56 protein-coding genes (2 of these 56 only partly in view) are annotated in these 57,671 nt (G+C 33.8%); 25 read left to right on the top strand and 31 right to left on the bottom strand.

Annotated features, from left to right (window positions below):
* A protein-coding gene (locus AC6H33_RS06955; RefSeq protein WP_497604162.1) for a thiamine phosphate synthase crosses the window boundary here: on the bottom strand, nt 1–27 show its 5' portion. The gene continues 525 nt to the left of window position 1, outside the view; only the first 27 of its 552 coding nucleotides appear in the window; it begins with the start codon at nt 25–27; its stop codon lies off the left edge, out of view.
* Between the two features lie 174 nt (nt 28–201).
* Here AC6H33_RS06955 and AC6H33_RS06960 point away from each other — a divergent pair, with 174 nt between their 5' ends.
* From AC6H33_RS06960 to AC6H33_RS06975, 4 genes are read left to right on the top strand one after another with little or no spacing between them, the layout of a single operon-like run.
* Nucleotides 202–2,298, top strand: coding sequence for a ribonucleoside triphosphate reductase (locus AC6H33_RS06960; protein WP_497604163.1), 2,097 nt, complete (start codon nt 202–204; stop codon nt 2,296–2,298).
* 14 nt (nt 2,299–2,312) lie between these two features.
* Nucleotides 2,313–2,465: an anaerobic ribonucleoside-triphosphate reductase gene (gene nrdD / locus AC6H33_RS06965; protein ID WP_041672264.1), complete on the top strand. Its 153-nt coding sequence runs from the start codon at nt 2,313–2,315 to the stop codon at nt 2,463–2,465.
* Entirely contained in the window at nt 2,428–3,129 is a 702-nt protein-coding gene (locus AC6H33_RS06970) for an anaerobic ribonucleoside-triphosphate reductase activating protein (RefSeq protein WP_497604164.1), read from the top strand. The genes nrdD and AC6H33_RS06970 overlap by 38 nt, the downstream gene beginning before the upstream one ends.
* Before the next feature lie 45 nt (nt 3,130–3,174).
* Nucleotides 3,175–4,878, top strand: coding sequence for a ferredoxin-like domain-containing protein (locus AC6H33_RS06975; RefSeq protein WP_497604165.1), 1,704 nt, complete (start codon nt 3,175–3,177; stop codon nt 4,876–4,878).
* On the opposite strand, the gene AC6H33_RS06980 is transcribed toward AC6H33_RS06975, so the two are convergent.
* From AC6H33_RS06980 to AC6H33_RS07020, 9 genes are all read right to left on the bottom strand, one after another.
* On the bottom strand, nt 4,865–5,542 hold the full coding sequence (locus AC6H33_RS06980) for a response regulator transcription factor (RefSeq protein WP_497604166.1): 678 nt from the start codon (nt 5,540–5,542) through the stop codon (nt 4,865–4,867). The genes AC6H33_RS06975 and AC6H33_RS06980 overlap by 14 nt on opposite strands.
* A 1-nt stretch (nt 5,543) precedes the next feature.
* A complete protein-coding gene (locus tag AC6H33_RS06985) occupies nt 5,544–6,743 on the bottom strand; it encodes a PAS domain-containing sensor histidine kinase (RefSeq protein ID WP_497604167.1) in 1,200 nt (399 codons plus the stop codon).
* Between the two features lie 6 nt (nt 6,744–6,749).
* A complete protein-coding gene (polA, locus tag AC6H33_RS06990) occupies nt 6,750–9,470 on the bottom strand; it encodes a DNA polymerase I (RefSeq protein WP_497604168.1) in 2,721 nt (906 codons plus the stop codon).
* A gap of 1 nt (nt 9,471) precedes the next feature.
* Nucleotides 9,472–10,281 (bottom strand): HDOD domain-containing protein, encoded by an 810-nt coding sequence (locus tag AC6H33_RS06995; protein ID WP_497604169.1) that lies wholly within the window; start codon nt 10,279–10,281, stop codon nt 9,472–9,474.
* Between the two features lie 47 nt (nt 10,282–10,328).
* A complete protein-coding gene (locus AC6H33_RS07000; RefSeq protein ID WP_497604170.1) occupies nt 10,329–11,042 on the bottom strand; it encodes a sulfite exporter TauE/SafE family protein in 714 nt (237 codons plus the stop codon).
* A gap of 2 nt (nt 11,043–11,044) precedes the next feature.
* Nucleotides 11,045–11,554, bottom strand: coding sequence for a hypothetical protein (locus tag AC6H33_RS07005; protein ID WP_497604171.1), 510 nt, complete (start codon nt 11,552–11,554; stop codon nt 11,045–11,047).
* Nucleotides 11,555–11,741: 187 nt separating this feature from the next.
* Complete coding sequence (locus AC6H33_RS07010) at nt 11,742–12,569, bottom strand: tyrosine-type recombinase/integrase (protein WP_497604172.1); 828 nt, start codon at nt 12,567–12,569, stop codon at nt 11,742–11,744.
* A 2-nt stretch (nt 12,570–12,571) separates the two neighbouring features.
* Entirely contained in the window at nt 12,572–13,570 is a 999-nt protein-coding gene (locus tag AC6H33_RS07015) for a hypothetical protein (RefSeq protein ID WP_497604173.1), read from the bottom strand.
* 4 nt (nt 13,571–13,574) lie between these two features.
* Nucleotides 13,575–14,162 carry a hypothetical protein gene (locus AC6H33_RS07020; RefSeq protein ID WP_497604174.1) on the bottom strand — a complete coding sequence of 196 codons (588 nt, stop codon included), beginning with the start codon at nt 14,160–14,162 and terminating at the stop codon, nt 13,575–13,577.
* Nucleotides 14,163–14,291: 129 nt separating this feature from the next.
* Between AC6H33_RS07020 and gatC the strand changes: the two genes are divergently transcribed.
* Nucleotides 14,292–14,582, top strand: a complete 291-nt coding sequence (gatC, locus tag AC6H33_RS07025; protein WP_497604175.1) for an Asp-tRNA(Asn)/Glu-tRNA(Gln) amidotransferase subunit GatC — start codon at nt 14,292–14,294, stop codon at nt 14,580–14,582.
* 61 nt (nt 14,583–14,643) lie between these two features.
* Complete coding sequence (locus tag AC6H33_RS07030; RefSeq protein WP_497604176.1) at nt 14,644–15,729, top strand: type IV pilus twitching motility protein PilT; 1,086 nt, start codon at nt 14,644–14,646, stop codon at nt 15,727–15,729.
* A 25-nt stretch (nt 15,730–15,754) separates the two neighbouring features.
* Here the strand turns inward: AC6H33_RS07030 and AC6H33_RS07035 are convergent, their stop codons facing one another.
* Genes AC6H33_RS07035 through AC6H33_RS07055 form a run of 5 tightly spaced genes read right to left on the bottom strand, consistent with a single transcriptional unit; the run spans nt 15,755 to nt 21,615 of the window.
* Complete coding sequence (locus tag AC6H33_RS07035) at nt 15,755–16,744, bottom strand: SAM-dependent methyltransferase (protein ID WP_497604177.1); 990 nt, start codon at nt 16,742–16,744, stop codon at nt 15,755–15,757.
* A complete protein-coding gene (locus AC6H33_RS07040; RefSeq protein WP_497604178.1) occupies nt 16,734–17,954 on the bottom strand; it encodes a TolC family protein in 1,221 nt (406 codons plus the stop codon). Before AC6H33_RS07040 ends, AC6H33_RS07035 begins: the two co-directional genes overlap by 11 nt.
* The gene (locus AC6H33_RS07045; protein ID WP_497604179.1) at nt 17,911–19,095 is read right to left on the bottom strand and encodes an aspartate aminotransferase family protein; all 1,185 of its coding nucleotides are present in this window, start codon (nt 19,093–19,095) and stop codon (nt 17,911–17,913) included. Before AC6H33_RS07045 ends, AC6H33_RS07040 begins: the two co-directional genes overlap by 44 nt.
* Nucleotides 19,092–20,825 carry a molybdopterin-dependent oxidoreductase gene (locus AC6H33_RS07050; RefSeq protein ID WP_497604180.1) on the bottom strand — a complete coding sequence of 578 codons (1,734 nt, stop codon included), beginning with the start codon at nt 20,823–20,825 and terminating at the stop codon, nt 19,092–19,094. The genes AC6H33_RS07045 and AC6H33_RS07050 overlap by 4 nt, the downstream gene beginning before the upstream one ends.
* On the bottom strand, nt 20,818–21,615 hold the full coding sequence (locus tag AC6H33_RS07055; protein ID WP_497604181.1) for an efflux RND transporter periplasmic adaptor subunit: 798 nt from the start codon (nt 21,613–21,615) through the stop codon (nt 20,818–20,820). Before AC6H33_RS07055 ends, AC6H33_RS07050 begins: the two co-directional genes overlap by 8 nt.
* Before the next feature lie 124 nt (nt 21,616–21,739).
* Here AC6H33_RS07055 and AC6H33_RS07060 point away from each other — a divergent pair, with 124 nt between their 5' ends.
* The gene (locus AC6H33_RS07060) at nt 21,740–22,690 is read left to right on the top strand and encodes a chemotaxis protein (protein WP_497604182.1); all 951 of its coding nucleotides are present in this window, start codon (nt 21,740–21,742) and stop codon (nt 22,688–22,690) included.
* Between the two features lie 38 nt (nt 22,691–22,728).
* Here AC6H33_RS07060 and AC6H33_RS07065 read toward each other — a convergent pair whose 3' ends face one another.
* Genes AC6H33_RS07065 through AC6H33_RS07075 form a run of 3 tightly spaced genes read right to left on the bottom strand, consistent with a single transcriptional unit; the run spans nt 22,729 to nt 26,121 of the window.
* A complete protein-coding gene (locus tag AC6H33_RS07065; RefSeq protein WP_497604183.1) occupies nt 22,729–24,057 on the bottom strand; it encodes a sodium ion-translocating decarboxylase subunit beta in 1,329 nt (442 codons plus the stop codon).
* A gap of 4 nt (nt 24,058–24,061) precedes the next feature.
* Nucleotides 24,062–25,873, bottom strand: a complete 1,812-nt coding sequence (locus AC6H33_RS07070; protein ID WP_497604184.1) for a biotin/lipoyl-containing protein — start codon at nt 25,871–25,873, stop codon at nt 24,062–24,064.
* A gap of 8 nt (nt 25,874–25,881) precedes the next feature.
* The gene (locus AC6H33_RS07075) at nt 25,882–26,121 is read right to left on the bottom strand and encodes an OadG family protein (protein WP_497604185.1); all 240 of its coding nucleotides are present in this window, start codon (nt 26,119–26,121) and stop codon (nt 25,882–25,884) included.
* Between the two features lie 156 nt (nt 26,122–26,277).
* Between AC6H33_RS07075 and AC6H33_RS07080 the strand changes: the two genes are divergently transcribed.
* From AC6H33_RS07080 to AC6H33_RS07090, 3 genes are all read left to right on the top strand, one after another.
* Nucleotides 26,278–26,568, top strand: a complete 291-nt coding sequence (locus tag AC6H33_RS07080; protein WP_497604186.1) for a DUF3817 domain-containing protein — start codon at nt 26,278–26,280, stop codon at nt 26,566–26,568.
* A 63-nt stretch (nt 26,569–26,631) separates the two neighbouring features.
* Nucleotides 26,632–26,940 carry a hypothetical protein gene (locus tag AC6H33_RS07085; protein WP_497604187.1) on the top strand — a complete coding sequence of 103 codons (309 nt, stop codon included), beginning with the start codon at nt 26,632–26,634 and terminating at the stop codon, nt 26,938–26,940.
* Between the two features lie 6 nt (nt 26,941–26,946).
* Nucleotides 26,947–27,114: a hypothetical protein gene (locus AC6H33_RS07090; protein WP_497604188.1), complete on the top strand. Its 168-nt coding sequence runs from the start codon at nt 26,947–26,949 to the stop codon at nt 27,112–27,114.
* On the opposite strand, the gene AC6H33_RS07095 is transcribed toward AC6H33_RS07090, so the two are convergent.
* Both AC6H33_RS07095 and htpG read right to left on the bottom strand, forming a co-directional pair.
* Nucleotides 27,111–27,617: a hypothetical protein gene (locus AC6H33_RS07095; RefSeq protein WP_497604189.1), complete on the bottom strand. Its 507-nt coding sequence runs from the start codon at nt 27,615–27,617 to the stop codon at nt 27,111–27,113. The two genes, AC6H33_RS07090 and AC6H33_RS07095, sit on opposite strands and share 4 nt — an antisense overlap.
* A gap of 98 nt (nt 27,618–27,715) precedes the next feature.
* Nucleotides 27,716–29,608, bottom strand: coding sequence for a molecular chaperone HtpG (gene htpG / locus AC6H33_RS07100; protein ID WP_497604190.1), 1,893 nt, complete (start codon nt 29,606–29,608; stop codon nt 27,716–27,718).
* A 267-nt stretch (nt 29,609–29,875) separates the two neighbouring features.
* Here htpG and AC6H33_RS07105 point away from each other — a divergent pair, with 267 nt between their 5' ends.
* Together AC6H33_RS07105 and AC6H33_RS07110 are read left to right on the top strand one after the other, a co-directional pair.
* Nucleotides 29,876–30,703 carry a universal stress protein gene (locus tag AC6H33_RS07105; RefSeq protein ID WP_497604191.1) on the top strand — a complete coding sequence of 276 codons (828 nt, stop codon included), beginning with the start codon at nt 29,876–29,878 and terminating at the stop codon, nt 30,701–30,703.
* 12 nt (nt 30,704–30,715) lie between these two features.
* Entirely contained in the window at nt 30,716–31,039 is a 324-nt protein-coding gene (locus AC6H33_RS07110) for a hypothetical protein (protein WP_497604192.1), read from the top strand.
* Here AC6H33_RS07110 and AC6H33_RS07115 read toward each other — a convergent pair.
* A complete protein-coding gene (locus tag AC6H33_RS07115) occupies nt 31,036–32,433 on the bottom strand; it encodes an MBL fold metallo-hydrolase RNA specificity domain-containing protein (RefSeq protein ID WP_497604193.1) in 1,398 nt (465 codons plus the stop codon). The genes AC6H33_RS07110 and AC6H33_RS07115 overlap by 4 nt on opposite strands.
* 190 nt (nt 32,434–32,623) lie before the next feature.
* Between AC6H33_RS07115 and abc-f the strand changes: the two genes are divergently transcribed.
* A complete protein-coding gene (abc-f, locus tag AC6H33_RS07120; protein ID WP_497604194.1) occupies nt 32,624–34,564 on the top strand; it encodes a ribosomal protection-like ABC-F family protein in 1,941 nt (646 codons plus the stop codon).
* A gap of 16 nt (nt 34,565–34,580) precedes the next feature.
* Here the strand turns inward: abc-f and AC6H33_RS07125 are convergent, their stop codons facing one another.
* Nucleotides 34,581–35,930: a class II 3-deoxy-7-phosphoheptulonate synthase gene (locus AC6H33_RS07125; RefSeq protein ID WP_497604195.1), complete on the bottom strand. Its 1,350-nt coding sequence runs from the start codon at nt 35,928–35,930 to the stop codon at nt 34,581–34,583.
* 164 nt (nt 35,931–36,094) lie between these two features.
* On the opposite strand from AC6H33_RS07125, the gene AC6H33_RS07130 reads away from it, so the two are divergent.
* The 9 genes from AC6H33_RS07130 to AC6H33_RS07170 are packed head-to-tail and all read left to right on the top strand — an operon-like array spanning nt 36,095 to nt 44,471.
* Nucleotides 36,095–37,009 carry a GGDEF domain-containing protein gene (locus AC6H33_RS07130; RefSeq protein ID WP_497604196.1) on the top strand — a complete coding sequence of 305 codons (915 nt, stop codon included), beginning with the start codon at nt 36,095–36,097 and terminating at the stop codon, nt 37,007–37,009.
* Nucleotides 37,009–37,659: a CvpA family protein gene (locus AC6H33_RS07135; RefSeq protein ID WP_497604197.1), complete on the top strand. Its 651-nt coding sequence runs from the start codon at nt 37,009–37,011 to the stop codon at nt 37,657–37,659. Before AC6H33_RS07130 ends, AC6H33_RS07135 begins: the two co-directional genes overlap by 1 nt.
* 1 nt (nt 37,660) lies before the next feature.
* Nucleotides 37,661–38,149: a Fur family transcriptional regulator gene (locus AC6H33_RS07140; RefSeq protein ID WP_497604198.1), complete on the top strand. Its 489-nt coding sequence runs from the start codon at nt 37,661–37,663 to the stop codon at nt 38,147–38,149.
* An 11-nt stretch (nt 38,150–38,160) separates the two neighbouring features.
* Nucleotides 38,161–39,657 carry a lysine--tRNA ligase gene (gene lysS / locus AC6H33_RS07145; RefSeq protein WP_497604199.1) on the top strand — a complete coding sequence of 499 codons (1,497 nt, stop codon included), beginning with the start codon at nt 38,161–38,163 and terminating at the stop codon, nt 39,655–39,657.
* A 36-nt stretch (nt 39,658–39,693) separates the two neighbouring features.
* Nucleotides 39,694–40,941: a serine hydroxymethyltransferase gene (locus tag AC6H33_RS07150; protein WP_497604200.1), complete on the top strand. Its 1,248-nt coding sequence runs from the start codon at nt 39,694–39,696 to the stop codon at nt 40,939–40,941.
* 9 nt (nt 40,942–40,950) lie between these two features.
* Nucleotides 40,951–41,493 carry a DUF1882 domain-containing protein gene (locus AC6H33_RS07155; protein WP_497604201.1) on the top strand — a complete coding sequence of 181 codons (543 nt, stop codon included), beginning with the start codon at nt 40,951–40,953 and terminating at the stop codon, nt 41,491–41,493.
* 46 nt (nt 41,494–41,539) lie between these two features.
* Nucleotides 41,540–42,217: an SPOR domain-containing protein gene (locus tag AC6H33_RS07160; RefSeq protein ID WP_497604202.1), complete on the top strand. Its 678-nt coding sequence runs from the start codon at nt 41,540–41,542 to the stop codon at nt 42,215–42,217.
* 46 nt (nt 42,218–42,263) lie between these two features.
* Nucleotides 42,264–43,679, top strand: coding sequence for an anthranilate synthase component I family protein (locus tag AC6H33_RS07165; RefSeq protein ID WP_497604203.1), 1,416 nt, complete (start codon nt 42,264–42,266; stop codon nt 43,677–43,679).
* The gene (locus tag AC6H33_RS07170) at nt 43,680–44,471 is read left to right on the top strand and encodes a shikimate dehydrogenase (RefSeq protein ID WP_497604204.1); all 792 of its coding nucleotides are present in this window, start codon (nt 43,680–43,682) and stop codon (nt 44,469–44,471) included.
* Here the strand turns inward: AC6H33_RS07170 and AC6H33_RS07175 are convergent.
* The 7 genes from AC6H33_RS07175 to mltA form a co-directional block, all read right to left on the bottom strand.
* Entirely contained in the window at nt 44,468–45,487 is a 1,020-nt protein-coding gene (locus AC6H33_RS07175; RefSeq protein WP_497604205.1) for an aldo/keto reductase, read from the bottom strand. The genes AC6H33_RS07170 and AC6H33_RS07175 overlap by 4 nt on opposite strands.
* Before the next feature lie 25 nt (nt 45,488–45,512).
* Nucleotides 45,513–48,182 carry a glycosyltransferase family 2 protein gene (locus tag AC6H33_RS07180; RefSeq protein ID WP_497604206.1) on the bottom strand — a complete coding sequence of 890 codons (2,670 nt, stop codon included), beginning with the start codon at nt 48,180–48,182 and terminating at the stop codon, nt 45,513–45,515.
* Nucleotides 48,183–48,245: 63 nt separating this feature from the next.
* Nucleotides 48,246–50,732, bottom strand: coding sequence for an MMPL family transporter (locus AC6H33_RS07185; protein WP_497604207.1), 2,487 nt, complete (start codon nt 50,730–50,732; stop codon nt 48,246–48,248).
* A 6-nt stretch (nt 50,733–50,738) separates the two neighbouring features.
* On the bottom strand, nt 50,739–51,341 hold the full coding sequence (locus AC6H33_RS07190) for a Tgt2/MlaC family protein (RefSeq protein ID WP_497604208.1): 603 nt from the start codon (nt 51,339–51,341) through the stop codon (nt 50,739–50,741).
* 2 nt (nt 51,342–51,343) lie between these two features.
* Nucleotides 51,344–52,117 (bottom strand): MlaA family lipoprotein, encoded by a 774-nt coding sequence (locus AC6H33_RS07195; RefSeq protein ID WP_497604209.1) that lies wholly within the window; start codon nt 52,115–52,117, stop codon nt 51,344–51,346.
* A gap of 2 nt (nt 52,118–52,119) precedes the next feature.
* Nucleotides 52,120–52,689: a recombination mediator RecR gene (gene recR / locus AC6H33_RS07200; RefSeq protein ID WP_497604210.1), complete on the bottom strand. Its 570-nt coding sequence runs from the start codon at nt 52,687–52,689 to the stop codon at nt 52,120–52,122.
* Nucleotides 52,690–52,692: 3 nt separating this feature from the next.
* Nucleotides 52,693–53,853, bottom strand: coding sequence for a murein transglycosylase A (mltA, locus tag AC6H33_RS07205; RefSeq protein ID WP_497604211.1), 1,161 nt, complete (start codon nt 53,851–53,853; stop codon nt 52,693–52,695).
* 97 nt (nt 53,854–53,950) lie between these two features.
* Here mltA and dnaJ point away from each other — a divergent pair, with 97 nt between their 5' ends.
* The gene (gene dnaJ / locus AC6H33_RS07210) at nt 53,951–55,075 is read left to right on the top strand and encodes a molecular chaperone DnaJ (RefSeq protein ID WP_497604212.1); all 1,125 of its coding nucleotides are present in this window, start codon (nt 53,951–53,953) and stop codon (nt 55,073–55,075) included.
* A gap of 18 nt (nt 55,076–55,093) precedes the next feature.
* Entirely contained in the window at nt 55,094–55,684 is a 591-nt protein-coding gene (locus AC6H33_RS07215) for a class II aldolase and adducin N-terminal domain-containing protein (RefSeq protein ID WP_497604213.1), read from the top strand.
* Here AC6H33_RS07215 and AC6H33_RS07220 read toward each other — a convergent pair.
* Both AC6H33_RS07220 and AC6H33_RS07225 read right to left on the bottom strand, forming a co-directional pair.
* Complete coding sequence (locus AC6H33_RS07220) at nt 55,681–56,979, bottom strand: adenosylmethionine--8-amino-7-oxononanoate transaminase (RefSeq protein ID WP_497604214.1); 1,299 nt, start codon at nt 56,977–56,979, stop codon at nt 55,681–55,683. The two genes, AC6H33_RS07215 and AC6H33_RS07220, sit on opposite strands and share 4 nt — an antisense overlap.
* A complete protein-coding gene (locus tag AC6H33_RS07225) occupies nt 56,976–57,323 on the bottom strand; it encodes a hypothetical protein (protein WP_497604215.1) in 348 nt (115 codons plus the stop codon). Before AC6H33_RS07225 ends, AC6H33_RS07220 begins: the two co-directional genes overlap by 4 nt.
* Nucleotides 57,324–57,489: 166 nt before the next feature.
* Between AC6H33_RS07225 and AC6H33_RS07230 the strand changes: the two genes are divergently transcribed.
* Nucleotides 57,490–57,671, top strand: the start of a protein-coding gene (locus tag AC6H33_RS07230) for a peptidylprolyl isomerase (RefSeq protein WP_497604216.1). Its footprint extends 1,282 nt past the window's final position; the window shows 182 of its 1,464 coding nt (coding positions 1–182); its start codon is at nt 57,490–57,492; its stop codon lies off the right edge, out of view.

Below are 57,671 nucleotides of genomic sequence, written 5' to 3' on the forward strand. Positions count from 1 at the left end.
TTCTGATGTTATGAGATACTTTTGCATTTTTGCTACTTCTTGATAAATTTAGAATTTTAAAAAAAATTTCATATCCGCCAATTATACCTTGTAGCAATTAATAGAGCTTTTAGTGACGCCAATATGACATTTTTCATTAGATACTTTTAACTTCACATCCTATAAACTACCAAACTTTTTTACAAGCGATAGGAGAAAATTATGGTTGAAAATATTTTAAAAAGAGATGGTACGCATAAAGAGTTTTTATCTTTTAAAATCGAAGATGCAATCAAAAAAGCGTTTAAATCTCAAAATATTATCTATGATAGTTCTATATTTTTCAATGTCCTAGATGAGCTTAAAGCTAGAAGAGTTGTTGCCGTTGAGGATATTCAAGACTTAATCGAAAAAGAGCTTTATAAATCACGATATTTTGAAGTTATGCGCTCTTTTATGATTTACCGTCACACTCACAAGATGCAAAGAGACAGCCTTCTTAGCGAAGATACAACATATATAAACTCTACTCAAACTATCGAGGAGTACATACTTGGAACAGACTGGCGTATAAAAGCAAACTCAAACACTGGATACTCAAATGCTGGGCTTGTAAACAATACAGCAGGAAAAGTAATAGCAAACTACTGGCTTGATAAAATCTACTCCAAAGAAGAGGGTTATGCTCACCGTAATGGCGACTATCATATCCACGACTTAGATTGTTTAACTGGATATTGTGCTGGTTGGTCTCTGCGTGTTTTGCTTGATGAGGGTTTTAACGGAGTAAGAGGCAGAGTTGAGAGTGATGCTCCAAGACATTTCCGCGAAGCACTTGGACAGATGGCCAACTTCTTGGGCATACTCCAAAGTGAATGGGCTGGAGCACAAGCATTTAGCTCGTTTGATACTTATTTAGCGCCTTATGTATTTAAAGACAAGCTTCCATATAACGAAGTAAAAAAAGCTATCAGAAGCTTTATTTATAACTTAAATGTGCCAGCACGTTGGGGTCAGTCACCATTTACTAACATTACTATTGACTGGACTGTACCTTCTGACTTACAAGACCAGATTCCAACATCTAAACAACTACACCTTTTCAAAGGTATGTTAGATAGTGAACTAGAAGAAATAGCATTACAAAGAGGTGTCAAGTCACTTCAAGAGATGACATACAAAAATTTCCAGCCAGAAATGAACCAGATAAATAGAGCTTACTATGAAATCATGACTGAGGGAGATTTAACGGGACAACCATTCACATTCCCTATCCCAACTGTTAACATTACAGAGGATTTTGATTGGTATGGAGAAAATACAGATGTACTTTTTGAAAATACTGCAAAAATCGGTTCATCATATTTTCAAAACTTCATTGGCTCTCAATACAAAAGAGATGCAAATGGAGATTTAGTTCCAAACGAAGAGGCTTACAAACCAGGACATGTAAGAAGTATGTGTTGTAGGCTACAACTTGATTTACGTGAGCTACTAAAGCGTGGCGGTGGGCTTTTTGGAAGTGCTGAGATGACTGGAAGCATCGGTGTTGTTACTATAAATATGGCAAGACTTGGCTTTTTACACAAAGGAAGCAAAGAGGCTCTTTATACTCGTCTTGATCAATTAATGGAACATGCAAAAGTTACACTAGAGAAAAAGAGAGTATTTATCCAAGAGATGTATGATAGAGGGCTTTACCCATATACTAAACGTTATCTGCCAGGATTTAGAAACCACTTCTCAACTATCGGTGTAAATGGTATCAATGAGATGATTAGAAACTTTACAAGTGATGCTTACGATATCAGTGATAAAAGAGGCGAAGATTTTGCTATTGAGATTTTAGAGTATATTAGAGCTAGAATGGTTGAGTTTCAAGAAGAAACAGGAAACCTTTACAATCTTGAAGCAACTCCTGCTGAGGGAACAACTTATAGATTTGCAAAAGAGGATAAAAAGCGTTATGGCGACTCAATACTTCAAGCTGGAATGGGCGATAATATCTACTATACAAACTCATCTCAGATACCAGTTGATTTGACAAACGACCCTTTTGAAGCGTTAACTCTACAAGATGACCTGCAGTGCAAATATACAGGCGGAACAGTTCTGCACCTCTATATGCAAGAAAAAATAAGCTCGACTGAAGCGTGTAGAAAATTAGTTAAAAATGTAATATCAAACTTTAGGCTTCCTTACATTACGGTAACTCCGCTCTTCTCCGTATGTCCAAAACATGGATATATTGCAGGTGAGCATGAGTATTGTCCAAAATGTGATGAAGAGTTACTTAGCGATGTTACAATCGCATCTTAAAAAGGAGGTGGAAAATGAGCAAAAATGAAGCTTTAGCTATGTTGAATGAAAAAAGACAAAAGTGTACTGTGTACACAAGAGTTATGGGTTATCACAGACCTGTAGAGAGTTTTAACGTAGGAAAAACTGGTGAGCACAAACAGAGAAAACAATTCACTGAGTGCTAGTGTAATATATGACTTAACGTCATTCACCCACTTAGATTACCCTGACCACCTATCTTGCATAGTGTGGTTTAGTGGGTGCAATATGAGATGTGACTACTGCTACAACAAAGATATAGTTTTTGCCAAAGATGGCAAGTACAGCTATAACGACATCCTAAATTTTTTAAAAACTAGAGTAAATCTGCTTGAAGCAGTTGTTTTATCTGGTGGCGAAGCAACTTCTTATGATTTGGTTCCATTTTGCCTCAAGATAAAAGAACTTGGATTTAAAATAAAACTCGATACAAACGGAACAAACTTCTTACATGTAAAAGAACTCATCGAACTTAATCTTTTAGATTATATAGCGCTTGATTATAAAGCTCCTGTGTCAAAATTTACTCAAATTACTCACTCAAATAAATTTGATGAATTTAGCAAAACTCTTGATTTTTTGATAGAGAAAAAAATAGATTTTGAGGCTAGAACAACGCTACATAGTGATTTACTATGCGAGAATGATATAAACGAAATTATTGATGATTTGCTTATGCGTGGATATTCAAAAGAGTACTATATTCAAGAGTTTGTAGAGACAGAGTCAAATATAGGAGATTTAAAAAGCCCAAAATATCTATTTGACAAATCTCTTCTCAAAAGTGACCTGAAAATTGTTTTTAGATGACATATATCAATAGGGTTTATTTTAATTATTTGATAGAATATAGCTATGGAAAATAAACTCAATAAAAGAGAGCGATATAAAGCTCAATTAAAACCGATAGATTATTACAAAGATTTTGAAAACATTGATTTTGAAAGCCTAAATGAAGCAGATAGATTTTACCTTCAAGACTTTGGAATATTCAACACAAATTTTTTAGAAGATGAGTTCACTATACGCATCCGCATTCCTGGTGGAAAAATTAGTGCTGAGAATTTCCAAAAAATTGCAGATATTGTTGATGAGTATAATCTAACTATCATCTTAACTGCAAGAAGCGGTATTCAGCTCCATAACGTAGAAGCAGATAACGTTTTAGAGATACACAAGCGTATAAATGCTCTTGGCGTATCTACATGGCAAAGCTTTGGTGATAACGTTAGAAATATCATTACAGACGCATATGATGGCTGTGGGAGCTCATCTGAGATAGAAACATATCCTATAGTTATGGCTATGCATGACTATATTATAGAAAATCCGCGTTATGTTGGAATGTTACCTCGTCGTATCTCAATTGGAATTTCAGGCAATCGCTCAAATGTAAGCTCATTTTTTGCAAATGATTTATACTTTGCACTTGCGAAAAAAGATGGTGTTTTTGGATTTAATGTTTATATGGGTGGCAAAAATACAGAAGTAGCTCTAAGTACGGATATATTTTTACTTGAAACAGAAGTTTTTGGTTTTTTCAAAGCATTTATTGAAGCATTTTATATTCATGGCTCTCGCTCTTCAAGAGCAAAAACTAGAATCTTTCATATGATTGAAGAGATTGGTATGGACGCACTTAAGGCTTTTATCCAACAAGAGTATAAAAGTGATTTTCAAACTGAGGGCGAGTTAATATTAGAAAAAACAAAGTTTGGAGAGTTTCACAAACTAAAAGATGGGAAGTATGGTTTTTGTTATCAGACAGATTTTTCAAGACTAACAACAGATGAGATAAAAAATATAGCTTCATACGCTACAAAAAACTCTCTTGAAATTCGTCTTGGAATGGATCAAAACATCTATCTCATAGGACTAAATGAGCCATCAACTACATTAAAATCTCAAGCACTAAGTAACACAATCGTTGCATGTGCTGGAAACCTTTGCCCCTATGCTGTTTGGAGCATCAAAGATGAAACTTCGTATCTACCACTAGATAAGATAAATGAGCACAGTATTCAAGTTGGCTTTTCGGGTTGCGCTAAGGGATGTGGAAGACATAGACACACAGACATCGGACTAATAGGGCTAAAAACAAATAACTTTGGAGATACAGACGGAGGGGCTAGAATTTTTATAGGTGCTAGTCACTCCGATGGAACTTCAACTGGGCGACAACTCTTTTCAATGGTTCCTTTTATGCACCTAAATAGCGTTGTCTCTTTAGCTATTAAGTTTTTTGAACTTAGCGGATATAGTGATTTTGAAGAGTATGCTACAAAAATACTAAGCAACTACTCTGAAGAGTTTGTATCTTTATGGTTTTTAGCAAATTTAGAGACAAATAAAACCATAGAACTTCTGAGCCAAGAGACTACAACAACGTATGAGTATGAAAAAAATCTACTTAAAAAAGAGTTTGGTGAGCTTGATTTTTGGGAGCATGTAGATGAAAATTTTCACGATGCTATAAGTTATCTCTCTAAAAAATTATGGACTATCGAGGGCGAAGACCCGCACTATAAACCTAAAATAGACAGGGTTAACTTTCGCTAAGAAGAAGTTGATACCCAAAACCTTTTATATTTTTTATAAGCACTTTAGAGGTCTTTTCTCTAAAGCGTTTGATAAACGTTCTGAGCCTCTCATCACTTGCATCCGCTCCCCAAAGAGCTTCTTTTATGGATATATCATCAACTGTTCTATCTTTAGAATCTAACAAAAGAGTTAAAAATTTTATATCGTTTTTTGCAAGAGCTATATACTTCTCGTTTTTATAAAGAGAGTTTGTATTTTTGTTAAAAACATAGCAATCACTGAGCTTTACTATCTTATTTTGTATCTTTGAAGTTATACTGCTTATATATTCCAAAAGTTCCTCTGCATCAAAAGGTTTTAGAAAATACTTTGTTACTCCAACATCTATTGCCCCAAAGAGTTTCTCTTTTTCACTAAAAGCACTTAGTATAATTATTGGTGTATTTGGGTTGATACGCTTGAGCTCTTTTGCCATCTCAAGCCCATCAAGACGAGGCATCATAATGTCAGTGATGACAATATCAGGTCTTATCTTTTTAAAAAGCTCTATCCCCTCAACACCGTCTTTTGCAATAGTAAAACTATGAAAATTATCTCCTATCGCCTCTTTAAGAAGACGTGCAAGATTTTCTTCATCTTCAACAAGAATAATTTTTAAATCTTTTAATACTCTATTTTTCATACTAATCCAATGGAATTTTTATACTAAATGTTGTTGTCTTTTTTTTACTTACAACGTCAAGCGTAGCACCAAGGCCTTGCTCACAAATCATCCTTGACATAAACAGACCAAGCCCTGTTCCACGGCTTTTATGTTTGGTTGTGAAGTATGGCTCAAAGATTTTTTCTATATTTTCTTTTGATATTCCACCTGCATTATCAACAAACTCTATAAGAGCAAAACCACTCTCTTTTTTTACACGAATAGAGATCTCTCTAAGAAGAATACTATTATGTACAAAAGCGTCTTTAGAGTTGTTTATAAGGTTAATTATCACCTGCGTTAGCTCATTTGAGATACCAAGTACTTCTATGTCTTGAAACTCTTTTTTTAGACTTATCATCTGCTCATTCATTATATTTTCCAAAAGCGCGACTGCCTCTTCTATACTATCGCTAATATTGAAATAGTGTCGCTCTTTATCTGGTGAGAAAAAGTTTGTAAAATCATCGATAGTTTGAGACATATTTTTTATAATATGCTTACTCTCATCATAAAACTTTGAGGCGTCTGCGCTATTCTCATTTTGCATAGCTTTTTTAATGTTAAACATCGCCAAAGAGAGCTCAGTGAGAGGTTGTCTCCATTGATGAGCTATGTTTGCTAGCATCTGCCCTAGACTTGCATGACGAGATTGCCAAAACATAACACGTTGCTTCTCTTCATTTTTTTCTATCTCATCGCGTACGCGCTCTTCAAGTGTCTGATTTAACTCTTTTAACTCTTTTGTCTGCTCTGCAACTCTCTTCTCAAGATTTCTATTTAGCTCTTCATACTCTGCTTCTTTTTTAAGAAGTTCCTCTCTTAGAAGGACCTCTTTTGTTACGTCATACCTTATTGCTATATACTCTGCTATATTTTCTTTTTCATCAAGAATTGGAATAATTGTTGTATTTACATAAAAAGTAGAGCCATCTTTTGCCAAATTTTTCACAGTATCTTTATATACATGCTTCTTAGATATGCTCTGCCAAAGAAGTTCAAACTTCTCACTTGGCACTTCAGGATGACGAACAATATTGTGATTTCTTCCTAGAAGCTCCTCTTTTGTATATCCGCTTATTTTACAAAACTCACTATTTACAAAAGTAATAATGCCATTAACGTCTGTCTTTGAGATGATATTGTTATTTTCAATAGCCTCTTTGTACTGCTTTAGCATATCACGCTACTTTAACTCGCTCCACTTATCCCCAATATTCATACTGGCTTTTAGTGGAACATTTAGTTGCATTATATTTTGCATTATATTTTTAAATCTCTCGCCTAAAGCTTCTGCCTCAGACGCATCTACCTCAAATATGAGCTCATCGTGAATTTGTAGAAGCATTTTTGCGTTTAGGCGCTCATCTTCTATAACTTTATCAATTTTATTCATACTTAGTTTGATAAGGTCACTTGCACTTCCTTGAAATATACTATTTACTGACTCTCTCTCGTAGGCTGCTCTAAACATAGGTGCAGCATTTTCATAGTCAAAATATCTGCGTCTGCCAAGAAGTGTCTCAACATATCCCCTCTCTTTTGAAAAATCTACAATAGAGCGAAAATATGACTTAACACTAGGAAAGCTGTTAAAATATCTCTCTATAATCTCTTTAGCTTCTGTTGTCGTTATCTTAAGAGTTTCAGAGAGTTTTTTCTGTCCCATTCCATATAAAAGCCCAAAGTTAACCGTTTTAGCCACATTTCTTTTAAGTGGTGCTTCTTCTTCGCCAAAAAGTGCAATCGCTGTTTGCATGTGTATATCTTTATCTTGCATAAATGCATCAACAAGAACTCTGTCTTTAGTAAAGTGTGCTAGAAGTCTAAGCTCAATTTGTGAGTAGTCAATACCTATGAGTTTTTTACCCTTTGGTGCTACAAACGCCTCTCTTATCTTTGTACCAAGAGCTGTTCTAGTCGGTATATTTTGAAGATTTGGGTTTTTTGAGCTCAGTCTTCCTGTTGTAGTTCCAGTTTGAACAAAAGAGGTGTGAATACGACTCTGTTTATCTTCTTTACTAAGCTTTAGAAGCGGTTCTATATATGTTGAGTAAAGTTTGTAAACTTCTCTATACTCTAAAAGATATGGGATAATCTCATGTTCATCTAGCAGAGAGTTTAAAACCTTCTCATCGGTCGAGTATCCTGTTTTCGTCTTTTTTGAGGCACTAAGCCCTAGCTTATCAAAAAGTACACCGCCTAGCTGTTGTGTTGAGTTAATATTAAACTCCATAGAAGCGAGTTCATAAATCTTCTTTGTTAGCTCACTCAAAGACTCTTTTACTTCAACTAAAAACTGCTCCAAAAATGAACTATTAACCTCTATGCCATACGTCTCCATCTTAAGTAGCGTTTTGATAAAAGGAAATTCAACAGCCCTTGCCTCTTCTATAAGATGCTCCGCCCCCTGATCTCTTAACATCTCTAAGAAAAGATAGTAAAGTCTTAGTGTTATATAAGCATCTTCTGCTGCATAATCACATGCATCTTCAAGTGCAACACTTGCAAATGTCTCACCTTTTTTTACACTATCTTTAAATGCAATCATCTTATGCTCTAAGAGTTTTTCTGAAAGTTTATCAAGAGAGAGCGCACTCTCAGGGTTTATAAGCCAAGCTAAAATCATAGAGTCAGCAAATATATCAAGCTCGACTTCACCTAAAAATCTTGTTACAAAATGTAGGTCAAACTTTATATTATGCCCTACTACACGGGAGTTAAATATCTTTTTAATGGCAATTTTTGCCTCTTCGTGTGAGACTTGCTCTCCAACTCCAAGATAAAAATGCGCTATTGGAACATAATAAGCTTCATCTTCATTAAAACAAAAACTAAATCCAACAAGAGAATCATTTTTATAATCAAGCCCTGTTGTCTCTGTGTCAAAAGCTACTATCGTATCCTCTTTTAGTGTTGATAAAACTCTTTTAAGTTCTTTGGCATCATCTATTAGAGTTGCTTTAAAATCTATCTTTTTATTAGTCCAAATCTCTGCTTCTACTTTTTTCAGAGCTTCTTGATGAGTCTGCTGAGTAACCATATTTTTAGCGGCAAGAGTTCTTAGAACTGCATTTTGTTCATACTTTACAAGCTCATCATATATATTTAAAAAAGGATTTTCTATATCCATTTTGTACTCTTCAAAATCAAAACTCTCAAAAACACTACAACTAAGCGTTACAAGCTTTTTAGACATATATGCCTGTTCTTTAGACTCTAAAAGTTTTTTTTGAATTCCAAGCGGTTTTACATCCTCAATATTTGCATAGATATTGTCAAGGCTTTGATACTCTACTAGCAGTTTTTCTGCACCAACCTTGCCTATGCCCTTAACACCAGGGATATTATCAGCAGAGTCGCCAAGAATGGATTGATAATCTATAAACTGTTTTGGAGATATTCCATACTTCTTAAGGCAGCCATCTTCATCCATAACCTGTTTTTTTATAGCATCAACTAAAACAACTTTTCCATCATCAATAAGTTGAAAAAGGTCTTTATCATGTGACACTACTCTAACATTGTAGTTCATCTCTTTTGCAAAGTGTACCACTGTAGCTATAATATCATCTGCTTCATATCCGTTACAACCAAGTGTTTTATAGCCCATTTTGTCTATCCACTCAATAGCAATTGGGAGTTGCATAGTAAGCTCTATCGGTGGTGCTTGTCTGTTTGCTTTATAGTTTGTGTCTATCTCTTTTCTAAAGCTATCACCCTTAGTATCTATAGCAAAAACAATATAATCACTGTCATGCTGTTTTTGAAGAGTTGAGATAAAGTTTATAAAACCAGTTAAAAGTCCAGTAGGAAAGCCTTGAGCGTTTTTTAGATGCTGTGGCAGAGCATAAAAACTGCGGAAAAAAAAGCCAAATGTATCTATTACGGTTACTGTTTTGCTCATTTTAAAGTGACTGCGTCATGCTGCTTATAGACTCTTCCAATAGTTCAACTTTATATCCTGCATCAAGAGCTATTTTGAGTCCAAAATTTATAGCCATCTCTGAAAAAGGTCTATTTATAGGAATAATTGTCTTTACAATATTTAATGCCATAGCAAACTCTTTAATCTCATCTTGTGCACCAGAAGGAGCATCTGAGTATTTTATCATCTCTATAAAGTCGCTATCAAATCCCCAATGTTTAAAGACAAGGGCAGTTACTTCTCCGCAACTTGCATTTACATAAGCTCTCTCAACCGTTGCTAGGCTATTTGAGTTTTCTACTTCACTTGCAAAGCTTATCGCTTCATCATTTTGAATAACTTCACTTGCAATTAGTATCTTTCCTGTCTCTTGCAAAAATGCCGCTAAATAGAGCTTTTCAGCCTTTTGCTTATCAATTTTTTTATACCAATTAAGGATTAAAGCAGCTTGGAGTGAAGAGACATGCGCAAACTCATCTGATGTTACATTATATGGCTGCATATCTACATTTAGAAGTTTTTTTATAGAGTTTCCAATTGCAATAGAACGTGTCATACTCATTCCAAAAAGGCTTACTGCTTGTGAAGCATTTTTTATCTCACGACCAAAACCATAAAGAGGAGAGTTTGCAATTTTTAAGATATTTGCAATTATCATCGGATCTTGCTCTATCACATTTGCCATATCTTTTACCGTAGAGTTCTCATTGGCATATATCTGGTTTATCTTGATAATTGTTGATGAGAGCGGAGGGAGTGCTTTAATATTATCTATAATAGAGCTTTTCAAATTTGCACCTCTTTTTTTAAATTATTATAGCAAGTTATCTATTAAAATTATTTGCTATGACACTCGCTAAGTGTTTTTTCGGCTCTTGCAAAATAGTCATAACCGTTGTAAATTGTATATACCCCATATATAACTACTGCAAAAGATGAGAGGCTTACCATCATATTTCTGAGGTTTGTAGCCCTTGATAGAGATGCTAAAAAACCAAGTCCAAACATAGCTGGAATTGTACTTAGCCCAAATATCATCATTACAAATGCACCATAGAGTGGGCTAGCTGTACTTGCCGCTGTTATCGCAAAAAAATAGACGAATCCACATGGCATAAGGCCATTTAACATGCCAAGCGTAAAAAAACTAAAGTTTGATTTTGAGTTAAGAACCTTCTTAAAAGTATCTTTATACACAGAAGAAGATGAAAAAGAGTGCTCGATAAGTGTTAAGAACTTTATTTTACCCATCAAAGAAAGACCTGCAAGAACCATAGCAACCCCAGCAACTACAAGGAGTACTCCATTTGCACTATTACTAAAAGTAACTACTCCGCCTAAAGCCCCAAATATAGCGCCAAGAGTTGAGTATGTAAATACACGTCCTAAAGAGTAAAGAAGATGAGCAATACTTTGTGAAACTTTTGAACTGCTTGGTTCAATTTTTATGGATGAATATGCTAAAACTATGCCTCCACACATCCCTATACAGTGCCCAAAAGAGCCCAAAAAAGCTATGGTCATGATAGTTATTATGTTTACTGTTTCCAAATCTAGTTCTCTTTATTTAAAAGTTTTTTCCTGATTAATGGATTGCGCAGCGTCTCTCCTCTTAACATTCTAAGACGCATTATATCAAAAGTAACAAGCCCCTCTGCGTCATTCTCATAAGCTCCAAAACCATAACCCATAGCAGTTTCATCTGTAAGTGAATAAAATGCGCCTCTAGCATCAATAAATCTCTTTGTATCTCTACTCATTACCCAGATTTTAATATCATTTCCAAGATTTTTATCTTCTAGCCATTTAACAAATCCGCCATGATCATGAAAAAACCAGCTTTTGCCATCTTTTGATATCAGTTGCGAGGCATCTCTTAAGTTATCTATCACCATGCCACAATCACTATCCTGATAAAGCCCTGCACTCATCTCAATAGGTAGTTGAGCCATATTTCCCTCTTGAACAACAATCATTTTTTTAGAAGTTGCAAGAAACAGAAAAACGAGAACAAGAGTGCCAACAAAAAGAGCAAGAAATATAAATGGCAATAATTTTTTCATTTTTTTAAAAACCTTTATTAGATATGGTTAATCAAAATTCTATATTTAAAATATTTGATTTTTCAAATAAATATAAAATAATTATCTATTTTTATAAAATATTTGTTATGTATGAAATTAAGAATCAAACAATCATAATATTTTACATAACTAAGCGTTACATTAGCATTAGGCATCTAGCCTATATTTACAAATGCTCTTTAGCCATTGGATGACACACTTCTAATGTCTCTTTTAAATCTTGTTTTTGTATGTGTGTATATATTTGAGTTGTTAAAAGTGAAGCGTGACCAAGAAGTTCTTGAACAACTCTCAAATCTGCTCCACCAGCAATTAGTGAAGTAGCATATGAGTGCCTAAGTACATGAGGAGAGACTCCTAAGTATTTTTGAGTTATTTTGTATGCAGATATTCTACTAAGCTTATCACCCTTGTAATTGCACCAAATATACTCTTTTGTCTTTTGCAACTCACTAAGATAAGCGTCAACAGCCGCTTTTGCTACATGAGCAATTGGAACTATACGCTCTTTCTCACCTTTTGCATGTCTGATGTATAGCCACTCACCTTCAATATCTTCTCTTCTTAGTGCCAAACACTCACTAATCCTTGTCCCAGTTGCATATAAAAAAATTATTATTGCATAGTCTCTAAGCCCTATTATAGAGCTTCTATCAACCTTAGAGAGAGCATTTTGTATATCTTGAAATGAAAGAAATTTTGGAAGTAGTTTTGGGATTTTTGAAAACTTTAATTTTTTCTTTTCGTCAACAAACTGATTTTTATAACAAAAATCAAAAAAAGCGTTTACTGAAGATAGTTTTCTGTTGAGTGTTCTTTTGTTTTTATATTCACTTAAGAGATTAAAAAGAGTTTTTGAATCCAGTGATATTAACGGTTTCTTTAGAGCAGACTCTATCTGTTCTAAATCACCTCTATAAGCATCTACGCTTTTTTTGCTAAGAGCTTTTATAACACTTATGTACTCTATAAAAGCCTCTAGCTCGTTTGACATCACTACTCTACTGAAATATACTCATCATGAACAAAAAAGATTTTATTATTTATATAAACATATCCATCTTCAACATCAGCTTCATAGATGCCAGAAGATGACAAATCAATTGGCATCTCGATAAGATAACCCTCTTTTTCTAAAGCGTATAGTTTACCATCATTTAAAATAAGTCCTAAAAAGTGTGCAAATGGAAATTTTAATCTTGCATTCTCTTTTAAGTCTGATGTTAAAGATATGATTTCGCCCTGTTTTGTAGCTATATAAATATTTTTATCATCTGCAGCTATGCTTCTTATATCAAATGGCAACCTAATCTCATCTTGTGATAAAGAGAGTATTTTATTTCCAGTTGCCGCAATAATTTTATTATCTAAAAGGTTAAAGTAGATTATATTATTAAAATGCTCTTCAGTGCTCACGATAATCGTTCTTAATCTCTTTTTTGTTGCTTCGTTTATGATTACAACTTTTCCATCTAGTGTTGCAAAAATAACAAGCTCATCTCTAAAATAAGGCTTTACAATCTTTGAGTTTACAACAATAGGAGGATTCCCCTGCTCTTTTAAAAGTAACGTCTTACTCTTTATAGAGTAAAGCGCCATCTCATTATCCGAAAAAAGAACAGCTAAAGTATCTTTTTTAACACTAGCAGTCGCAATTGTTTTCTTTAGATTAAATTTTTCAACACTTTTTTTATCTGCAATATTTTGAAGAGTTAAGTTTCCATCAATATTTGAGCTTAAAACCCATCCATCGCTCTCTCCCAAAAGTTTTTCATCTTCGGCAATAAAAATATCAACAATCTTTCCATCAACCAATATTTTTCTATCTTCTATCAAAGCAGCATTCTGAGATATTGATTTTATAGTTACATCACTGCTACCAGAGTGCTCCCAATCATCTACTATACTTATAGGTTTAAAAACTTCTTTTGATCCGCACGCACTAAAGAAAATCACAACAAGCAATGGTATGAAAACAGTATATAAAGTTCTCAAAATATTACTTTATACCATAGTGCATAAGAGATGCAACTAATTTTTCTAGTGATGACTCTTTTGATACTTTCTCAAGCATATCTCTAGCCTCATTTATCTTATTTTCATTTAAAAGCATTATCGCTCCTTGCACAAGAGCCAAATCTCTAAAAATAGCATCTTGTTTTGAGGCATATTTTTCAAGCATTGAGCTATCTGTTGCCATTTCATACTCAGCTAAATCACTAACAATAAGAGTCTTTGTATTTTTTAAATTTTTAAGTGATTCCACATCTTTGTTTGCAATAACTTGTGAAAAAGTCCAAGCATCATAAAGATTTGGTGCTAAAGATTTAAGTTCATTTAACGCTGCTGTGTCATTTGAATTCAACTTAAGTTTGGTAAAAGCTATATTTGCAGCCTTTATCTTGCTGTTTTCATTTGCATCATAGGCGATATTTGCACCTACCAATACAATAATTGCAATAACAGAGATGATCATTACATTTTTATATTTTTTAATAAATCTCTCAGTTACAACCGCTTTTTCAAAAAACTTCTCTTCGGAGCTTAGCTCCTCTTTAATCATATCTATATTATCTTTTAAGCTCAAAAATATTCCTTAGCGTTCTTTATAACTATCAAAAAGTTTAAAATAGTATCGCATATTTTGTTAAACTTTCATCAAATAGATATATTTTTTTTGTTACAATCCATATCAGATTATTATTAGGGTGATTATATGCAAATAGACGATTTATTATTAACTAAATTAGAAAAGTTATCATTTTTAAAAATTACTGATGACAAAAGAGATGAAATTATCTCTCAACTCTCTGAAATTGTAAATTTTGTTGATAATTTGAGCCAATTAGACACAAAAAATGTTGATGAAAAATTTGCGATGAGTGACGATGCTACACTTTTAAGAGAAGATATTGCTTATTGCGATACCTCAATAAATGAGAGTATTATTAAAAATGCACCTCAAAACCGTGATAACTTCTTTATAGTACCAAAGATAATAGAGTAGCTATCCAAAAAAGGGTGCTATAATTTAGGACAAAAATTTAAAAAGACAAAGGTATGTAATTATGAGTCAAGAAATAAGTAAATCAATTGATATAAAAAAGCTACTTAAGAGTGTTTTACATTTTGAATCTTCAGATTTGCACCTTGTCCCTGGCAGTGAGCCACAAATCAGAATTGACAAAGCTCTAAAACCACTAAATCTGCCTATACTAAATGCTAAAGAGATAGAAGAGATGGCTTATGCCCTCATAGAAGATAAGCAAAAGAAAATCTTTGAAGAAAATAATGAACTTGACTTTTCATTTGAACTCGAAGGTATTGGTCGTTTTCGTGCTAACTACTATCGTACTATTGGCGGAATTGCATGTGCATTTCGTATGATTCCAATAGACATACCGCCTCTTGAAAAGTTTAACAACAACCCGATATTTAAAGAGCTTGTAAAAAGAGAAAAAGGACTTATCTTAGTAACAGGTCCTACTGGTAGCGGTAAGTCAACCACACTAGCTTCTATGCTTCATGAAATAAACATGACTGCTAACAAGCATGTAATCACCATAGAAGACCCCGTTGAGTTTGTTCATACAAATATAAAATCTCTCTTCTCACAAAGAGAAGTTGGTGCAGATACAAACTCTTTTTCAACAGCTTTAAAATTTGCTCTAAGACAAGATCCTGACGTAATACTAGTTGGTGAGATGAGAGATAAAGAGACAATTTCTGCAGCTCTTACTGCGGCTGAAACTGGTCACATAGTTTTTGGAACACTCCATACAAACTCTGCGCCCTCAACTATAAACCGTATTATTGATGTTTTTGATGCTGGAGAACAAGCACAAGTAAGAGCGCAACTTGCATCTTCACTTATCTCTGTTATCTCTCAGTCTCTTATGCCAAGAATTGGCGGTGGAATTGTCGCTACACAAGAGGTTTTAATAGCAAATCCAGCTATTCAAAACTTAATTAGAGAAGACAAAGTTCATCAAATATATTCTCAAATGCAGTTAAATCAAAATGAAACACATATGACTACACAAACAGATCAATTAGTAACGCTGCTACGAAAAAGAGCCATCTCAAAAGAGACTGCAATTACGGCCTCAAATAGACCTGAAGAGCTTATTAAAATTATTCATAATCTTTCATAATCCTTTGACATTTTATGTCAAGGGGTTATTGTTTTCTAAACTTTATCATCTTAAAACGCTCACCTAAAAAATTTGGCATTATTAAGATTTTAACTTTTTCTAACTCTTGTTTATAAATCTTCTCATCTGCTTTTTCTTTTAAAATTTCTAGTAATTCTAAGATTCCCATATTTACAAGAGCGACCATTTGTGCTTTCAACTCTATAAACTCTACTCCAGCCTCTACATAAGCATCTTTTACATGCTCAAAAGTTACATCATAAGTTATATCTGAATTTGCAAAAAGTTCATCTCTTTTTATATTTTCATCAAAAAATGGGATTACTTCATGTTTAGAGTAAACTCTTATAGAGAAATCAGGACGAGCTTGCATCTCTCCATAGTCAAAGCTCATAAACTCGAACCTATCACAAGCACTTGCCATATCTAAAGCAAAATCTTCATATCCAATAGCTATTTCACCTCTATCTTTATGATACTTTTTTGCTTTTTCACTAACCCACTCATTATCTACATCAAAAACAATTTCACTTCCATCAACTCTTGCTGTTTTACCCTTATAATAAAGCTCACAAGCAAATGCATCAAATATCTCATTTGCTATAAAAAAAGCTTCTTTACATTTTAGTTCTTTGAGTGATTTGTAGTGTCTAAGCTTTATAGCGTCACCAAAACTCTCTTTAAGATAGTTTTTTTGAAACTGCTGAAGTGCATCAAATCTCTCTATGATTACAAACTCTAGAGTCTCTAATAGTTTTGGTCTAAGCGTGTATATAAATTCAATAATATCAGCTAAAAAGTATCCATGGTGCGCACCAATTTCACAAATAACGCTATTTTTTTTAAAAAAACCATCATCAATTAAAGAGATGATATGTTTTGCTATTGTCCCGCCAAAAAATTTACTAGAACTTACAGATGTATAAAAATCGCCACCTTTTCCTATACTTTTATATGTCGCATAGTAGCCATTTTCTGAGTATAGCCACTCGCTCATATAGTCACTAAATCTCATTTTTATAAATCTCATAAAGTGTTAAAAGTTCAAGTTGTCTATCTAGCTCATATATCTCAATATCATTTTTTTGAACTTGTAGAGAGTTTTTTAGAAGCTCTACATCATACTCTGTTTTATAGCCAGCCTCAAAAAGCTCTTTTGTTTCTGCTAAAAGCTCTCCATACAACTGAGTATTTTCAACACTTAGCACTCTCTTTCGCTCAAGACTTTCTAAATTTTGCATCACCTGTTCAAAGAGTGCTTTTATCTCTTTTGTCTTGTCTAGCTCATCAATTTTTGACTCTAGATATTCAACTTTTGCACTCTGTATGTCATCAAATGTACTTATATTTAGAGGCATTGATACCTTGAAACCATAATTTAGATAATCAGTAGCCTTAGAGCCAGGTAAGCTTCCACCTTGAAATGTAAAATTCTCACTTCTATCCCAGTTATATCCACCATATATACTAACTTTTGGAAGGTATTTTGAGACAGTTGTACTTTTAAAATATCTATTTTTTTCACTTAAGCTTTGAGACTGTTTGAAAGAGAGATTATTTGCCATAAACTCATCTCTTTGTATTATCTCTAAGTGAGGCAAAGAGGCTTTTTCATGGTCTAAATCACTAATAACACTAAATTTAGATATAAGTCTCTCTCTATTTGCTTCTATATCATAAAGAGCTTGAACAGCTACATTCTTATCTATTATCGCACTATTTAAAAAGCCAGAATCAAGCTGTCCACTTAAATAGCTCTCTTTTTTTTGCGCTAAATTTATCTCTGCATTTTTAATCAATAATTTTTGTCTCTCCACTCTCATTTCGCTCTGTTTTATCTGCATTAAAAGAGAGAGTGCATCTTTGATAAGTTTTCTCTTTGCAACATCTACTGAGTATTGCGAGTATAGTCTTGTTGCTTCAGCGTATTTAATTCCAAAATAGATACCGCCACTTTGAAAAATTGGTTGATCTATAGTAATAGAAGTTTTTTTTGTAATTGACTCAGCATCATAAGCTTCACTAACTCCATAAGAGTAGTTAAGCATTACAGGAGAGATCCAAGAGTCTCGTAAAACATTGCTACTAGCATCTACTTTATCACTCTCTAATCTAAAATACTCTTTTTTATTGTCAGATATATACTCTTCTAAAGAGTTATCCTGAGCTGCTGCAAAGTTGCTATAAAGAGCTAACAGCGCGATTGAGAGATGTAAAACCTTCATCTATTTCCTCTTTTGTAATTGTTAGAGCTGGCAGTAGTCTAAGAGTATCACGCCCTGCTTTTAGCACTATTGCTCCCTCTTCTCTTGCATTTGAGATTATTTTACTTAATGTATCTCCATCTTTTACACGTAAACCACACATCATTCCTATTCCCACTTTTAATGTAAAAATATCTCTATGTGCATTATAAAATTTATCTAACTCACTATCAAAATAATCTATATTTTTTTGTAACTCTTTACTATCATACATATCATTTAAAATATCTATAACTTCACATGCAGCGGCTGTACTTAAAAAATTACCACCAAAAGTTGAGCCATGATCTCCTGCACTAAAAATATCTTTTAGCGTTGTCATAACAACGCCGATAGGTACGCCACCGCCTAAGCCTTTTGCGAGTGTTACCACATCTGGCTCGATATCATAGTAGTTTGATGCAAGAAACTTTCCTGTTCTGTAAACTCCAGTTTGTACTTCATCAATTATAAGTAAAACATTTTTTTCTTTTAAAAATTTTGCAAGTTTTTGAACTGAATCTCTATCTAGTGGCTGAACTCCGCCTTCCCCCTGAACAAGTTCAATCATAACAGCGCATGTATGATCATCTACTAGACTTGCAACATGATCTATGTTATCCGCATATACAAAACCATCAGGATATGGCCCAAAGTAGTTATGCATCTTCTCTTGCCCTGTTGCTTTTACTGTTGTAATAGTTCTTCCATGAAAAGAGTGTTGAAGTGTTATAACCTTATATCTTTTTAATTCACCATCTTTTTCACCAAATTTTCTAGCTATCTTTATAGCACCCTCATTTGCCTCTGCGCCACTGTTTCCAAAGAAACACATCATGTCATATCCGCTCGCTTCAACTATCTTTTGCGCAGCACGTGCTTGTGGTGCTATATAGTAAAGGTTTGAAGTGTGTGTTATATTTGAGAGTTGCTTACAAATAGCATCATTTACTCTTTTATTTGCATGACCAACGCTACATACAGCTATACCTGAAGCAAAGTCTATGTATTTTTTGCCATTTGCATCAACAACTCTTGCGTTATCACCGCTTACAAACTCAACATCAGCTCTTGCGTAAGTTGGTAAAACATATTTTTTATCTTGTTCTTTTATATTATTCATCTTCTGATTTCTACCTTATTTTCTTGAAATATTGCGCTTTTTGTACTTAATGCGTGCTTTGAGGATGTTAGATTATTTACACCCTTAGTACCGCTATAAATTAAAACACAATCCACTCTTAAATCATCATTGTGCTTAACTTTTAACTCAACACTTCCGTTGATTGAGCTAATAGTAATAACTTCTCCATCCTCAAAACCTAAAGAGCTGTGTAGATACACTGACTCTTCACGATTAAATTGAGAATTTAAACTGCCTTGACTCTTGCATGTAATTAGGTGCATACCAGTATCTTCATCTACTTTTGAGTTTAGTTCATCAAGGAAAATAAACTCTTTATCTTTTGTATCAAAACCATTTATGTATGGTATCTCTTCTCTTTTATCGACATACATAAGTCCATCAACCCTCTTTATTGCAAAACTTTTAAAATGGTTAATATAGAACTCCTCGCTCTGTATAGGTAAGGAGTACTCTTTACAAAGATAAGCACTGAGTTCATACTCACTTATTCCTATATTAATATTTGCAACCTTTGGCATAAAAGAGATTCTGTTATGTGAGTATGATGTTCTTACATCATCTTTATATAAAAAACTCTTAGCTGGAATAACCAAATCTGCAATTTCACTTGTCTCATTTTCATAAAGCCCAAAATAGACAATATTTTCTACTTTACTTATTGAGTCTCTTACTCTAAGAGAATCTGGCATTTGAGAGAGTGGATTTGCTCCTTGAATGAAAACCGTCTTAAAGAGGCTAAAATCTGTGTTAACCTTTGATACTTTTTTCCCATTCTTGTTAAATGGAGAAACTATACCATCTCTTGATGAGCCGAGATAGCTAACACCGCACCCCTCTTTCGCAAACAATCCAAGCATTGCGGCAAAAGCATCAATTGCTCTCATCACATCTGCACCATCACTATATTTTTGAATTCCAACACCACATACTATTGCTACTTTTTTGCCCCTAACTAGCCTCAGCAAGTCGCCTACCTGACCAAGTGTTACACCAATTTGTTCTAGCGTAGCTTTTATTCTTAGGTTTTGAGTTAATTCATAATACTCTTCATATTCACTAGCGTATTTATCTAAAAACTCCTCATCACAACCATTTTCTATATGCAAAAAACGACTAAGCAACATTGCCAAAAAAAGATCTGTATGTGGTTTAAGTTGAATATATAAATCTGCAACTTTTGCTATTTTAGTCTTTATAGGGTCTATTACTATGATAGTTTTATCTTTTATTAGTGGTAACAGATGGCTTGAAGATGTATGTGGGTTTCTGCCCCAAAATATTACTACTTCAGATTTAGCAACTTCATGCAAAGGCATATTTTTATTGCTACCTCTACCTTGAATAATTCCCTCTTCACCAGCACCATCACATAAACTTCCATCTGTTAAAGTTGCGCCATATAAAGAGAAAAAATGTTCAGTTACCTCTTGCATAAGTGCAAAATTAGCACTTCCTCTATAATAAAGAGTATCTTCATTTTTTGATGAATCTATCATCTCTTTTAGCTTAAGCAACGCTTCTTCTATCGTTATCTCATTACCCTTGTATCTTGGAACTTGTATAGTCGTATGTTTAGTATAATGATTTAAATGTGGGCACAAAAAGCCGTTTGTATGCCCATCTTTTAGACCTTTTAAAACTCCATTATCAAAGATAATCTCACATGCATCATAACAATCTAAAGGACACGCTGTAATACTACTCATCCCTTAACTCAAGTTTTAACAGTTTAGAAAAAAGAGAAGGAGAATCTATAATTATTTGAGCCATATACTTTGAGATATTTTTTCCATCTGCTATATTTAAAAGTCTTGAAATTTTATAATTGCTCTTTACTCCATCAATATAAATAACTTTTTTTTGCACATCTACAACATCTGATTCATCAAGGTATATTGTTAGTTTTGCTTTTGACACATCTGCTACTTTTGCCAAAGGCGTTGAGATTCCTACAACTTGTCCACTCTTTACAAGCATCTCATAGAGTACAAAATCTTTAGCAACAAGGCTCTTATCTGATATATTTCTTTGAAGTTGAGCATCTCTTAATTTAAGATCTGATATTTGAATTTTTAGATTTTGAATCTCTTTTTTTGTATTTAGATATAAATTTTCACTTGTTATCAAATCATAAAACTCTCTATCTTTTTCTACTGAAGATTTAAACTTAAGTGGTTCAATTTTTTTATAATTTTCTCTTTTTTTAGCAAGTGATTCATCGAGGTTCAGAAGAACTCCTTCGTTTATCTTAATAGTGTTTTCAAGATACTTCAACTTTTCATGTATGGCAATTTGCTCTTTTATATCAAGTTCACTATCTATCTCAATATAAGGATTTTGTGTTAATCTTTTACCTACAAGACTTTCATCTGCACTAATAATCAAACCTGAGACGCTAGATGAAATATCTCTTATTTCATATGGTTCAACCTTTGCATAATAGACCTTTGCATCTAAATAAACAAACAAAAATAACAGCACTATTAAAAATTTCATAAACCAAACCTCTAGTTATATTTTCCCCATGTAATGGCATGTATTTTACCATTTCATTATTAACATTCAAGCATAATTCATCATATTTTTGGTACTATCGTAAAATATAAGTCAAGGGGGAAATATGTCTGTTTTAGATAATGTTGATGCTGCTACTAATCTGGCAAAAAATAATGAAGTTCAACTTTTAGTGTTTAGAGTTAGTGATAAATCTGACTCTGCGTATTACGCAATCAATGTATTTAAAACACGTGAGGTAGTAGAATCTAAAAATCATTACATTACACAAATTCCATCTTCTCACTGGCTTTTAGAGGGAACCATTGTTCTACGTGGCCTTCAGATTCCGATATTAAACCTACCGCTATGGCTTGGAATCTCGACAACAAATGAAGAGAATAAAAAATCAAATATATTGGTTTGTGATTTTAATGGAGTAGTTATTGGACTTAGAATTATGTCTGCATTTAGAGTAATCAAGAAAAACTGGAATGAGATGCACGCACCAGACAGCTACAGAGTTGGCAGTGATAATGTTGTTATAAATGACACTAGACTTGAAGACGGAAGCTTATGTCTTGTGCTGGACTATGAGAAACTACTAGCAGATGTAATTCCTCAAGCGATGGTAGATGTAATGGAGTCTCCTATAAATCTTCAAAATATCTCCATCCCTATTAAATTAAAAAATGGAACAGTTTTGATTGCAGAAGACTCTAAAACAGCGCAAAAACATCTAAAACAAATTTTTGAAAATGCAAATCTATCAATGAAGCTCTTTGACAATGGAAAACTTCTTGTAGAGTATATAGATTCGCTTGAAGAAAATATATCAAAAATTCCAGCAATTATTACAGATATTGAGATGCCAGAGATGTCTGGTTTTACTGTTGTTAAATTGCTAAAGAATAATCCAATAACAAAAAATATACCAATAATCGTAAATAGCTCAATGACTGGGCAAAATAATAAAAGAGAAGCTGAAGTTTTAGGTGCGGATGGTTTTATAGATAAAACAAAGAGTCAAAACATAATTCCACTTATTGTAGAAATTATGAATAGAGAAAAAGCGTAAAAACTTACATTCCTTAAATAAGGAATGTAATTCTAGCTCTATTTAAAGATAGAGATAAGAACACCAGCTGCAACAGCAGAACCAATAACACCTGCAACATTTGGACCCATTGCATGCATTAAAAGCATGTTTGTTCTGTCATACTCCATACCAACTTTATTTGATACACGAGCAGCCATAGGAACAGCTGAAACACCTGCTGAGCCGATTAATGGATTAATCTTATTTCCAGGGAAAAGATTCATAATTTTAGCCATGATTACACCGGCTGCTGTTCCAGCAGAAAATGCAATAATTCCAAGAGCCAAAATAGCCAAAGTATCCGCTACCAAAAACTGATCAGCTGCTAGCTTAGAACCAACCGCTAGTCCTAAAAATATAGTTATTATATTTATAAGAGCATTTTGCATAGTATCTGATAATCTATCAACAACTCCGCTCTCTTTTAAGAAGTTACCGAACATAAACGCACCAATTAGAGGCGTTGCATCTGGAAGAACTAAAATTGCAAGAACTAGTACCATAATTGGGAAAACAAGTTTTTCTAAACGAGATACATGTCTCATTGTACTCATCTTAATTCTTCTCTCCGCATCTGTTGTAAGTGCTTTCATGATCGGAGGCTGTATAATAGGAACCATCGCCATATATGAATATGAAGCTACTGCAATTGCACCTAAAAGTTCAGGCGCTAGTTGAGTGGCTATAAATATGGAAGTTGGACCATCTGCACCACCAATAATAGAAATTGCTGAAGCTTGTTGAAGAGTGAAATCAAAAAATGGTGTGTACTCTGCAAGAGCAACTGCGCCAACTAATGTTCCAAAAATTCCAAACTGAGCAGCACCACCAAGGAATGCCGTTTTAGGATTTGATAGCAATGGACCAAAATCTGTCATAGCTCCAACACCCATAAATATAAGGATAGGGAAGAGTTGATTAGAGAGTCCCATATGGTAAATAATCCCTAAAAAGCCATCTGGTCCAGCCATATTTGCTATTGGGATGTTTGCCAAAAGTCCACCAAAACCTATTGGAAGAAGCAGTAATGGTTCAAAACCTTTTGCAATAGCAAGATAAAACAGCAGGAATGTAATTAAAATCATAATTACTCTACCCATACCCTTGTGAAAGTCACTCATAGGTTCACCATGTGCATTCATCTCATTTGGATTAGGATTTATAATCGCATTAATACCTGTTGATGTTATAAATCCGCTAATCATCTCAGAAAAAGATTGCGTTTTATAAGTCTCCTCTTTGTGCGTTGAAATCTCAGCAGAAGCTTCAACAGAATCTGTATTTGCATAAGATGCTGCACTAAAGAGCATTAAAAGTGTAAGTAGTTTTATTATAAAAAATTTCATACTACTAACCTAATACTGCTACAACTTGACCTTCAACTACTTTATCATTTGTAGCAACATTGATAGATTTAACAACTCCGCCTTTTGGTGCTACTATATCTATCTCCATTTTCATAGATTCTAAAATCAAAATTACATCGCCTTCATTTACACTTTGTCCTGGATTAGCAACTATTTTCCAAACACTTCCTGGAAGAAGGGCTTTAATATCTAATTGTGTACCTGTAGTTTTAACTACTTTAGGTGTAGCAGGTTCAACCATCTCTCCATTTACTTCTGTTACTTGGATATTAACATCACCCTCAGCAACCTGAACACTAAACTTTTGACCATCAACTACTACTGTATAATTTCCACTTCCCATACTTGAACTCCCTTGTGATTTATTTTCTTCTTCTTTTTTCATACTTGATATCTTACGAACATTTAACTCACCCTCGCCTTTTAAAAATGCGATACCTTTATCGTGACATGCAGCAGCTATAAAAATATTCTCTTCTGTAATCTCAATATTTTCTTCTTTTAGCCTATTTATCCAAGTAGCTAAAGATTTGCTCTCATCAGCATTTGCCAAATCAAGAGCTTTTTCAGTAGTTGGAGGAAGTCCTAGTTTTTCAGATGCTATTCTAACAATTTCAGGATCTGGTGCAACTGGAGTTTTACCAAAATATCCAAGAACCATTCTTCCATAACCTGGAGCGATAGCATTCCATGGACCTTGCATTACATTATTTAGTGCTTGTTGAAAATAAAACTGAGAAACAGGAGTAACAGATGTTCCATATCCGCCTTTTTCTACAACTTCAGTCATAGCAGCAATAACATCTGGAAACTTATCCATTATACCGTTGTCACGCATCATTTGAGTGTTTGCTGTAAGCGCACCACCAGGCATTGGTGAGAATGGAATAATAGGAGAAACCATAGTAGCTTCTGGAGGCATAAAATAGTCAGATAAACAATACTGAAGCTCTTTTTCATAAGATAGAACTTTACTGATTTCTAATCCACCAAGATCGTAATTCATACCTTTTGTAGCGTGAAGCATAGTAAGAATATCTGGCTGACTTGTACCACCACTAACAGGTGCAGCAGCCATATCTATACCATCAACACCAGCCTCAAGAGCAGCCATATAAGCAGCAACTGAAACACCAGCTGTTTCATGAGTATGAAGTCTTAAGTGAGTTCCTTCAGGGATAAGACGTCTTGCCATCTGTATAGTTTCAAATACTTTTTGAGGATTTGATGTTCCAGATGCATCTTTAAAACAGATACTACTATAAGGGATACCACTATCTAAGATTTCGCGAAGTGTTTTTTCATAAAACTCAACCGTATGTGCACCATGACACCCTGGAGGTAAATCCATCATAGTTACAACTACTTCATGCTTTAAACCATGGTGAGTTATTCTCTCTGCTGAATATTTTAAGTTTTCTATATCATTTAGTGCGTCAAAATTTCTAATTGTTGTTGTACCGTGCTTTTTAAACATTTTAGCATGTAAGTCTATAAGTTCCTTAGAACCCGTATCCAACATAACTGTGTTTACACCGCGTGCTAATGTTTGAAGATTTGCTTCTGGCCCAACAATTTTACGAAACCTGTCCATCATCTCAAACGCATCTTCTCTTAAATAGAAGTAGAGTGATTGAAATCTAGCCCCACCAGCAAATTCAAAGTGAGTTATCCCAGCTGTTTTTGCAGCTTCTACAGCTGGAAAAAAGTCATCCATCAATACACGACCACCAAAGACAGATTGAAAACCATCCCTAAATGTTGTATCCATTACATCTATAAATTTCTTAGCCATACTGTTCCTTAACTTTCTCTATGATGTTTGATTGCAGCTGTTATCGCAGCAACTACTTTTTGTTGTTGGTTAATATCTTGAGTATTTTTAGATGAAGAGCCTAAATTTGGCTGAACTTCAGGGAAAAATTTATGTACAGCTTTTGACATAGCACCCATAAAAAATATCATAACTGCAAGAAACAAAAATACAGCGCCCATCCCAAGACCCATAAATTTAATGCCTTCTAGTACAAGGTTGGTTTCCATGTAATATCCCTTTTTAACAAGTTTCGCGCCATTGTATAACATCAAAGTTTAAAAAGAGTTTGTGATTGCTTTTTATATTTTAACAAACAACCAAGTTGTTACTTTTAGATTATATAATCCGCAAATCAATATATAATGAACGAAATGGAATAAAATATGAAAAATGAAAATGTTGTAAAATTTGGATGGATAAATACAATTGAAGGCTACTCTTATTTAGCACTTGTGTTTATTGCTATGCCAATGAAGTATCTTCTTGGAATTGCAATGGCTGTAAAAATAGTAGGAATGATTCACGGAATTCTTTTTGTACTTTTTTGCCTTCTTTTAACTAAAGCATGGCAAGAGGCAAAATGGCCATTCAAAGAAACTATAATATTTTTTGTAGCGTCACTTATCCCTTTTGGAACATTTTTTACAAAAAACAGAATAAAAACTTATGAATAAAAAAGTTTTGTTTAGTTAAAATAATCTCTAATATTAAAAATAAAATATATGATTGGAGCATCTATGATTGCTGGAATACATGAACAAGATTTTATAGCTTACATGACATTTGGATTAATTTTAAACTTTATTTTTTCGATATTCTTTGGATTATACCTTAGTAAAAATATAGGTATGCAAGAGATGATAAACTCAAAAGGAGACAAAGAGCAATCTTTACTTATGAGTATCTCTCTTCTTATACCTTTTGCGAAAATGATAATAACGCTTTATAGAGTTGCAATCTTGCAAATTTTCTTTCTAAATAAAGGTTATACGCATAAAGAGTTTTGGATTTATATAACTTCAAATAGCTTAAATAAAGTAGATTAAAAACCTATGAATGAATATAAACTAAAAGTAGTTCTTACTGTATTAGTAAGTGTTATATTTTCTTTTATATTTATCATACTTGCGTTTGTTTTACCAACAACAACCAATGAAACAACAATTATCAAAAAACCATCTAACCTACTTGAAAAAGTCTCAAAAGCAGTTAGAGATTAAAGTGAATTCTTTACTGCTATAAGATTTAATGTTTCATATGCACAAAGAGGATTTAATTTTATAGCAGATATTTCTAGAGCTTTAACACATAGTCTTAAATAGTCTAAATCTTCTTCTGTCATTATTACCTCAAGAAGTATTTGTGCATCTTTTATACGTAGATTTCTTACAACACCTAAATTTTTGTGTGCTAAATTTCTAATATTTGTATAATCTAAAACTTTTCCATCTAACATATCTTTTTTTAATTCATGAATATATTTGTAAAACGCCATTTTTGATTTTAAAATTTGTATAACATAATCCTCTATAAGTTGAAGGATAATATCTTCTTCCAAAGACAATTCAGTAACTGCTTCTTTTATCTCGTACTTATAAAATAAAATATTTAAATGTTCAAGATTTTTTTGTATAAATGTGTCCCCATCTCGTATCATCATATCTATTTTATAACGTAAGTGAGAATTTTCTGGAAGTCTTTTTTCAGTAATTGTATAATTCATGGGATAAAATATCATATTTTCTTATCTTATTATTTTAAAGGAATAAAAAAATATAACAAAGAGGATATGAGTGCTACAAAAGCACTCATAAAAGTAGCTTATATTGCTTTTGCAATAACTCTGTTTAATCTTAAAACAAATCCAGCTGTATCTTCTAGTTGAACCCCATCAAATAGCTTTGCCTGATCTAAAAGTAAATGTGCGGCATCATTTATCAAATTTATATCAGCAGAGTTTTTTAATTTTATAATTAGCTCATGCTTAGGATTTATCTGAAGAATTGGAGATGGAGTTGGTGTATCACTGTTTTGTCCCATCTGTCTCATCATTTGCGCCATCATAAAAGCAGGGTCTTCTTTGTCTTCTTTTAGCTTTACAGGTGAGTCAACCAAGTCAAATGTAACTTCAACACTTTTTATACTATCCCCAAGAGACTCTTTTAACTCTTTTATAAGCCCATCAAACTCTTTTGAACTCTCTTCTTGAGCTTTTTTATCAGTTTCATTTTCTTCAAACTTTGCATCATTTACATGTACTAATTTATACTCTTTATACTCTGTAACCATTGGAAAAATAATTGTATCTATCTCTTCATTTAAAATTAAAACATCAATACCACGAGATTTAAATCTCTCTAATGCTGGTGAGTTCTTAAGCATTGAGAGTGAAGTTTTTCCAGTTAGATAATAAATCTCTTTTTTACTATCATCAACATTCTTTATAAACTCTTCAATCATAATTTTTTCATCAGATTTTATAGTGTTAAATTTTATAAGTTCTAAAATCTTCTCACGATTGCCATAGTCGCTATATAGTCCCTCTTTTAAAACATTTCCAAATTGTGTAAAGAACTCATCATATTTTTTAGCATCATTTTTAGCTATCTTTGCTAATTCAGAGAGAACTTTTTTTACAGAAGCATTTTTAATTTTTGCCATAACTGCGTTTGATTGTAAAATCTCACGAGAAACGTTTAGCGGTAAATCTTTTGAGTCAATTACACCACGTAAAAATCTAAGGTATGTTGGCATAAGCTCTTTTTCATCATCTGTAATAAATACACGATTGATATATAATTTGATACCTGTTTGATAATCAACTCTATACATATCCATCGGTGCTTTGCTTGGAATATAAAAAAGTGTTGTGTACTCTATAGCGCCTTCTGCTTTATTGTGCATCCATACAATAGGCTCTTCTGATGAGTGTGCGATTGAACTATAAAAATCTTTATATTCTTCATCACTTATCTCATTTTTAGAAATTGTCCAAAGAGCATTTGCACGATTAATTTGAGTATTTTCAACTTCAGTTTTTGAAGGCTCTATCTCTTTACCTTCATCATCTTTTTTTGCAGGAACAAACTTATCTTTATCCATAAAAATTGGGAAAGGGATGTGATTTGAGTATTTTTTAATAATACTCTCTACTCTATAACTATCTAAAAATTCGCTCTCATCATCATTTAAGTACATTACTATTGTTGTACCATGAGACTCTTTAGTAGTTTTTTCTATCTCAAACTCGCCATCACCCTTGCTAATCCAAAGATAAGCTTGTTCATTGGCAGCTTTTTTTGTTGTAACTTCAACTCTGTGTGCAACCATAAAACAAGCATAAAAACCTACACCAAATTGACCAATAAGGTTAGAGTCTTTCTTTTGGTCTCCACTTAAATTCTCCAAAAATGCTTTTGTACCTGACTTTGCAATCGTTCCAAGATTGTTCATCAAGTCCTCTTCATTCATACCGATACCACTATCTGTAATAGTTAAAGTCTTCGCCTCTTTATCTGCAATAATTTCGATACGAGGAGCAAAGTTTACGCCCTTGTACTCATCGTTTGTTAGCACTAACATATTTAATTTATCAAGTGCATCTGAAGCATTTGAAACTAACTCGCGAATAAATATCTCTTTGTTTGAATATAGTGAGTGAATCATAAGGTTTAGTATCTGATTTGCTTCGGTTTGAAATTGATGTTTTGCCATTTTTTAAATCCTTTTTAGTTAATAATTTGAGAAATGGTAGCAAAAAAAGTTAATAATTGCAAATCAAATCAAGAAAGCTTAGTCTATATAACTAAAGTCTCTTTACTCTATAGGCAATAATACTAAGTTGTTTTATTAAAATTATATTTTCATACTTAAATAAATACTCTATTTGTCCAAATAAGTTATAATGATGTCATATAGCCTTTATAAGGCTTATATAAGATGCGGAATATATGCTATATATTATTAAAATCAGGAGTTGATATGAAAAAATTTACACTACTTGTTGCGATTGACTTTTCAAAAAACAGTTATGTTGTTTTAGAAAAAGCGCTTGCATTCACAAACAATATGGACGGTAATCTACATGTTGTACACGTTATTGAGAGTTCATTTTTTTCAAAAAAAATAGATTTAGAGGCGGCTAAAGAGAATGGTTTTTTAGAGCTTAGCAAAAAATTTAGTTCAATAAAAAAAGAGAATTATCACTGTGTCAGTGGAAAAGTAAAAGTTGAAGTTGCAAATACAGCGAATATCTTAGGTGCTGATATGATTATCATGGGAAATAGCGGTGAGACAAACTTACTAGATACTCTCATTATGGGTTCACACACAAAAGAGATTATAAAACATTCACAAACTCCTATTTTAATTATGAAAAAAGAGCATGAACTAAAATATGAAAACATACTAATTCTTACAGATATGTCTAGTGAATCTGCACAAGCAATTAAATATACAGCTAAGCTTTTTAGTGACTCTTCTATAACTCTAGTAAACCTCTTTTACATGCCTCTTGGCAACACTATGAGCCTTTATGGAATGGATGCAGAAAATGTTGAAGAGTACCAACAAGGCGTACAAGATGAGTCACAAAAAGAGCTAGAGCTATTTTTAGACTCTCTAACTCTACCAAAAGAGATTAATGTAACTTCACGTTCTATTAAAAGTTCTCTAAATGCTAAAACATTTCAAAAAGAGGTACAAGAGATTGAACATGATTTACTTGTAATACATGCGACACAAAACGTTAGCTTCTTTGCTTTTGATATTTTAGAGCAATCTCTAACAGACGTAATGGTAGTAAAGTAATCTGGTACACTTTTGTTTAAAGAGAACATTGAAGAGCAAATCATAGAACAGATAGAGTCTACTCCTAGGCTTTATCTCAAGAGATGCAAAGTTATAGCACTAATATTAAGGCTATTTTTACAATACACTACAGTTTTATTCTCTCTTGGCGTATGGTATTTTTATGACTTTTTTATAGCTCTTCTTGCGCTAGTTTTAACATTTATCATTATAGGTATAGTTCGCTCAAAACTACGAAACAGCTCAATACCTTTTAAGCAAAGAGAGTATCAATACGACGATGCTTCGATAGCCGCTTGGTATACGGCTAAAGAGTTCTGTAATGGAGAGTTCTAAAGATTTATACTAACTCCATACTCTACTATTTTAGGCTCAAGTCCCAACTCTTTTTGAATCTCTCTTGAGAAAATTTCCATCTTATCCTCTTCGCCATGAATTAAAAATAGATTTTTTAACCCCTCTATCGGACGTATCCAATCAATCAACTCTTTTTGATCCGCATGAGCTGAGAAACCGTTAATAGTGTAAACTTTTGCTTTTACTGCTATCTCTTCTCCATATATCTTAATATACTTATCTCCATCAACAATGCTTCGACCTAAAGTGCCATGAACTTGATAACCAACAAAAACAATTGCATTTTTTGCACTCCATAATCTATGTTTTAGATGGTGCATAATACGCCCTCCATTGCACATACCACTTCCTGCTATTATGATAGCGCGTTTTTGAACTTTATTTATCGCCATAGATTGGTCTCTTGATGTACTTTTTTTAAGCCATGAAAAAGAAAAAGGATCGCCTCCGCTGCCAGGTGTATATCTAAGCTCATCACTTAAATATACTGGATAACGGTTATATAGTTTTGTTGCTTTAATAGCTAGTGGACTATCCAAATATATATCACATTTTGGCAACTCGCCACTATCATGCATCTCATGAAGTATCCAAAGTATCTCTTGTGTTCTCTCCAGTGCAAACGATGGAATGATTACATTTCCATTCTGCTTGAGAGTAGCGCGAACAGCCTCTTTAAACTCATCCATGCTCTCATCAAGAGGCTTATGTCTGCGGTCGCCGTATGTTGACTCTATAAAAAGATAATCAGCCTCGCCGACGCTATCTGGATTATCAATGATTAGTCTCTGGGGTGAGCCTAAATCACCTGAGAAAACTATACGTTTAGCATGGTTTTTTTCTTGATAATCTAGCATAACAAAAGCACTTCCTAAGATATGTCCAGCATTCCCTAGAGATACTCTTATATGATTTTTTAGTTTATACTCTTCAAAATAATCCAGCGTACACCATTTTTTTTCAAAAACACTCTTTACATCATCTTTGGTATATAAAGGCTCTAAAATAGCCTCTTCCTCGCCTCTTCTTCTTGCTTTTCTTCTTAGAGTTTTGTATTCCTCTTCAAGTATATTTGCACTATCAAGAAGCATGATTTTTGCAATATCTTTTGTAGCTTTTGTAGCGATAATTTTTCCATTAAACCCATCTTTTATGAGCTTTGGAACTCTTCCTATATGGTCAAGGTGTGCATGTGTTAAAATTAGATAGTTTATTTTTGATACATCAAACTCAAAATCATCATAGTTTTTATTGTTTCCACCATTTCCTTGAAATATTCCACAATCAATCAAAATACGTATAGAGCCTATTTTTACAAGGTGGCACGAACCAGTAACACTAAGCGCTGCCCCGTAAGATGTAACATTTACCATTTGAACTCCTTAACTTACACAAATAAATACTTTTTTTATTATATTCAAACTTGGTGTAATTATTGTGAAATGTGAAAAAGAAGTTTTATTATACACTTTGACAATAAGTCGTTATTAACAATAATAGAGATATTATTAGCCCTAATTTTTTTTCTTTAAAAGCCCTATAATCTGGAGTTAATAAACATCTATGGCACTAATAGACCTACAAAACATATCAAAACATTATGAAGCACAAAAAATTTTAATAGATATAAATTTTCATGTTGATGAGGGTGAGAGAATTGTTATCATCGGCAAAAATGGGAGTGGAAAATCTACTCTTATGAAAATTGTTAATGGTACCCTAGAGCAAGATAGTGGTGAGCGCATTTGTAGACAAAATTTAGAGATAAAAATGTTAGATCAAAGACCTGAATTTAAAGATGGTGCTACTGTAAGAGAGGCAGTTGAAGATGGTCTAAGTGAGCTTAACATTGCAAAAGAGAGATATGAAAAACTATCGCATCTCCTAGCAGATGATTTTCAAAACAGAGCTTTTATAGATGAGCATGAGATGCTCTCTCGCTATATTGAGCACCATAACGCTTGGAATTTAGATGATAAGATTGACCGCATAATAGAGCATTTTGATCTCAAGCAGTATGAGCAAAAGCCAGTTGCTATGCTTAGCGGAGGGGAGCAAAGAAGAGTTGCTCTTGCTTCACTGCTTCTACAAAAACCAGATATCTTACTTCTTGATGAGCCTACCAACCACCTTGATGTTTATATGGTGGAGTTCTTAGAAGAGTTACTTTTAAGAGAGAAGTTTACTCTTGTTTTTATATCTCATGATAGATATTTCATAGATAGAGTGGCTACTAAGAGCGTTGAAGTTGAAGATTGCTCCATCAGAGAGTATAGCGGAGGGTACAGCAACTACTTAAGCCAAAAAGAGGAGTATATGCGAACTCTTGAGAAGCAACATGAAACTCTTTTAACTATACTAAAGAGAGAAAACGAGTGGTTTTCTCGCGGTGTAAAGGCAAGACTAAAGAGAAATGAAGGGCGAAAAGAGAGACTTATGTCTCTTAGAGAAGATGCAAAAACAAATCCCTCTAAAATAAAAAAAATGACACTAGAGCTCGAGCGTGAAGCAAAACATTTTAACCGAGACAAAAGTGTAAACAAGCAAAAGATGCTCTTTGAAGTGGAGAATCTTGGCTTAACCATAGGAGATAAAGAGCTATTTAAAAACTTTACAACCAGAATACTTCAAAAAGATACAATCGCCATAGTTGGACCAAACGGAAGTGGTAAATCAACTCTGTTAAAAGCTCTTTTAGGGCGCATTGAGCCAACAGAGGGGAAGATAAAAAGAGGCGAATTTAAGATAGGCTATTTTGATCAACACCGTGAGATGTTAGATGATAATCTAAATCTTATGGAGACTTTTTGTCCACATGGCGGAGATAGAGTAAGTGTTCGTGGGCGAGATATGCATGTTTATGGCTACCTAAAAAACTTTCTCTTTCCCAGAGAATTCTTAGATAAAAAGATAGGTATTCTTAGCGGTGGAGAGAAAAACCGTATCGCTCTGGCACTACTTTTTACAAAAAATGTAGATATTTTAATTCTAGATGAGCCTACAAACGATTTGGATATTCCAACAATAAATATTTTAGAAGAGCAGTTGATAAACTTTAGCGGAGCCGTAATCATAGTAAGCCATGATAGATATTTTGTAGACAAAATCGCTAAAAAACTCTTTATTTTTAAAGATGATAAGAGCATAGAAGAGAGTTATCAAAGTTACACTGAGTATCTCGAACTAGAACATGAGATAAGAGAACTTAATGAGCTAGGCAAAGAGAGCCAAAAAACAGAGCTAAAGCCAAGAGAAGCTAAAGACAAAGAGCTAAAGCTAACATTTAAAGAGAAGATAGCGTTAGAGAAATTACCGCTTGAAATAGATGAGCTTGAAGTGAAAATTGAAGAGAAAAACAGTTGCTTGGCAAATCCTGCTTGTTATGAAAAAATCGGTATCACACTATTAGCCAAAGAGCTAGAAGATTTAAAAAATCTTTACGAAGCTAAAGTTGAAGAGCTACTTAGTATTCAAGAAAAAGAAGAAGAGATAAATAATAGCTAGTGCAAATACGCACTAACTACTTTTGAGCTTCTCTTAGAGTGTCTGCTATTAAAAATGCTAACTCTAGCGCTTGATCAGCGTTTAGTCTTGGGTCACAGTGAGTATGGTAACGAGAGCTTAAATCCTCTTCTGTAACTACAAACGAGCCGCCGATACACTCAGTTACATTTTTACCTGTCATCTCTAAATGAACACCGCCCGCAAATGTTCCCTCAGATTTATGAACTTGGAAAAATTGCTTCATCTCAGTCAAGATAGAGTCAACTGGACGAGTTTTAAAGTTGTTTGATGATTTGATTGTGTTTCCATGCATAGGGTCACAACTCCAAAGAACTTTTCTACCTTCACGCTCTATAGCGCGAATAAGTTTTGGCATACCATCGGCTACTTTATCAGCACCCATTCTAACAATGATATTTAATCTACCAGCCTCATTTTGTGGATTTAAAATATCACAAAGTTTAAGTAAATCTTCTGGATCCATTGATGGACCAGCTTTTACTCCGATTGGATTTTTAATTCCTCTCATATACTCAACATGCGCACCATCAAGCTGACGTGTTCTATCGCCTATCCATAACATGTGAGCAGACGTATCATACCATTCACCAGTAATTGAATCTTTTCTTGTAAATGCCTCTTCATATGGCAATAACAGTGCTTCATGCGACGTATAAAAATCTGTCTCTCTTAGGGCTCTGTGGGTTTTTGATGTAATGCCACACGCTTCCATAAACTTCAGAGATTTCCCAATCTCCTCTGCTAAATCTTCATATTTTTTACTGATTTCACTCTGATGAGTAAAGTCAAGATTCCATTTATGAACTTCATGCAAATCTGCTAATCCGCCAGATGCAAAAGCACGAAGAAGATTTAAAGTCGCTGCTGATTGGTTATATGCTTTTATCATTCTTTGTGGATCTGGTATGCGCATCTCTGAAGTAAAATCAACGCCATTGATAATATCACCACGATATGCATCTAGTGTTATGCCGCCTATCGTTTCACTATCACTTGAGCGAGGTTTTGCAAACTGACCACCAAGGCGACCAACTTTTACAACAGGAAGCCCTCCAGCATAAGTCATAACTACCGCCATTTGAAGAATAGCTTTAAATGTGTCACGAATATTATGTGCATGGAATTCGCTAAAACTCTCAGCACAATCTCCGCCTTGAAGTAAAAAAGCTTTTCCCTCAGAAGCATTTGCTAACTGAGTTTTTAAAGAACGTGCTTCACCTGCAAAAACAAGTGGAGGATAGTTTCTAAGCTCTTCTAAAACTCTCTTTAGTTCATCTTTATTTGGGTATGTAGGTTGTTGCACAATAGGCATTTGTCTCCAACTTGATGCGCTCCAATTACTCATAGTAATACCTTTTTTATAGTCTTTTATTTATTTTTGTAATTTTACATTACACTACCTAAAATAGCACTGATTAGTGAAGTTTAAAAATTCAAAGCCCATAAAAAAGCTTTTTTTTATTCTTAGGAATGTATAATGCAACATATTTTTTAATGGACTACATCATCATGCAAAAAAACGATTTAAAAGCACTTGTTGAACAGATTTATGAGAATCTTTTAGAGCGTATTGATGCTGAAAAAGAAGCATCAAAGGCACAGGTAATAGGCTATTTAAAAGATGCTATTGACATAGTCACAAACATTAACGATAAAGATTTAGACACACTCGAACACGCAAAAGAGAGTTTTAAAAACTCTTACAAAGAAATTGCAAAAGAGAGTTTAAACTCATATAAAACTACAAATGAGAAATTTGGAGAGTTGACAAAACTAAACAAAGATACTGTAGAAAAATGCAATGAACAGCATATTGACTTAAATGCATTGTCTGAAAAATTCCACGATATTCATACTCATATGAGTGATGAAGTAAATAAAGCAAACAAAGTTATTTCAGATTTGCATCAAAAAGTAAAAATTTTAGAAGAGACTTCAAATCTTGATCCTCTAACTAAAGTATTTAACAGAAGAGCACTTAGCTCTTATCTTAGTGAAGTGTGTTCAAATAAAAGTGTACCATACACACTTCATGTAATGATGATAGATATAGACAACTTCAAAACTATTAATGACAAATACGGTCATGTAGCTGGGGATAAGATTCTTATTTTTATATCAAATATACTAAGAAAAACACTAAGAGATGGTGATAAGATCTTTAGATATGGCGGAGAAGAGTTTACTATTGTTATAAATAGAAATAGTAATGAGCAGTGTGAGATTATAGCAAATAGACTTCTACACCTTATCAGTTCAAACAACCTTATCTATATGGGTGAGCGAATCTCTGTAACAGCTAGCATTGGCGTTACAAAATTAAAAGAGAGTGATACCCCAGACTCTCTACTCTCAAGAGCGGATAAAGCTCTCTATAATTCAAAAAAAAGCGGAAAAAATATGGTCTCGAAGGATTGTGATTAATGGAGTTTAGTTATTTTGATATTGTTGTCTCGATTTTAGTTCTATTTTTAGGACTAAAAGGTATTTTAAACGGTTTTTTTAAAGAGATATTCGGCCTAGTCGGTATTATCGGCGGTATTTTTTTAGCTTCTAGAGTTGGTGAGAGTGTAGGAAAAATCATAAATGATTCAGTACTAAAATTCCAAAATGATGCTGCGATAAGCTTTACAGGTTTTTTGGTAACACTCTCTCTATTTTGGCTTTTTATGATAGCAATTGGTCTTCTCTTTAAAAGATTAAGCTCAGTTAGTGGTCTTGGAATTTTCGATAAAATTTTGGGATTTATATTTAGTGCAAGTAAATTTTTCCTTATAGCATCAGTTATTTTATACTCTACATACAACATTAAAGCTATGCGTGCAAATCTCGACTCAATGATGCAAAACAGTATTCTTTTTCCTATCTTAGTTAAAACAGGAAGTTTTATTATGAAGCTTGATCCTATCGAAATCTCTAATGAAATCAATGCAACTATAGAAAAAGGCTCACAAATACTAGAAGAAGACATTACAAAAAACATAGAAAACAGCGCTTTAAAGATAGTTGAAGATACGAAGAAAAAACTAGATATGAACAGTGAAGAAAACTTATCAAAAGGAGAAGATAAATAATATGTCTGAGATAACTACTGACTTTAATGATAAAACAGTTGCGTATAAACAGTTATTAGAAGATTTTAAACAACTTCTTAAAAAAAACAGTTTGAAATTCACAATCCAAAGAGAAGTTATCCTAGAAACTCTATATAACTCAGATGAGCATTTAACACCAGAAGCTCTTCATAATCTTATTCAAGAGAAATTTCCAGATTTAAATACTGGAATAGCAACTGTTTATAGAACTCTCTCTCTTTTAGAAGAGTCGGAGATGGTAACTTCACTCTCATTTGGTGCGCAAGGAAAAAAATATGAGCTTGGCGCAAAACATCATCATGATCATTTTATATGCACTAACTGTGGCGCTATAACAGAATTTGTAGACGAACAAATAGAAGAGAGACAACATAAAATAGCAGAGGAGCTTGGCTTTGAGATGAAAGACCACTCCATGCAAATTTATGGCATATGTAAAAACTGTCAAAAAAAACAGACAAAAAAATAAAGGAAGAATTATTGGTTTTTGATAACAAATTTATTCAACAAAGAATTGAAAAAGTAGAAATTTTAAGAAATGCTGGGATAAACCCTTACGCAAACGAATCAAAAAGAAATGCAACTATTGAGAAGTTTTTAAATGTCAACTCTGATGTAATCCATAAAGAGAACAAACGAGATGAAAAGAGACACTACACAATAAGTGGACGTATAAAGCTCTTTAGAATTATGGGAAAAGCTAGTTTTATACAGATTGAAGATGAGAGTAATGTTCTTCAGATATATGTTGCAAGAGACCATATAGGCGAAGAGTTTTACAACGAAACTTTCAAAAAAAACATAGAAGCAGGTGATATTGTAGAAGTGAGCGGGTATCCGTTTGTAACTGGGCAAGGGGAGCTCTCTCTTCATGCTGACAATCTTAAACTTTTAACAAAAGCGATATCTCCTCTTCCTGAGAAGTTTCATGGCATAACAGACAAAGAGACAAGATATAGAAAAAGATACCTTGATCTTATCATGAATGCTGATGTTCGCAAAACATTTAAAATAAGATCTAAAGTAATCTCTCTAACTCGTCGTTTTTTTGAAGACAAAGGCTTTTTAGAAGTTGAAACTCCGATGATGCACCCAATTGCAGGTGGCGCAAATGCTAAACCATTTGTAACTCATCATAATGCACTAGGAATTGACAGATACCTAAGAATCGCTCCTGAGTTATATCTAAAGAGACTTATTGTTGGCGGTTTTGAAGCTGTTTTTGAGATAAACCGTAACTTTAGAAATGAGGGAATGGATGCTACACACAATCCTGAATTTACCTCTATCGAGTTTTACTGGGCATACAAAACTTACAAAGATTTGATTGAAATTACAAAAGAGTATTTTAGATACCTTTTTGATCATCTAAACCTTCCAACTTCTCTTCCTTATGGAGATATGGAAGTTGATTTCAATAAATTTAGCGAAGTACCACTAATAGAATCTTTATACACAATAGGTAGCGTTCCAAAAGAGATAGTAAATGATAAGGATAAAATTATCTTATTTTTAAAAGAGAAAAACATCCAAGTAAAGAACAATCTAAGCTTAGGTCAACTTCAAGGGGAGCTGTTTGATGAATTTGTTGAAGACAAACTGATTAACCCTACTTTTATTACTGAGTACCCTGTTGACATCTCACCTCTTGCTAGAAGAGATGATAAAAATCCAGATATAACTGAGAGATTTGAGCTCTTTATTGCAGGACGTGAGATAGCAAATGCATTTAGTGAGTTAAATGACCCCGTTGATCAATACAATAGATTTAAAGCTCAAGTAGAATCAAAAGATGGTGGGGATGATGAAGCTCACGCCATGGATTTGGATTTTGTAGAGGCATTAAGCTATGGCATGGCACCAACTGCTGGACAAGGCATAGGAATAGACAGACTTGTAATGTTGCTTACTAATGAACACTCAATAAGAGATGTTTTACTCTTTCCAGCGATGAAACCAATCGTAGCAGAAGAGTAAAAAGAACTAAAACTAAATAAATAAAAGGAATAAAAAATGAGTTTTTTAAAAGAGTTTGATAAAGATATATTTGATTTATGTGAAAAAGAGTTAGAGAGACAAACTGACCATTTGGAGATGATTGCAAGTGAAAACTTTACTCTTCCAGCAGTTATGGAAGCGATGGGAAGCGTATTTACAAACAAATATGCAGAAGGTTACCCTGCGAAGCGTTATTATGGCGGTTGCGAGTATGCTGATGGTGTTGAGCAGTTAGCAATTGATAGAGCTTGTAAACTATTTGGTTGTAACTATGCAAATGTACAACCGCACTCAGGAAGCCAAGCAAACGCTGCTGTTTATGCTGGATTACTTAAAGCTGGAGATAAACTTTTAGGTATGGATTTAAGCCACGGTGGGCACCTTACTCACGGCTCAAAACCTAGCTTTTCAGGTCAAAACTACTCAAGCTTCACATATGGTGTTGAGCTTGATGGTCGTATGAATTATGACAAAATATTAGAAATTGCAAAAGCAGTACAGCCAAAAATCATAGTTTGTGGAGCTTCTGCTTATGCAAGAGAGATAGACTTTAAAAAATTCCGTGAGATAGCTGACGCTGTTGGAGCAATTATGTTTGCAGATATCGCCCATGTTGCAGGACTTGTTGTTGCGGGTGAGCATATGAGTCCATTCCCTCACGCACACGTTGTGACAACTACAACTCATAAAACTCTTGCAGGTCCTCGTGGCGGTATGATCATGACAAATGATGAAGAGATTGCTAAAAAAATGAACTCTGCAATCTTCCCCGCTCTTCAAGGTGGACCTCTTGTACATGTAATCGCTGCAAAGGCAGTTGGTTTCAAATACAATCTATCTCCTGAGTGGAAAGAGTATGCTGTGCAAGTAAAAGCTAACGCTAAAATTCTAGGTGAAGTTCTTGTTAAAAGAGGTTACGATTTAGTGAGTGGTGGAACTGACAACCACTTAGTTCTGCTATCATTTTTAAACCGTGACTTCTCTGGTAAAGATGCAGATATCGCTCTTGGAAACGCAGGTATAACAGTAAATAAAAACACAGTTCCAGGTGAGACAAGAAGTCCTTTTGTAACTTCTGGTATCCGCATCGGAAGTCCTGCACTTACAAGCAGAGGAATGAAAGAGAAAGAATTTGAATTTATTGCTAACAAAATTGCAGATGTTTTAGATAACATTAACGATACGGAGCTTCAAGCATCTGTAAAAAATGAGCTAAAAGAATTAGCTAAAAATTTTGTAATCTATAACCAATCAACATACTAAGGAGAAAAGATGACAACATCTGATTTAAATCTTATAAAAATGTTAACTGATCACTACTGGATTAAAAGGGATACAGTAGTAGATAAGATTATCTTTAAAGGTAGAACATTTTATAACAAATTTGAAAAGGTAAATGCTTCTTTATCACAGGCTGTTATCTCTCAGCACATAAAAGGCGAGATAACCGTTGCACACTCACTTATTAACAAACATGGAAAAGTAGAAAATATTGTTATCGACTATAACGGAAGAGACCCTGAACGTTTTTACCACAAGGCTCAACTTCTATTACGTGAAGAGGGTTTTATAAACTTTACGGCTTATAAAACAAGGACTGAAGGGCATCTTCATGTATATATCCATAAAGGACATACAACTCTTCAAGAGGCAATCCAATTGGGAAAAATGATAAGCATGAAGCTATCAGCTAAACAACCTATGCAATGGAAAATGTTTCCAAATGCAGATATGCCAGATGAGTATAATATTTTGACACTTCCAATAGATGTTTACTCCAAGGAGCGTGGTGCTTCTTGGTCAAAGCATATGTAAACAACTTTTTGGTATTATTATAAATAAAGAAGATTAAGGAGACGTTATGGAAGAAAAAAATGAATTAAATGACATTATCTTAAACAAAAATAGTTCGTCTGCTGGAAATAAGAGAATTATTTTAGCTGTTGCTACACTTGGTATTGTACTTATTGTTGTTGTTATGCTTATGAATACTTTAACATCAAGCAATACAGACAATCTGCCACAAGCAATTCTTCCTCCTGAACCACAAAAAGAGATAAAAAGTTTAGCTGATGAGCCACTTTTTGAAGATGTTCCTGTTGTTCAAGAAACAAATAAAGAAAATATCTCTCTTGATGAGATTGCTCAAAAACTTAAAGAAGAGAGCACAAAAGAGGCTCCTAAAGCTCAAACACAAGAAGAGAAACAAGTAGAAACAACAGAAATTGCAAAAGTTGAACCAAAAAATATAGAGCCGAAGAGAGTTACACAAAAAGAGCCGAAATCTAAGCCTCAAGCAGTAGCTTCTGGTGGATACTATATTCAAGTTGGTTCTTTTTCAAGATATGAGCCAAATAAGAAATTTTTAGAATCAATTACAAAACTTGGTTATGAATATAAATTTCACAAAGTACCAAACAATGCTACTCCTTTGAATAAGGTTCTAGTAGGACCTTTTAGTTCTGAGAGTGAAGCTAGAAAAGCACTTAAGAGCATAAGAGCTTCTGTTGAGTCAGGCGCTTTTCTAACAAAAATATAATAGAACTTACGCTCCTTCGGGAGCAACTCTTTTACAAGGCACTCTTTTGATTTACTCAAAACAATTTTTTCAAGACCAATTAGCTCCAATCGCAGTTTATGCAAAATTAAAAACTATTTTTACAGATGAAATTTCATATCTTTTTGAGAGTGCTGGACAGAGCGAGGGTAACTATAGCTTTATCTGCATAGGTGCCAGAGAGAGAGTTCAGTATATAGATGGTAAAACTATCTATACTGATGCAGATGGATTAGTTCATTCTAAAGATGAGTCTCCATTTATATTTTTAAAAAATTACTATAAAAATATAGATACCTCAATCTATAAAAAAGCCTCAAGTGAACTTAAAGTAGGTTATATAGATGGTTTTATAGGCTACATTGGTTATGATATGGTAAAAGTTTTTGAGCCAAAACTACACTCAAGCATGGACACACTCAAAGATGAGCTAAACACTCCAGATTTAGACCTTATGCTCCCTAAAATTATTTTAGTTTATTCTCACAAAAATCATCAATTAACGCTGATAAGTACACTCAAAGAGATGAGTGATAAATTTTACACAATCGAAAACGAACTAAAAGGCTCTTACGAGTATATACATATGAAAAAAAATATTGGAAACGACAAAGGAAGCTTTGCTCACACCAAAGAGCAGTTCTTTAAAATGGTTGATGATTCAAAAGAGATGATAAGAAGTGGTGATGTGTTTCAAATCCTTATGACAAACCGCTTTACTAGAAACATTAAAGTGGATCCATTTAGTTTTTACAGAATTCTTAGAACAAAAAATCCATCACCATATATGTTTTTGATGGAGTATGAAGATTTTAATATTGTTGGTTCTTCACCTGAAGTTATGGTTAGAGTTACAAATGGCGAACTTCTTTTGCGCCCGATAGCTGGAACAAGAAAAAGAGGCTCTACAAAACAAAGAGACAAAGAACTCGAAGCTGAACTACTGGCAGATCCAAAAGAGTTAGCAGAGCATCTTATGCTTATAGATTTAGGTAGAAATGATGTAAGTAGAGTTGCAAAGACTGGAAGTGTTAAAGTTGAAGATATGATGCACATAGAACGCTTTTCTCACGTAATGCACATTGTCTCTGATGTTACGGCTACTCTTGCTGATGATAAAGATATGTTTGACTTGTTTATGGCAACTTTTACAGCAGGAACAATGACAGGGGCTCCAAAAATTCGTGCAATGGAGCTTATAGCAGAGTTTGAAGGGCTAAAACGTGGCTTTTATAGTGGAAGTATTGGCTACTTTGGTTTTGATGGAAATATGGATAGTGCGATAACTATCAGAACAGCAATGGTTAAAGATGATAAAGTCATTCTTCAAGCTGGAGCTGGAGTTGTTGCAGATAGTCAAAATGAGCTTGAATACCTAGAAGTCAAAAATAAACTCGGAGCATTAGTTGCTTCACTTGAAGATCTTGATAACGCTGAGATATAGATGAAACTTTTTGCTATATTTGGCGACCCTGTTGCACACTCTCGTTCTCCGCTTATGCACAACAGCGTATTTAAGCATCTAAACTACAAAGCTTGTTACACCAGAATTCATCTGCAAGATGGCTCGAAATTGAAAGAGACTTTTTTATCACTTAAGCTCTCAGGTGCAAATGTCACAGTTCCACACAAAGAGGCTGCATATGTAGCTTGTGATGAAGTAAGAGGTTTTGCAAAAAAAGTAGGAGTTGTAAACACCATCGTAAACGAAAACGGTCGTCTTATAGGCTACAACACGGATGCTGATGGGTTTATGTTTGCCATTAAAGAGTTTGGAGATGTAAAAAATATCTTAATCCTTGGAGCTGGTGGAACTGCAAAGGCGTTAGCCTCAAAGTTTATAGACTCTGGCATAAAAGTAAGCGTTATGAACAGAAGTGATTCAAAGCTCTCTTACTTTAAAGAACTTGGTTGTGAATGTTTTAACTGGGATAATTTTGAGATAAAAAAGTATGATTTGGTACTAAACTCAACAAGTGCTGGACTAAAAGATAAAGAATTCCCTGCCCCACTTGCTTTAATTGAGCAGATATTAGATAGTACCTCTTTTGTAGCTGAAGTGATTTATGGAAAAATCACACCTTTTTTAAAGTTGGCAAAAGATAAAAACATCATCTGCAAAGATGGTGCGGACATGTTACTCGCTCAAGGCATTTTAGCAAATGAACTCTTTGTAAAGAGTGAGCTAAAGAGCGATGATATAGAGCACTATATGGCAGAGAGTTTTAACCTTTAACCCATTGGGTACATAATCTCTTTTTGAACCGCTTTTATCTCTGCCATTATCTCTTCACTTAGCGTAACATCTAACGCTCCAAGCGATTCATCCATCTGCTCTATATTTCTAGCACCTATGATAGTTGAAGCTACAAATGAAAACTGCTTTGAATAGGCAACAGCTAAAGTTACTGGTGAAATTTGAAATCTTTTTGCTATATCCAAGTAAAGAGCAGTAGATTTTAATGATTTCTCATTTAAAAATCTCTCCGCTTGAGAGTTTAATCTTATATTTTTACTAATCATATAATCCGTATATCTTGCGTTTTGTGGATAATCTTTACTATTGTACTTTCCACTTAATACTCCTCCAGCAATTGGCGAATAAGCCAATAGCGAGATACTCTCTTTTGTGCATACAGTGGAGAGTTCATCCAAAAAACGTGGATTGTTTAGTGAGAAATTATTTTGGATAGATTCAAATCTAGCAATACCTAATCTCTTTGAGGTCTCATTTGCTTTACAAAGCCCATAAGCTGTATCATTTGAGCTCCCTATATATCTAACCTTTCCCTCTTTTACAAGCTCATCAAAGGCTATCAATGACTCTTCTATAGGTACAACTGTATCTGGCCAGTGCATCTGATATAAATCTATATAATCAGTTCCTAACCTCTTAAGGCTTCCCTCTATCGCTTTTTTTATATGAAATCTGTCTATTGCTGTATATCCATGACGGATTGGTGGGACAAACCAGCCATTTGCAGCACCTGCAACTTTTGAGGCTAGGATGATACTATCTCGTTGTTTGCCCTTTAACCATTTTCCAATGATTGTCTCACTCTTGCCTGTGTCTTCGGCTTTTGGTGGAACTGGGTAGATTTCAGCGGTATCAAAAAAGTTTATCCCTCTCTCATACGCTTTATCCATGATTTTAAAAGATTCTGTTTCGCTACTCCATGAGCCAAAGCTCATTGTCCCCAAACATATTGGAGTAACTCTAAGCCCTGTTTTGCCTATATATCTATACTCCATCTTTTAACTCTCTTTTGTTTTTTTATTATGAGAGAGTTTCCTTTTTGTAAGAACTTTTCTCAATCAATCTAAGAATTATAGCAGAGACATACGGGATACTCTGAATCAGTATAGTTGCAGAAAATATATAAACCTCTATAATCGCTTGATGGTTTGTCATAATCAGTGCAATAAAAGAGCCAATTAGAAGTGATGCTAAGATAATCTCATTTTTTACAGGACTGCTAACACTTCTTTTACTATTACCGCCCTTTTCTGTTCTCTTAAATGGAAGTCTATCTTTAACAAATCCATCATAAACAGCTTTAAAAATTGTAAGTTGTAAACTCATCGCGGCAATTGCACCAAGAAGTGAATGGTAAAAATTTGCTCCAACTCTTGTTCTATAAAGAACAAAAGAGTGGATTACATTTACCAAGAAAGCTGTTAATATAGGTACTGTAAGAGCAATCGTAGGGATAGTAACGCCTACAAATATAATTACTGGAACCCAGACAATATTTAGTATTGACGTAACCGTTCCTAGAGCATCAGAGAGCCAAAAAAACCATCCTGTTATAAAGTGATGTTTTTGCGAACGAGTCAATGTTTTTGATGATGGCTTAAAATGGTCCCAATGTTTTTTTAGAATCTGTACAGCACCATAAGCCCAGCGATGTCTCTGATTTTTAAACGCTTCAATAGTGTCTGGAAGTAGTCCATGTCCATATCTTCGGTTTGTGTAGTGTCCTATATAACCTGCTTCAAAGAGTCTAAGGCCTAGTTCACTATCCTCAACTATCGTATCAGTGTTCCACTGCCCTACTTCATCAAAAGCACTCTTGCGCACCATTATCATAGTTCCATGTGCTACTATTGCATTTTCTTCATTACGCTCAACCATTCCTATATCAAAGAAACCAGCATATTCGGCATTCATAGCCGTTTTAAGAAGTGATTCATTTCCATCTCTGTGATCTTGTGGAGCTTGAACAAGAGCTACTTTTGCATCATCAAAAATCGGGACTAACTCTACGAGCCAACTTGGCTTTATAACATAATCAGCATCGATAACAGCCAATATTTCACACTCTGGGTTTGTAAATTCTAAAGCTCTGTTTAGAGCTCCCGCTTTAAAACCTGTACATTCAATATCAAGATATACAAATCTCTCTCCAAGCTCTTGGCAAAGCTCTTTTATGGGCTCTTTATAAAACTCTTCAGGTGTATTGTTGATAATAACTAACACTTCATAATTTGTATATTTTAGGTTTGCAAGGGCTTCAAGCGTCTCTTTTAAAACATCTGGCTGTTCTTTGTATGCTGGTACATGTATACTTACAAAAGGAACGTGATCTGACTTTAAGTCAAGAGGAATAAGTCTCTTTGGAGGTCTTCCAATTGTACATTTAAATAGCTCATTTGCCTTTGCTAGAGTTATCAAAGTAAGAGGTACCATCAAAATAGAACCCATCCCCCACATAACCCATGTTCCAAAATTCATGTAGTGGACAAACGGATAAACAGCTGACATAACGATACCAAAAGAGATACCCTGTGCTGCTAGACCATATGTCATTGCATGCAAGAAGTTTATATTTTGATTCCTAAGTCCAAAAAATGTTAGTATAGCTCCAATCATTGCCGCTGCAACCATCTGCATAAACCAAAATGGTTCTACTAAAACTTCGCCTTGAAACTCAAACTTTAGATTACGGTTAGCGTCAAAAATACCCCAATACTGACCAACGCTTCCCTCATCAACCCCTTTCCAAGGCTGATCAAATGCTTCAAGAAGGTTATAGCTAAAGCCCTTCTCTTTCGCCAGTCCCAAAAATCTTCTAACAACCATCGCTTGATTTTGTGGGTTTGCAACTGATGCTTGGTTGTTATAACCCTGACTAGGCCATCCAAACTCGCCAACAAAGATAGGTTTTTTAGGATGTGCATCTCTTATTTTTTTGTATTTCTCATTAAAGAATGGCTCAAAACTCTCAGCTTTTATCTTCTCCCAATATGGAAGTATATGTATAGTTATAAAATCAACTTCATCTGCCAAATATGGATATAGCAACCACATATTCCAGATTTCAGCCGTTGTTAATAAGATAGTATGTTTCTCTTCTTTAGCACTGTTTGCTTTTGCCTCTTTTAGTTTTTTAGCTCTTACTTTTCTATTTTTCTCTTTTGCTATCTCTTCTTGAATTACTTTTTCTCTTGCATCTCTATCTACTTTTTGTATCAAAGTTATAAACTCTTTAAAATCTCTAATATGCGCTATTAGCTCATCAGGATTTAAATCATCACGAAGAAGAACCTCATTTCCAACAATGACAGATATAAGACTTTCATGACACTCTGCAATTAAGCTTTTTGCTAGAGCTATCTCTCTTTCATTATCTTCAACATCTCCAGAGAGCCAAAGACCCATATGTGCTTTCATACCAAGCGCCTTTAAGTGAGGCATAACTCTTTGTGAATCATCAGCAGAGTAGAGACGGACCGTATTTGTAAACTTTTTTAAAAGAGTCAAATCTCTAATAACCTCTTCATTGCTGAGCATCTCTTTCTCATTGCCTTTTTGATAAGGGGCATAAGAGAGTGATTCTATGATGTTATCAGCATCTGGGGGAGTTATAAATTTCTTATCGTTATTTAGCCATAAAAAAACTTGGAGAAGCGAAGCGAGCAGTAGCGAAACTAGAATATATTTCAATGTACTTCCTATGAAAATGAAACGAATTGTACATCAAAATTCAAAAAAGTTATGTACAAATTTTTAAATACCAAACAGAAGAATTAATGCGGGCAAAAGCAGTAAATCTGCGACTATTGCCATAAACATAGCAATCATAGTTAATAGCCCAAAATAGATAGTTGGATAGAAGTTTGAGAAGAGTAAAACAGAAAAACCAACCATGATGATAGCTGATGTATAAAACATAGCCGTACCTATACTCTCATGCGCACTAAACATAGAAGCAGTTGCATCTTTTGATTTACGATAAAGTAAAGAGTAGCGATAGATATAGTGGATAGTATCATCAACTGCAATTCCTAAACTAATAGCAGCAATCGTTATAGTCATCATATCAAGTGGAATATTCATCCATCCCATAAAACCAAAAATAACGCCAACTGGAACTATATTTGCAATCATAGCGATAAACGCTACTTTAAGGCTTCTAAAGAGGATTAAAAACATTAAAAAGAGTATTACTACTACAACTCCTATCGTTTTTATTTGAGAGTAGTAGAGTGATTGAAGCATGTTGTTATACATCACTAACAGATTAGATACTTTGTGCTCTTCATACTCTTTATTTAGCATACCATTTAAGTCATGATTTATTTTTTTTATCAGTTCATCTCGTTTAAGATTAGCCATTGAGTCAATTATTCTAGTGCTTATTCTTACTTGATTATTTTGAATATCTACATATGGTGTCAATATTATTTTTTTATACTCAAGTGGTAGTTTTTTATACATAAGAGCCAAAGTTAAGCCATCAGCCTCTTGATTGTTGTTTAGTACCTTTAAGACCTCTCCTGCGGTTGAGAGCGAGAGTACTTTTCCAACAGCTTCAAGAGATTCAAGGTACTCATGCACCTCTTTTATCTTTCTCATCTTATTTTGAGTGAACCAGTACTGCTCCCTATCACCCTCTTGCTCTTGAAATTCATCAGAAAAAGAGTCTAACTCAGCATCTTCATCAGGAGTTATAACGTGTACATTTTCTACTGTGTCACTGCCATCTTTAAACGTTAATATAACATCAAGAGGTGTTGTTCCACCAAGCTTTTTATCAATAATAGCCATACCTTGATAGATCTGCGTATCCTTTTTAAAATAGTCAATAAAACTGTTCTCAACTCTAAGTTTCATAGCGCCTGAAATAGAAAAAAACATGACTAAAAGAGTTAAAAATAAGATACTTTTTTTATAGCTATTTGCTATATGCGCAACTTTATATGTAAATAACTCTTCCTCTTCTTTTAGTGCTTGAGGCTCTTTTTTCTTTAAAAACAGAAGCGTAATTGGAAAAAGAGTGTATGTAATTAAAAGTGAGACAACTATTCCGCCACTCATCATCCAACCAAAGTTTATAACTGGCAAAATACCACTAAAAACCAAAGAGCTAAATCCAGCGATTGTAGTTAAAACAACAAATAGAGAAGGTTTGCCCATTGAGAGAATAGTTTGCATCGCTAAGTTCTCTTGCGGCTCATCTGGAGTCTCTAAAAGCAGCTCTTTATATCGTATAACCAAATGGACAACTAAAGACATATTCATAATAAGCTGCAGTGATATAAAGTTAGATGAAACTACAGTAATCTCTAGCCCAAAGAGACCGAGAAAGCCACTTGTTACGATAAGTGAAACAGTACAGATTAGGAGTGCAATCGCAACCCACTTAACCTCTTTTAATAAAATATATAAAATTATTATCAAAAGTACAACAATCATAAAGCCAAAAGTCTTTAAGTCATACTTGACAAACTCGACCATATCATCAGCTATCATTTCCACTCCACCTAAATGAAGCTCTATATTTGGGTGATTTTTTTCAAAATCAACAATAATTTTTCTTAAATCAACTACTGTTTTATGATTATCTTCTCTTAAAATATCTCTATATTTTTTTAACTCTATTGAGGCATTTTTATATGCTACCTTCTCTTCATCTCTTAAAGCTCTATCTTTCTTTAATTTAACATAACTATCTCTTTCATTGATAAGTGAAAAATAGTTCTCGTCTCTTTTAAGATTTACCATAAGTGCTGTAGTTGTAAAATCTTCGCTAACTAGATTTTTCTTATATACAGCACTGCTTAAAAACTCATCTCTTACCAGCTCTTTGTCTATACCTTTAGATTCAAGTGTTGGTATATCTTTTAGAAGCTCTTTTAGCGGAATCGGTGGAGACTGTAAAAGCGGCACATTTACGATAGAGTTTATAGACTCTACAATATTTAGAGTTTTTATATACCTGCTTAACTCTTTTATATTATCAATATTTTCTTGACTTAGCAGATCATCTTTTGTTGTGTATGTTATAACTAAAGAGTTTGATGTTTCAAAGCGCTTTGCTACATCTCTTGAAAACTCTAAATCCTTATCATCTTCAAGTAACAGTGTCTCTGCACTTGCATCAATTTCAAGTTTTATGGCAAAAAATGCCATAACTACTACAAAAACAGCCACAAAAGAAAGGATAATTTTTGGAAATTTTAATAGATAGTTTTTATATAAATTATGTAGCATTTTTACTTATGATTGCTTTGATAAAGCGTCCATAAGTGCTGTTATGGTTTTTGTTTGTAAGAACTCTTTAAATTGCGCTATATCTGTTTTTAAAATACTCACTCCAAGTATCTCTACATCATAAACCAGCCAGTTATCCTTACTCTCAAGTTGTTTTTTTGGTTTGTGAAATTTATAGACAATCTCTAGCTTGTCTTGCTTACTTATAAGGTCAGTTATCAAGGCTATTCTGTCTTCTTTTGGCTGTTGTATCTCTTTTATTTCAACTTTCTCATCTTTATAAGCATCTATCTTTGAAGAGTATGATTGTTTCATTCTATGGACATAAAGCTCTACAAATTTATCTTTATCTGCCTGAGATAGTTCCTTCCATCTATTTCCAAGGCTCAGTTTTGCCATAAGTTTAAAATCAAACATTGGAGTTAAAGTTTTTACAATATTTGCATTTCTCTCGTCTTTTAATAATTTTTTATCTTCAACAATCAAAATCACTTCATCAATTTTACTTAAAAAATGTTTTTTTAATTCCGTTTGTTCATCAGCAATCAAACCCTGTGTAAAGAAAAACATTCCCAATAATAGAAAAAAAACTTTATAAATACTTCTCAACTCTACTCCTTAATCTGCTTATCTCTGCGTTGTTCATAAATATCTCTCAAATATGGATAAAGATCAACCGCATCTTCTCTCATCTTCTCATATCTATCTTTGTTTAAAGATATATAATTTATATACTCAAAAGATTTTGCTCCGATATACTCTGCTGGAGTATCTGTAAGAGTCCAATAGCTTCTTTCATCGTAATCAATAAACGTCAAGAATGAATCAGGGTACATACTTGCAAAATCTCTTAAATTTGATGGTCCAAGAAGAGGCAGTACTATATGAGGTCCGCCACCTACTCCATAAAAGCCTAGTGTTTGTCCAAAGTCCTCTTTGTGTGCTTCTATCTCAAAGTAGCTCTTTGCTGGATCAAAAAGTCCAACTAAACCAATTGTTGTATTTATAACAAATCTTTCACTCTCTTGCATTGAATAATAAAATTTGCCCTGCAAGATATTATTTACAAAACGAATTGGAAAATAGATATTGTTAAAAAAGTTATCAACACTTCTACGAATTTCAACATGAAATAGATTTGAATATCCAGTTGAAACAGGTTTTAAAACATAATCATAAGCACCATCATTAAAGCTTGTCATAACTCTATTGTAACCGCTTAGTGGATCATAAATCTCTTTTACTTCCATCTCATCGCTAAATGAGTCAAGCTCGCTGTCTTGAGTATGCTCGATAGAAGTCTCTTTTGGTTCTTCAATGTTTTTAGAACTACATCCGCTAAGTCCAAGAAGCAACATAGCAAACACTACTAAAATTATTCTCATTTTCACACCCTCACCCTATCTGTTAACGCTCTGCTAAGAGACAACAAATCAATATTTTCTAAACTTACCCCAGTCGGTACACCCTGAGCAATTTTTGAGAAGTTTATAGTAAAATTACTTAATTTATCTTCAATATATAACATCACTGCATCATTTGCAATAGATGGTGTTAATGCAAAAACAATCTCTTTTACTCCACTCTCAACCAACCTCTCTAAGCCTGATAGATTAAAGTTTTCCAAAGAGTCCAAAACAAAATATCTCCCATCAAAGAGTCTGTTTTCTTCTAAAAGAAGAATGTCTTTTGCATTTTCTACTATACAAAGGAGCGTCTCATCTCTACTCTCATCACAGCAGATAAAGCAGAGCTCATCTTCACTCATGCCACCGCATGAAGCGCACTGCTTTATGCTTCCAAGTGCTTCTTCTATGGCATGAGCTATTTTTATACCTACAAAACTATTTTTCATAACTATATGATAAGCGAGTCTTATCGCAGACTTTTTACCAATTGTTGGAAGTTCTTGAAATGCTTCAACAAGCTTATTAAACTTCTCTAAACTCTCACTCATCTATCAAGACTCTTTTTTAGGCAATAAAATCCATAGTTTTAGAGGTGCTTTTAGCTTTCCTGCGCTTCTTCCAGCTTCATCTCCATAACCAAAAAACAGATCTGCCCTAACACTGCCTTTTATAGCTCCGCCTGTATCTTGAGCTATTACGATTCTATTTAAATCTTTCTCTTTTGTATCTGCACTCATATATAGCATGCTTCCAAGTGGCAAATAGCTTTTATCAACTGCAACAGAGCGATTTGGTGTTAAAACTACACCCAAAGCACCAGAGGCAGGTTTCTCTTTTTTCTTAAAAAATACCATAGATTCATTATGATATAAAAGCTCATCTACACGTGATGGATTTTTGTCACACCAATCTTTAATCCCACCCATAGAAGCTTCGGCATAGCTCATCTCACCTGCATTTATGAGGTATTTTCCGATAGAGCTATATTTATATCCATTTAGATTATCAAAACCGACATAAATCATCTCTCCGCTCTCTAGTAAAACTCTTCCTGAACCTTGTACTTCTAAAAAGAACAGATCTATTCTGTTATCTACATAACAGACGATATCAGCATCTATTTTTCGTTTGCTTAACTCTTTTCTTGAGTAATATGGAACTACTTTGTTCCCTTCTTTGCGCCCTCTTAATCTATAATTTTTTAGTTCTGGATACTGCTCCACAAAATCAACAACTAAAAGGTCTCTCGGAGTTGAATAAACTGGATAGACATAAGGCGCTTTTTTTTTCAAAGAACCTTTTAAAAGAGGTTCATAATAGCCTGTTAAGAGTCCATCACCATCATTTTTTGTCATATCAACTTGATAAGGTAGAAAGTTTTCTATAAAAAAACTTTTTGCATCGTTGACGCTATTTGCTTCTTGGCATAACTCTTTATAAAGTGTCTTTGTTTTTGTAGTGTTACAGCTATTTACAAAAGAGCTTAGAGCATCTCTATAATCTTCACTCTCCCAATCTGGGAGTTCTTCAAAACTGCTTTTAATAAATTCAGTATTTGGCATGGTAGCAAATGTGATTTTTATTGGTTTGGCTTCTTCTATTTTTGTAATTATAGGCTCTACTATAATAGGCTCAGAAATTGGCATTTTTGGTTCTTTAGAACATCCGACAAGTAGTAAAATTGCGATTAAGTAAAGTATATTTTTTTTCATAAGTGCAATTATACCAAATCAAACTAAGCATACGTACATTAAATATTTAACGATATAATTTCAAAAAATTCTAAAAAGTAGGGATATTAATTATAATATGCAAGATTTAAGCTATTACGAAATTTTAGAAATTTCACGAGATGCAGATCAAACAACAATAAAAAAAGCTTACAGAAAGATGGCTAAGATATATCATCCTGATAAAAATCAAGGAGATAGCCAAGCTGAGCACAAATTTAAGTTATGCAACGAAGCGTATCAATGCTTAAGTGATGATAAGCAAAAAAGTATCTATGACAGATATGGCAAAGAAGGACTCTCTGGAATGGGTAGTCGTGGACGTTCATCTGGTGGTTTTGATGATTTAGGCTCTATGTTTGAAGAGATGTTTAATGGATTTGGCGGTGGTTCATCACGTCGTCGTCAAAATCCTGCGGACATGGAAAAATATAATCTTGATATGAATGTAGATATGAAAATTAGCTTCAATGAGGCAATTTTTGGATGTGAAAAAGATATAGAGTTTAAGTATAAAAACTCTTGTAAAAGTTGTAGTGGAACTGGCGCAAAAGATGGCAAACTCTCCACTTGTTCTGCGTGTAGAGGGCAAGGTCAAGTATTTATGAAGCAAGGATTTATGACATTTTCTCAGACTTGTCCAACATGTCAAGGAACAGGTTCTGCTCCATCAGCTCCATGTGATAGCTGTAACGCAAAGGGCTACCATGAAGAGAAAGGAAATGTAACTATAAAGGTTCCAAAAGGTATTGATGATGGCAACCGCCTTAGAGTATCTGGCAAAGGAAATATTGGTAAACGTGGCACAAGAGGTGACTTATATGTCACTTTTAGTGTAAAAGCTGATAAACACTTTCAAAGAGAAGGGAATGATGTTTATATTGCTATTCCAGTATTTTTTACTCAAGCAGTTGCAGGAGAGACACTCAATATCCCATCTTTAACTGGTGAGTTAGAACTAAAACTTGATATTGGAACAAAAGACAAGCAACATTTTGTCTTTAAGGGTGAAGGTGTAGATGACGTTCATGGGCATGGAAAAGGAAACTTGATTGCTCAAGTAAATATAACATATCCTAAAAAACTAAGTGATGAGCAAAGAGCATTACTCAGTAAGCTCCAAGACTCTTTTGGTATAGAGTCTAAACCACACGAGAGTGTATTAGATTCAGCAATTGATAAGATGAAAAACTGGTTTAAATAAAATAATTGGAGATACCAAATGAATAAAGAGCATCTAAAAGGGAAACTCTCTTCTTTAGCACTGTCAATGTTTAGAAAAGATTTTTTTGGTATTTTCCATGGTTCAATATCTGCAAAAACAGAATCAAACCGCTTCATTATTAATACAAAAGAGGCTATTTTTGATGCGCTTGACGACTCTTCGCTTATTGAGCTTTATTATAAAAAAGATTATAGATGGAATCAAGCAAGTATAGATTCTAACATTCATTTTAGTATCTACTCTCAAATATCTGATGCAAAATTTATCTGCTTTAGTATGCCACCATTTACAACAGCATACTCACTTGACCACAATATGATAATTCCAAGAGACTATTTTGGATATAACGAAATAGGTTCTATTGATATAATAGACCCTAGAAGTTTTGATGATTGGTATGAACGTGCTAGTAGCGAAATCGCTTACTATTTTCAAAGTAAAAAAAGTGATATTATGGTTATTCGCGGATATGGGGTTTATACCTACAATAGAGATATCCATGAGATGGCAAAAAAAATTGCAATTTTAGAGAAAAGTTGCAGACTTCTCCTTTTAGACAATGCACAAAAAGACTCCTCTTTTGATTAATAAAGTCTCTCTATAGCTTCATACGCAACTTGCATCATCTTTTTTATCTCATCTTTTTTGATAACATATGGTGGCATAAAATAAACTACATGCCCAAGTGGACGTAGTAAAACACCATTTTTTAAGCCATATTCATAAACTCTAAGCCCTACTCTATCCTTTGAGTCATACCCTTTAAGTTCAACTGCACAAACCATTCCTGTTTGTCTGATTGATGAGATATTTTTAAGAGTTTTAAACTTTAAAAGCTCTTCTGCCATGTAGTTTGCTATTTCTCTATTTTTTTCTATAATATTTTCATTTTCAAAAATATCTAAAGTTGCATTGGCAGCAGCACACGCAAGTGCATTTCCAGTATAGCTATGAGAGTGTAGAAATGCCTTATTTTCACTATAATCGCAATAAAATGAATTATATATTTTATCTGTTGTTAGTACAACAGAGAGTGGAAGATAGCCTCCAGTTAGCCCTTTTGATAAAACAAGAAAGTCTGGTGTTATGTTAGCGCTATTACATGCGAACATCTCACCGCTTCTTCCAAAGCCAACCATTACTTCATCTGCTATAAGATGCACATCATATCTGTTGCATATTTCTCGCACTAAAACTAAAAATTCTTTATGATACATATGCATATATCCAGCGCCTTGAATAAGTGGTTCTAAGATGATTGCGCTAATCTCTTTAGCTCTTTTTTCGCATAGTTTTTCAAACTCAATTGCAGCTTCTTTTGCTGCTTCTATACTCATATCTTTTGGCACAGGCGTTTGAATAGTCTCAATTAAAAGTGGTTTATATGTATCTTTGTAGAGTTTAACATCTCCAACACTAAGTGCGCCGATTGTCTCTCCGTGATAAGAGTTAGTTAGTGAAACAAAAATATTTTTCTCTTTCGAGTTATTTTTATGCGTATGAAAGCTCATCTTCAGGGCAACTTCAACTGCACTTGAGCCATTATCTGCGTAAAAACATTTTTCTAATCCATCAGAAGTTAGTTTAACTAACCTCTCTGACAATCTAACAACCTGCTCATGTGTAAACCCAGCTAAAATTACGTGTTCTAGCGTATCTAACTGCTCTTTTATCTTCTCATTTATATAACTGTTAGTGTGTCCAAAAATATTAACCCACCAACTGCTAATAGCATCGATATAAACATTTCCATCAAAATCTTCTAAATATACGCCATGAGCTTTTTTTATAGGGATAAGAGGTATCGTTTCATGGTCTTTCATCTGAGTACATGGGTGCCATAAAACAGCTAAATCTCTTTTTTTTAGCTCTGTATTATTCATTTAGAAATTGCTGCTTTATACTCATGCGTAAGCTTTAAGTTTGTACAAGTTAGTAAACCATACAGCTCTATCTCAACCCCACTAAGATTAAAGAGTTCTTCACCATCTTCACCTAAAAATATAAATTTTTCATATTGATGATCAGCTTTATCAATATATTTTGAATAAACAACATAATAAGCATCTTTAAGTTCAGCTATTTTAGAGCATGAGTCAAGATATTTTTTACATTTTTTATCAATCATTTTTAGTTCTAAAACATCAGATTGAATTGTATTTAAAAGCACCTTTGGCAATTTTGGAAGCTCTTTTTCAATATTTAAGTATTTCTCAATATCTTTCATAAAAAGTCCTTTTTACTATATGTTGTATGATTCTACTATCTTTTAATTTACACTTCTCTTAGTTTAACAAGCCAACTATTTTCTAGCGCTAAAACTGTACTTTATCAAGGTTTAATGCGAATTTACATAAAATTACAAAAATATCACGCACAAGGCTCTAAACTCAATGATTACATGGATGCAAAAACATAAAAAATATCTCATTATTACTATCTGGATTTCTACTATCGCTTTTGTTGGTGCTGGATTTGTTGGCTGGGGTCAATACAGCTATGGAGACAAAGCTGGTGCTGTAGCAAAAGTTGGAACTGTTGAGATAACAATGGGTGAACTTCAAAAAAGTTACTC

The organism is Sulfurimonas limnophila, from assembly GCF_059705345.1.

Coding starts and splice junctions, on each gene's coding strand:
- AC6H33_RS07195 (WP_497604209.1), bottom strand. CDS start 52,117: ATGAGAATAATTTTAGTAGTGTTTGCTATGTTGCTTCTTGGACTTAGC.
- AC6H33_RS07160 (WP_497604202.1), top strand. CDS start 41,540: ATGGAAGAAAAAAATGAATTAAATGACATTATCTTAAACAAAAATAGT.
- AC6H33_RS07095 (WP_497604189.1), bottom strand. CDS start 27,617: ATGAATTATACAATTACTGAAAAAAGACTTCCAGAAAATTCTCACTTA.
- AC6H33_RS07175 (WP_497604205.1), bottom strand. CDS start 45,487: ATGGAGTATAGATATATAGGCAAAACAGGGCTTAGAGTTACTCCAATA.
- AC6H33_RS07135 (WP_497604197.1), top strand. CDS start 37,009: ATGGAGTTTAGTTATTTTGATATTGTTGTCTCGATTTTAGTTCTATTT.
- AC6H33_RS07045 (WP_497604179.1), bottom strand. CDS start 19,095: ATGAATAATATAAAAGAACAAGATAAAAAATATGTTTTACCAACTTAC.
- AC6H33_RS07060 (WP_497604182.1), top strand. CDS start 21,740: ATGTCTGTTTTAGATAATGTTGATGCTGCTACTAATCTGGCAAAAAAT.
- AC6H33_RS07065 (WP_497604183.1), bottom strand. CDS start 24,057: ATGAAATTTTTTATAATAAAACTACTTACACTTTTAATGCTCTTTAGT.
- AC6H33_RS07005 (WP_497604171.1), bottom strand. CDS start 11,554: ATGAAAAAATTATTGCCATTTATATTTCTTGCTCTTTTTGTTGGCACT.
- AC6H33_RS07040 (WP_497604178.1), bottom strand. CDS start 17,954: ATGAAGGTTTTACATCTCTCAATCGCGCTGTTAGCTCTTTATAGCAAC.
- AC6H33_RS07075 (WP_497604185.1), bottom strand. CDS start 26,121: ATGGAAACCAACCTTGTACTAGAAGGCATTAAATTTATGGGTCTTGGG.
- AC6H33_RS06980 (WP_497604166.1), bottom strand. CDS start 5,542: ATGAAAAATAGAGTATTAAAAGATTTAAAAATTATTCTTGTTGAAGAT.
- AC6H33_RS07070 (WP_497604184.1), bottom strand. CDS start 25,873: ATGGCTAAGAAATTTATAGATGTAATGGATACAACATTTAGGGATGGT.
- AC6H33_RS07115 (WP_497604193.1), bottom strand. CDS start 32,433: ATGGTAAATGTTACATCTTACGGGGCAGCGCTTAGTGTTACTGGTTCG.
- AC6H33_RS07090 (WP_497604188.1), top strand. CDS start 26,947: ATGAATGAATATAAACTAAAAGTAGTTCTTACTGTATTAGTAAGTGTT.
- abc-f (WP_497604194.1), top strand. CDS start 32,624: ATGGCACTAATAGACCTACAAAACATATCAAAACATTATGAAGCACAA.
- AC6H33_RS07155 (WP_497604201.1), top strand. CDS start 40,951: ATGACAACATCTGATTTAAATCTTATAAAAATGTTAACTGATCACTAC.
- dnaJ (WP_497604212.1), top strand. CDS start 53,951: ATGCAAGATTTAAGCTATTACGAAATTTTAGAAATTTCACGAGATGCA.
- AC6H33_RS07050 (WP_497604180.1), bottom strand. CDS start 20,825: ATGAGTAGTATTACAGCGTGTCCTTTAGATTGTTATGATGCATGTGAG.
- mltA (WP_497604211.1), bottom strand. CDS start 53,853: ATGAAAAAAAATATACTTTACTTAATCGCAATTTTACTACTTGTCGGA.
- AC6H33_RS07140 (WP_497604198.1), top strand. CDS start 37,661: ATGTCTGAGATAACTACTGACTTTAATGATAAAACAGTTGCGTATAAA.
- AC6H33_RS07215 (WP_497604213.1), top strand. CDS start 55,094: ATGAATAAAGAGCATCTAAAAGGGAAACTCTCTTCTTTAGCACTGTCA.
- AC6H33_RS07220 (WP_497604214.1), bottom strand. CDS start 56,979: ATGAATAATACAGAGCTAAAAAAAAGAGATTTAGCTGTTTTATGGCAC.
- AC6H33_RS07080 (WP_497604186.1), top strand. CDS start 26,278: ATGAAAAATGAAAATGTTGTAAAATTTGGATGGATAAATACAATTGAA.
- AC6H33_RS07130 (WP_497604196.1), top strand. CDS start 36,095: ATGCAAAAAAACGATTTAAAAGCACTTGTTGAACAGATTTATGAGAAT.
- AC6H33_RS07030 (WP_497604176.1), top strand. CDS start 14,644: ATGAGTCAAGAAATAAGTAAATCAATTGATATAAAAAAGCTACTTAAG.
- polA (WP_497604168.1), bottom strand. CDS start 9,470: ATGAGCAAAACAGTAACCGTAATAGATACATTTGGCTTTTTTTTCCGC.
- AC6H33_RS06960 (WP_497604163.1), top strand. CDS start 202: ATGGTTGAAAATATTTTAAAAAGAGATGGTACGCATAAAGAGTTTTTA.
- AC6H33_RS06985 (WP_497604167.1), bottom strand. CDS start 6,743: ATGCTAAAGCAGTACAAAGAGGCTATTGAAAATAACAATATCATCTCA.
- AC6H33_RS07085 (WP_497604187.1), top strand. CDS start 26,632: ATGATTGCTGGAATACATGAACAAGATTTTATAGCTTACATGACATTT.
- AC6H33_RS07055 (WP_497604181.1), bottom strand. CDS start 21,615: ATGAAATTTTTAATAGTGCTGTTATTTTTGTTTGTTTATTTAGATGCA.
- AC6H33_RS07150 (WP_497604200.1), top strand. CDS start 39,694: ATGAGTTTTTTAAAAGAGTTTGATAAAGATATATTTGATTTATGTGAA.
- nrdD (WP_041672264.1), top strand. CDS start 2,313: ATGAGCAAAAATGAAGCTTTAGCTATGTTGAATGAAAAAAGACAAAAG.
- AC6H33_RS07035 (WP_497604177.1), bottom strand. CDS start 16,744: ATGAGATTTAGTGACTATATGAGCGAGTGGCTATACTCAGAAAATGGC.
- AC6H33_RS07125 (WP_497604195.1), bottom strand. CDS start 35,930: ATGAGTAATTGGAGCGCATCAAGTTGGAGACAAATGCCTATTGTGCAA.
- AC6H33_RS07105 (WP_497604191.1), top strand. CDS start 29,876: ATGAAAAAATTTACACTACTTGTTGCGATTGACTTTTCAAAAAACAGT.
- gatC (WP_497604175.1), top strand. CDS start 14,292: ATGCAAATAGACGATTTATTATTAACTAAATTAGAAAAGTTATCATTT.
- AC6H33_RS06975 (WP_497604165.1), top strand. CDS start 3,175: ATGGAAAATAAACTCAATAAAAGAGAGCGATATAAAGCTCAATTAAAA.
- AC6H33_RS07170 (WP_497604204.1), top strand. CDS start 43,680: ATGAAACTTTTTGCTATATTTGGCGACCCTGTTGCACACTCTCGTTCT.
- htpG (WP_497604190.1), bottom strand. CDS start 29,608: ATGGCAAAACATCAATTTCAAACCGAAGCAAATCAGATACTAAACCTT.
- AC6H33_RS07225 (WP_497604215.1), bottom strand. CDS start 57,323: ATGAAAGATATTGAGAAATACTTAAATATTGAAAAAGAGCTTCCAAAA.
- AC6H33_RS07185 (WP_497604207.1), bottom strand. CDS start 50,732: ATGCTACATAATTTATATAAAAACTATCTATTAAAATTTCCAAAAATT.
- recR (WP_497604210.1), bottom strand. CDS start 52,689: ATGAGTGAGAGTTTAGAGAAGTTTAATAAGCTTGTTGAAGCATTTCAA.
- AC6H33_RS07010 (WP_497604172.1), bottom strand. CDS start 12,569: ATGTCAAACGAGCTAGAGGCTTTTATAGAGTACATAAGTGTTATAAAA.